This window comes from Tsukamurella sputi (assembly GCF_007858445.1).
Lineage (GTDB): Bacteria > Actinomycetota > Actinomycetes > Mycobacteriales > Mycobacteriaceae > Tsukamurella > Tsukamurella sputi.
The window spans coordinates 164898-208834 of record NZ_VIGV01000005.1 but is presented as its reverse complement, the minus strand read 5'-3'; the positions used below and the strand labels follow the sequence as shown (position 1 = coordinate 208834).

The 43937-nt window shown below is 70.4% G+C and carries 48 protein-coding genes (1 of these 48 only partly in view); 40 read left to right on the top strand and 8 right to left on the bottom strand.

The genetic code is table 11. The features are described from left to right. The 3 genes from FK268_RS17295 to gap form a co-directional block, all read left to right on the top strand. Positions 1-539 (top strand): pyruvate kinase (locus tag FK268_RS17295; protein WP_231707124.1); only part of this gene is annotated, 539 nt, incomplete at its 5' end. A gap of 118 nt (positions 540-657) precedes the next feature. Next, complete coding sequence (gene fbaA / locus FK268_RS17290; RefSeq protein WP_146436303.1) at positions 658-1686, top strand: class II fructose-bisphosphate aldolase; 1029 nt, start codon at positions 658-660, stop codon at positions 1684-1686. Between the two features lie 83 nt (positions 1687-1769). Further along, positions 1770-2786 carry a type I glyceraldehyde-3-phosphate dehydrogenase gene (gap, locus tag FK268_RS17285; protein ID WP_146436301.1) on the top strand — a complete coding sequence of 339 codons (1017 nt, stop codon included), beginning with the start codon at positions 1770-1772 and terminating at the stop codon, positions 2784-2786. Positions 2787-2838: 52 nt separating this feature from the next. Here the strand turns inward: gap and FK268_RS17280 are convergent, their stop codons facing one another. Further along, positions 2839-3636 carry an ABC transporter ATP-binding protein gene (locus FK268_RS17280; protein ID WP_146436300.1) on the bottom strand — a complete coding sequence of 266 codons (798 nt, stop codon included), beginning with the start codon at positions 3634-3636 and terminating at the stop codon, positions 2839-2841. Between the two features lie 35 nt (positions 3637-3671). On the opposite strand from FK268_RS17280, the gene FK268_RS17275 reads away from it, so the two are divergent. After that, a complete protein-coding gene (locus tag FK268_RS17275; protein ID WP_146436298.1) occupies positions 3672-4430 on the top strand; it encodes a methyltransferase domain-containing protein in 759 nt (252 codons plus the stop codon). 4 nt (positions 4431-4434) lie between these two features. Here FK268_RS17275 and FK268_RS17270 read toward each other — a convergent pair whose 3' ends face one another. Then, the gene (locus FK268_RS17270) at positions 4435-5340 is read right to left on the bottom strand and encodes a LysR family transcriptional regulator (protein WP_146436296.1); all 906 of its coding nucleotides are present in this window, start codon (positions 5338-5340) and stop codon (positions 4435-4437) included. A 29-nt stretch (positions 5341-5369) separates the two neighbouring features. Between FK268_RS17270 and FK268_RS17265 the strand changes: the two genes are divergently transcribed. The 4 genes from FK268_RS17265 (at position 5370) to ctaD (ending at position 9744) form a co-directional block, all read left to right on the top strand. Further along, entirely contained in the window at positions 5370-6638 is a 1269-nt protein-coding gene (locus tag FK268_RS17265) for an MFS transporter (RefSeq protein WP_146436294.1), read from the top strand. A gap of 14 nt (positions 6639-6652) precedes the next feature. Beyond that, positions 6653-7429, top strand: a complete 777-nt coding sequence (locus tag FK268_RS17260; protein ID WP_146436292.1) for an LLM class F420-dependent oxidoreductase — start codon at positions 6653-6655, stop codon at positions 7427-7429. A gap of 124 nt (positions 7430-7553) precedes the next feature. Continuing rightward, a complete protein-coding gene (locus FK268_RS17255) occupies positions 7554-7967 on the top strand; it encodes a pyridoxamine 5'-phosphate oxidase family protein (RefSeq protein ID WP_146436290.1) in 414 nt (137 codons plus the stop codon). A gap of 67 nt (positions 7968-8034) precedes the next feature. Then, positions 8035-9744, top strand: coding sequence for an aa3-type cytochrome oxidase subunit I (gene ctaD, locus FK268_RS17250; protein ID WP_146436288.1), 1710 nt, complete (start codon positions 8035-8037; stop codon positions 9742-9744). Here the strand turns inward: ctaD and FK268_RS17245 are convergent. Then, entirely contained in the window at positions 9741-10583 is an 843-nt protein-coding gene (locus FK268_RS17245; RefSeq protein ID WP_231707123.1) for a class I SAM-dependent methyltransferase, read from the bottom strand. The two genes, ctaD and FK268_RS17245, sit on opposite strands and share 4 nt — an antisense overlap. 51 nt (positions 10584-10634) lie before the next feature. Here FK268_RS17245 and FK268_RS17240 point away from each other — a divergent pair, with 51 nt between their 5' ends. The 5 genes from FK268_RS17240 to FK268_RS17220 all read left to right on the top strand — a co-directional run bounded on the left by FK268_RS17240 (position 10635) and on the right by FK268_RS17220 (position 14301). Continuing rightward, entirely contained in the window at positions 10635-11219 is a 585-nt protein-coding gene (locus FK268_RS17240) for a TetR/AcrR family transcriptional regulator (protein ID WP_231707122.1), read from the top strand. After that, positions 11216-11962, top strand: coding sequence for a phosphoglyceromutase (locus FK268_RS17235; protein WP_146436284.1), 747 nt, complete (start codon positions 11216-11218; stop codon positions 11960-11962). Before FK268_RS17240 ends, FK268_RS17235 begins: the two co-directional genes overlap by 4 nt. Before the next feature lie 96 nt (positions 11963-12058). Next, on the top strand, positions 12059-12355 hold the full coding sequence (locus FK268_RS17230) for a GNAT family N-acetyltransferase (protein ID WP_146436282.1): 297 nt from the start codon (positions 12059-12061) through the stop codon (positions 12353-12355). A gap of 63 nt (positions 12356-12418) precedes the next feature. Continuing rightward, positions 12419-13615, top strand: a complete 1197-nt coding sequence (locus tag FK268_RS17225; protein WP_146436280.1) for a sensor histidine kinase — start codon at positions 12419-12421, stop codon at positions 13613-13615. After that, positions 13612-14301 (top strand): response regulator, encoded by a 690-nt coding sequence (locus tag FK268_RS17220; protein ID WP_146436279.1) that lies wholly within the window; start codon positions 13612-13614, stop codon positions 14299-14301. Before FK268_RS17225 ends, FK268_RS17220 begins: the two co-directional genes overlap by 4 nt. A gap of 4 nt (positions 14302-14305) precedes the next feature. Here FK268_RS17220 and FK268_RS17215 read toward each other — a convergent pair whose 3' ends face one another. Next, positions 14306-15145 carry a DUF3109 family protein gene (locus FK268_RS17215; protein WP_438696001.1) on the bottom strand — a complete coding sequence of 280 codons (840 nt, stop codon included), beginning with the start codon at positions 15143-15145 and terminating at the stop codon, positions 14306-14308. 48 nt (positions 15146-15193) lie between these two features. Between FK268_RS17215 and FK268_RS17210 the strand changes: the two genes are divergently transcribed. The 10 genes from FK268_RS17210 to FK268_RS17165 all read left to right on the top strand — a co-directional run bounded on the left by FK268_RS17210 (position 15194) and on the right by FK268_RS17165 (position 24116). Next, positions 15194-16153: a Ppx/GppA family phosphatase gene (locus FK268_RS17210; RefSeq protein WP_146436277.1), complete on the top strand. Its 960-nt coding sequence runs from the start codon at positions 15194-15196 to the stop codon at positions 16151-16153. Positions 16154-16314: 161 nt separating this feature from the next. Then, entirely contained in the window at positions 16315-17514 is a 1200-nt protein-coding gene (locus FK268_RS17205) for an Rv0497 family membrane protein (protein WP_146436275.1), read from the top strand. Positions 17515-17528: 14 nt separating this feature from the next. Continuing rightward, positions 17529-18380, top strand: coding sequence for a sugar phosphate isomerase/epimerase family protein (locus FK268_RS17200; RefSeq protein WP_146436274.1), 852 nt, complete (start codon positions 17529-17531; stop codon positions 18378-18380). Positions 18381-18420: 40 nt separating this feature from the next. Next, a complete protein-coding gene (locus FK268_RS17195; RefSeq protein ID WP_146436272.1) occupies positions 18421-19239 on the top strand; it encodes a thioesterase family protein in 819 nt (272 codons plus the stop codon). A gap of 26 nt (positions 19240-19265) precedes the next feature. Beyond that, positions 19266-20075, top strand: a complete 810-nt coding sequence (proC, locus tag FK268_RS17190) for a pyrroline-5-carboxylate reductase (protein WP_146436270.1) — start codon at positions 19266-19268, stop codon at positions 20073-20075. A 128-nt stretch (positions 20076-20203) separates the two neighbouring features. Next, positions 20204-20449 (top strand): helix-turn-helix domain-containing protein, encoded by a 246-nt coding sequence (locus FK268_RS17185; protein WP_068523814.1) that lies wholly within the window; start codon positions 20204-20206, stop codon positions 20447-20449. A gap of 164 nt (positions 20450-20613) precedes the next feature. Continuing rightward, positions 20614-20715, top strand: coding sequence for a 30S ribosomal protein bS22 (locus FK268_RS17180; RefSeq protein ID WP_003402602.1), 102 nt, complete (start codon positions 20614-20616; stop codon positions 20713-20715). A 75-nt stretch (positions 20716-20790) separates the two neighbouring features. After that, the gene (locus FK268_RS17175) at positions 20791-21873 is read left to right on the top strand and encodes an NAD-dependent epimerase/dehydratase family protein (protein ID WP_146436268.1); all 1083 of its coding nucleotides are present in this window, start codon (positions 20791-20793) and stop codon (positions 21871-21873) included. A gap of 4 nt (positions 21874-21877) precedes the next feature. Further along, on the top strand, positions 21878-22945 hold the full coding sequence (locus FK268_RS17170; RefSeq protein ID WP_146436266.1) for a lysophospholipid acyltransferase family protein: 1068 nt from the start codon (positions 21878-21880) through the stop codon (positions 22943-22945). A gap of 247 nt (positions 22946-23192) precedes the next feature. Continuing rightward, complete coding sequence (locus FK268_RS17165; protein WP_146436264.1) at positions 23193-24116, top strand: type IV toxin-antitoxin system AbiEi family antitoxin; 924 nt, start codon at positions 23193-23195, stop codon at positions 24114-24116. 107 nt (positions 24117-24223) lie between these two features. Here FK268_RS17165 and FK268_RS17160 read toward each other — a convergent pair whose 3' ends face one another. Next, the gene (locus tag FK268_RS17160) at positions 24224-25111 is read right to left on the bottom strand and encodes an HAD family hydrolase (RefSeq protein ID WP_146436324.1); all 888 of its coding nucleotides are present in this window, start codon (positions 25109-25111) and stop codon (positions 24224-24226) included. 74 nt (positions 25112-25185) lie between these two features. Here FK268_RS17160 and FK268_RS17155 point away from each other — a divergent pair, with 74 nt between their 5' ends. From FK268_RS17155 to mce1N, 7 genes are all read left to right on the top strand, one after another. Next, the gene (locus FK268_RS17155) at positions 25186-25443 is read left to right on the top strand and encodes a glutaredoxin family protein (RefSeq protein ID WP_146436262.1); all 258 of its coding nucleotides are present in this window, start codon (positions 25186-25188) and stop codon (positions 25441-25443) included. 206 nt (positions 25444-25649) lie between these two features. Further along, positions 25650-26987 carry a glutamyl-tRNA reductase gene (locus FK268_RS17150; protein ID WP_146436261.1) on the top strand — a complete coding sequence of 446 codons (1338 nt, stop codon included), beginning with the start codon at positions 25650-25652 and terminating at the stop codon, positions 26985-26987. 1 nt (position 26988) lies between these two features. After that, the gene (hemC, locus tag FK268_RS17145) at positions 26989-27930 is read left to right on the top strand and encodes a hydroxymethylbilane synthase (protein ID WP_146436259.1); all 942 of its coding nucleotides are present in this window, start codon (positions 26989-26991) and stop codon (positions 27928-27930) included. A gap of 26 nt (positions 27931-27956) precedes the next feature. Beyond that, positions 27957-29669 (top strand): bifunctional uroporphyrinogen-III C-methyltransferase/uroporphyrinogen-III synthase, encoded by a 1713-nt coding sequence (locus FK268_RS17140; RefSeq protein ID WP_231707121.1) that lies wholly within the window; start codon positions 27957-27959, stop codon positions 29667-29669. A gap of 21 nt (positions 29670-29690) precedes the next feature. Beyond that, on the top strand, positions 29691-30683 hold the full coding sequence (gene hemB, locus FK268_RS17135) for a porphobilinogen synthase (RefSeq protein WP_146436257.1): 993 nt from the start codon (positions 29691-29693) through the stop codon (positions 30681-30683). Beyond that, complete coding sequence (locus FK268_RS17130) at positions 30659-31258, top strand: hypothetical protein (protein ID WP_146436255.1); 600 nt, start codon at positions 30659-30661, stop codon at positions 31256-31258. Before hemB ends, FK268_RS17130 begins: the two co-directional genes overlap by 25 nt. Continuing rightward, the gene (gene mce1N / locus FK268_RS17125) at positions 31255-31740 is read left to right on the top strand and encodes a transport-regulating membrane protein Mce1N (protein ID WP_146436253.1); all 486 of its coding nucleotides are present in this window, start codon (positions 31255-31257) and stop codon (positions 31738-31740) included. The genes FK268_RS17130 and mce1N overlap by 4 nt, the downstream gene beginning before the upstream one ends. 23 nt (positions 31741-31763) lie before the next feature. Here mce1N and FK268_RS17120 read toward each other — a convergent pair whose 3' ends face one another. After that, positions 31764-32342, bottom strand: a complete 579-nt coding sequence (locus FK268_RS17120) for a TetR/AcrR family transcriptional regulator (protein ID WP_146436251.1) — start codon at positions 32340-32342, stop codon at positions 31764-31766. A 138-nt stretch (positions 32343-32480) separates the two neighbouring features. On the opposite strand from FK268_RS17120, the gene FK268_RS17115 reads away from it, so the two are divergent. Further along, positions 32481-34175 (top strand): FAD-dependent oxidoreductase, encoded by a 1695-nt coding sequence (locus FK268_RS17115; protein ID WP_146436249.1) that lies wholly within the window; start codon positions 32481-32483, stop codon positions 34173-34175. Positions 34176-34244: 69 nt separating this feature from the next. Here the strand turns inward: FK268_RS17115 and FK268_RS17110 are convergent, their stop codons facing one another. Both FK268_RS17110 and FK268_RS17100 read right to left on the bottom strand, forming a co-directional pair. Then, the gene (locus FK268_RS17110) at positions 34245-34826 is read right to left on the bottom strand and encodes an endonuclease domain-containing protein (protein WP_146436247.1); all 582 of its coding nucleotides are present in this window, start codon (positions 34824-34826) and stop codon (positions 34245-34247) included. 446 nt (positions 34827-35272) lie between these two features. Then, positions 35273-35749 (bottom strand): NUDIX hydrolase, encoded by a 477-nt coding sequence (locus FK268_RS17100; protein ID WP_146436245.1) that lies wholly within the window; start codon positions 35747-35749, stop codon positions 35273-35275. Here FK268_RS17100 and FK268_RS17095 point away from each other — a divergent pair. The 9 genes from FK268_RS17095 to FK268_RS17055 all read left to right on the top strand — a co-directional run. Beyond that, positions 35748-36914: a serine hydrolase domain-containing protein gene (locus FK268_RS17095; protein WP_146436243.1), complete on the top strand. Its 1167-nt coding sequence runs from the start codon at positions 35748-35750 to the stop codon at positions 36912-36914. The genes FK268_RS17100 and FK268_RS17095 overlap by 2 nt on opposite strands. Before the next feature lie 79 nt (positions 36915-36993). Further along, positions 36994-37200: a heavy-metal-associated domain-containing protein gene (locus FK268_RS17090; RefSeq protein WP_146436241.1), complete on the top strand. Its 207-nt coding sequence runs from the start codon at positions 36994-36996 to the stop codon at positions 37198-37200. A 48-nt stretch (positions 37201-37248) separates the two neighbouring features. Further along, positions 37249-37872: a CYTH domain-containing protein gene (locus tag FK268_RS17085; protein ID WP_146436239.1), complete on the top strand. Its 624-nt coding sequence runs from the start codon at positions 37249-37251 to the stop codon at positions 37870-37872. A gap of 25 nt (positions 37873-37897) precedes the next feature. Then, on the top strand, positions 37898-38596 hold the full coding sequence (locus FK268_RS17080) for a carbon-nitrogen hydrolase family protein (RefSeq protein WP_158636136.1): 699 nt from the start codon (positions 37898-37900) through the stop codon (positions 38594-38596). A gap of 107 nt (positions 38597-38703) precedes the next feature. Then, positions 38704-40869 (top strand): MMPL family transporter, encoded by a 2166-nt coding sequence (locus FK268_RS17075; protein WP_146436235.1) that lies wholly within the window; start codon positions 38704-38706, stop codon positions 40867-40869. A 5-nt stretch (positions 40870-40874) separates the two neighbouring features. After that, positions 40875-41552, top strand: coding sequence for a TetR/AcrR family transcriptional regulator (locus FK268_RS17070; RefSeq protein ID WP_146436233.1), 678 nt, complete (start codon positions 40875-40877; stop codon positions 41550-41552). A 94-nt stretch (positions 41553-41646) separates the two neighbouring features. Then, a complete protein-coding gene (locus FK268_RS17065) occupies positions 41647-42642 on the top strand; it encodes a methionine ABC transporter ATP-binding protein (protein WP_146436231.1) in 996 nt (331 codons plus the stop codon). Next, positions 42639-43349, top strand: a complete 711-nt coding sequence (locus FK268_RS17060) for a methionine ABC transporter permease (RefSeq protein WP_146436229.1) — start codon at positions 42639-42641, stop codon at positions 43347-43349. Before FK268_RS17065 ends, FK268_RS17060 begins: the two co-directional genes overlap by 4 nt. Next, on the top strand, positions 43346-43937 hold the 5' portion of the coding sequence (locus FK268_RS17055) for a MetQ/NlpA family ABC transporter substrate-binding protein (RefSeq protein WP_146436228.1). It continues 329 nt past the right edge of the window; only the first 592 of its 921 coding nucleotides appear in the window; it begins with the start codon at positions 43346-43348; its stop codon lies beyond the right edge, outside the window. Before FK268_RS17060 ends, FK268_RS17055 begins: the two co-directional genes overlap by 4 nt.

Genomic DNA, 43937 nt, shown 5'->3' with positions numbered 1-43937 from the left:
CGGATGTTGCGAACGCGGTGCTCGACGGTGCGGATGCGGTGATGCTCTCGGGTGAGGTCTCGGTGGGTAAGTATCCGATCGAGACGGTGCGGACGATGGCGAAGATCGTGCACGCTGTGGAGGAGGGCGGGCCGTCGGTGCCGCCGCTCAATCATGTTCCGCGGACGAAGCGGGGGATCATCTCCTATGCGGCGCGGGATATCGGGGAGCGGCTCAACGCCAAGGCGCTGGTGGCGTTCACGCAGTCGGGCGATACGGTGCGTCGGCTGGCTCGCCTGCACACCAGGTTGCCGTTGTTGGCTTTCACCCCGTTGCCGGAGGTGCGCAGCCAGCTGGCGCTGTCGTGGGGTACGGAGACCTTCTTGGTCGACGGTGCCGATAGCACCGACGCGATGATCAAGCAGGTCGATCATTCGTTGGAGGGCATCGGGCGGTACTCGAAGGGTGATCAGGTGGTCATCGTGGCCGGTGCGCCTCCCGGGACCATCGGCTCGACCAACCTGATCCAGGTGCACCGCATCGGCGAAGAAGACCACTGACGGCGAGCTCTCGATCGAGAGCCGCCCACCGAGATCCGGCATCGCGCCGGCCGAGGGCCGAACCGGCCCAACGTATTCAGACCTACTCAGACGAGAACCTGCCCATGAGAGGACAGACATGCCGATCGCAACCCCCGAGGCCTACCGGGAGATGCTGGACCGCGCTCGTGAGGGCGGATACGCCTTTCCGGCGATCAACTGCACGTCGAGCGAGACGATCAATGCGGCGATCAAGGGTTTCGCCGATGCGGGCAGTGACGGGATCATTCAGTTCTCGACCGGTGGTGCCGAGTTCGGCTCGGGTCTGGCGGTCAAGGACATGGTGGTCGGTGCGGTGGCGCTGGCGGAGTTCGCGCATGTGGTGGCCGCGCAGTACGACGTGACGGTCGCCTTGCATACCGATCATTGCCCGAAGGACAAGCTCGACAGTTATGTGCGGCCGTTGTTGGCGGTCTCGCAGGAGCGGGTGGACAAGGGGCTGAATCCGTTGTTCCAGTCGCACATGTGGGACGGCTCGGCGGTGCCGCTGGATGAGAACTTGGAGATCGCCCGGGAGCTGTTGGCGAAGGCGAAGGCCGCGAAGATCATCCTGGAGATCGAGATCGGTGTGGTCGGTGGTGAGGAGGACGGCGTTGAGAACGAGATCAACGACAAGCTGTTCACCAGTGATGAGGATTTCGCGAAGACCGTCGACGCTTTAGGTGCGGAGGGCTACCTGCTGGCTGCGACGTTCGGCAACGTTCACGGCGTGTACAAGCCGGGGAATGTGAAGCTGCGCCCGGAGGTGCTGCGTGATGGTCAGGCGGTCGCGTCGGAGAAGTTGGGTCTGCCGGCGGGGAGTAAGCCTTTCGATTTCGTTTTTCACGGCGGTTCGGGGTCGTTGAAGAGTGAGATCGAGGAGTCGTTGAGCTACGGCGTGGTGAAGATGAACGTCGACACCGATACCCAGTACGCGTTCACCCGTCCGGTCGCGGGGCACATGTTCAGCAATTACGACGGTGTGCTCAAGATCGACGGTGAGGTCGGTAATAAGAAGACCTACGATCCGCGGTCCTATCTGAAGAAGGCCGAGACCGCGATGGCCGAGCGTGTGGTGGAGGCCTGCAACGACCTGCATTCCGCCGGCAAGTCCATCAGCACGAAGTAACCGGAATCGGTTGCACCACAGACTCATTTCTCGTCCGATTCGGCGACAACAGCGTCGAACGGACACATCGGAAAGGAACACCCATGACGATTCGCGTAGGCATCAACGGATTCGGCCGGATCGGCCGGAACTTCTTCCGCGCAGTGGCAGCCCAGAAGGCGTTGGGTACCACGGACATCGAGATCGTGGCGGTCAACGACCTCACGGACAATGCCACGCTGGCACACCTGCTGAAGTTCGACTCGATCCTCGGCCGCCTGGACGCCGATGTCACGGCCGACGGGGACGAGATCCGCGTGGGCGATCAGGTCATCAAGGCCCTGGAGGTCCGCGAGGGCCCGGCCGCGCTGCCCTGGGGCGACCTCGGGGTCGACGTCGTCGTCGAGTCGACCGGAATCTTCACGGCCCGCGACAAGGCGCAGGGCCACATCGACTCCGGCGCCAAGAAGGTGATCATCTCGGCACCGGCGTCCGGTGAGGACATCACCATCGTGATGGGCGTGAACGACGACAAGTACGACGGCACCCAGAACATCATCTCCAACGCCTCGTGCACCACGAACTGCCTCGGGCCACTGGCCAAGGTCGTCAACGACGAGTTCGGCATCGTCAGCGGCCTGATGACCACGGTGCACGCCTACACGCAGGACCAGAACCTGCAGGACGGCCCGCACAAGGACCTTCGCCGCGCCCGTGCCGCGGCGATCAACATCGTGCCCACCTCGACGGGCGCCGCGAAGGCGATCGGCCTGGTGCTGCCCGAGCTGAAGGGCAAGCTCGACGGCTACGCGCTGCGCGTGCCGATCCCCACGGGGTCGGTCACGGACCTGACCGTGGAGCTGCAGAAGAAGGCCACTGCCGAGGAGATCAACGCGGCACTCAAGGCCGCCTCCGAGGGCACGCTGAAGGGCATCCTCAAGTACTACGACGCGCCGATCGTCTCCTCGGACATCGTGACCGACCCGCACAGCTCGATCTTCGACGCGGGCCTGACCAAGGTCATCGACGACCAGGCCAAGGTCGTGTCCTGGTACGACAACGAGTGGGGCTACAGCAACCGCCTCGTCGACCTGACCGGGCTCGTCGGGAAGTCGCTGTAGCGACGTCCGTCGTCCCGCGCTCCGACCTCGCCGGTGGACCGGCACCGTCGACCTAGGAGCGCGCGGTCCAGCGCCCGTCCTGGCGGGTGATGGCGATCGGGTGGTCGAAGGCGTGGCTGATCGCCTCGGTGGTGAGAACGTCGTCGACGGCACCCGCCGCGGTGATGCGCCCGTCCCGGATGAGCACCGCGTGCGAGGTGGTCACCGGGATCTCCTCGAGGTGGTGGGTGACCAGGATCGAGGCGAGCTCGGGGTGAGCGCGCCGGGCACCGTCCACCGTGGTGAGCAGGCGCTCGCGCGCGGCGAGGTCCAGGCCCGTGGCCGGCTCGTCGAGCAGGAGCAGCGCGGGATCGCCCATCAGCGCGCGGGCGATCAGTGCACGCCCGCGCTCGCCCTGCGAGAGGGTGGGCCACCGCGACTCGATGTGCCGCGACATCCCCAGCGTCTCGACGAGTTCCTCGGCGCGGGTGCGTTGCGCGTCGGTCGGTGCCCACCGCGGCGGGAACACCGGCGTGTTCGTGACGCCGGTGATGACCACGTCGCGCACCGTCAGCGGCTCGTCCAGGCGGTGCCGCGGATTGACGTGCCCGATGTGGGTGCGCAGCTCGCGCATGTCGACCCGTCCCAGGCGTTTGCCCAGCACGTCGACGGTGCCGCGCGTCGGGTGGGTGACCGCGCCGCAGAGCCCGAGCAGCGTCGACTTGCCGGCGCCGTTCGCGCCCAGCAGGACCCAGTGCTCGCCTCGGCGTACGGTGAGGGAGACGTCGTCGAGGAGGGCGCGACCGCTGCGGATCAGGTCCACATGGTCGATGCTCAGGACGTGCGGGTCGTGCGTCGCGGTTTCGGTCACTGTCCACCTCTCCACTCAATTGATTGGATGATTGTATGACTTCGCACCGGTGGGATCCATCCCAGTACCTCCGCTACGGCGACGAGCGCACGCGACCCTTCCTCGACCTGCTCGCGCGGATCCCCGGCGACGCGCGCACCGTCGTCGATCTCGGGTGCGGCCGCGGCAACGACGTCGCGCCCCTGCGGGCCCGCTGGCCGGAGGCCGCGATCCACGGGGTCGACTCCAGCGAGGAGATGATCGTGCGCGCCCGCGCCGATGTCGCGGACCCGAAGGCCACGTTCGAGACGGGTGATGCGGCTACCTGGAGGCCCGCGGGCGAGCGCCCCGACGTGATCGTCTCCAATGCCATGTACCAGTGGATCGACCGGCACATCGACCTGCTGCCCGCCGTCGCCGACGGTGCCGCCCACGCCTTCGCCTTGCAGGTGCCGGGCAACCAGGACGCGCCCTCGCATGCGCTGCTCGCGAGTGTCGCCGCCGAGTTCGGCGTCACCGACTTCCGCCGGGTCGACGTCCGTGATCCGGCGGAATACCTTGCTGCCCTGCAGCGCCCGGGGTGGGACGTGGACGTCTGGGAGACCACGTACCTGCACGTGCTGCAGGGCGAGGACGCGGTCTTCGAGTGGATCGCGGGCACCGGCGCGCGGCCCGTGCTCTCCAGGCTGGAGGGCGTCGAGCGGGAGGCCTTCGTCGAGCGCTACAAGGCCGAACTGCGGATCGCCTACCCGCCGCAGGACTTCGGGACGGTGCTCCCGTTCCGGCGCATCTTCGCCGTGGCCGTTCGACGGTGATCCCTCACTCGGCCTGCGCGAGGGCGTAGTCGCGGAACGCCCGGACGGCGCGGGGCAGCGCCGTGTCGGGCCGCCAGAGCAGCCCCACCTCGCGGGTCGGTGCGGGCCCGGACATCGGCACGAGCACCATCCCCGGAGGCCAGAGCGGATCCTGGTCGACGGGTAGCAGTGCGACCCCGAGCCCCGCTGCGACCAGCCCCGCGACGGTGAAGGACTCGGAGGACTCGAAGGCGATCCGCGGCCGGAAACCAGCGGCGGCGCATCGCTCCTCGAGGATCCGGCGCAGGCCGAACTCGGGGTGCATCGTGATGAAGTCCGCGTCTGCTGCTTCCGAGAGGTGCACGGACGCGCGCTCGGCGAGCGGGTGGCCGGCGGGGACGGCGAGCGCCAAGCGCTGCACCGCGAGCAGGCCGAAGGCCACAGCGCTGGTGGCGGGGCGCGGGGAGACGATGGCGAGGTCCGCCTCGTCGGCGAGAACCCGCTCGGTGACGGTGCCGGCCGCGAACTGGGACAGCTCGAAGGTGACCCGCGGCTCGCGGGCGCGGAAGCCGGACACCAGCCGGGGGACCAGCGCGACGCCGAAGGAGTGCAGGAAGGACAGCCGGATCGTGCCCTGCGACGGGCTTCGCAGGTCCGCGATCTGCGCCCGGGCGGCCTCCAACTCGGCGTGCGCGCGGCGCGCGTGATCGAGGTAGATCTCGCCACTCGCATTGAGCACCAACCGTCCGTGGCGCCGGTCGAACAGGGGCGCGCCCAGCTCCGCCTCCAGGCGGGCGAGCGTGCGCGAGAGTGTGGGTTGCGTGATCCGCAGCGCGGCCGCGGCGTCGGTCATGTGCTCGGTCTCGGCCAGCGTGATGAAGCGCACGAGGTCATCCGAGGTGCTCGGGCCGAGCCTGCCAGCTGCAGTCATACGCCTGTTCTATCAACTTTCCCAGATCCATGCATTTCACACATCGGGTTTTCCGGAGCACGGTGGAGTGCGTGACCGCCACCGCCGACCCCGTCGAGACCGCCCCGCTGCGAGCCGGGACGCCCGCGTACCGTCGGACCACGCTCGCGCTGTTCGTCGCCGGCCTGACCACGTTCGGGTCGATGTACTCGACGCAGGCCGTGCTCCCCGAACTGACGCGGGTCTTCGGTGCCGCGCCGGCGGTCTCCGCGCTCGCGGTCTCGGTGACGACGGGGCTGCTCGCGCTCGCGATCATCCCCGTCAGCGCGCTCTCGGAGCGTTTCGGCCGGACCCGCGTGATGACGGTGTCCGCCGTCGCCGCGGTCGTCCTGGGCCTGGTGATCCCTCTGGCTCCCACGCTGGAGGTGCTGCTGGTTCTCCGTGCGCTGCAGGGCATCGCGCTCGCCGGGGTGCCCGCCGTGGCGATGGCCTACCTGGCGGAGGAGGTCGACGGGCGCGACCTCGGTGGGGCGATGGGGCGTTACATCGCGGGCACCACGATCGGCGGTCTGCTGGGCCGTGTCGTGACGGCGGTGGGGCTCGACCTGCTGCCCTGGCGCGGCGCCATGGAGCTCTTCGCGATCGCCGCGGCGGTGCTCACCGTGGTGATGATCCGCACGCTCCCGGCCTCGCGGTTCCACGTGCCCGCTGCGGTCTCGGTGCGCACGACGGTCGGCGGCATGCTCGGCCACCTCCGCCGGCCCGCGCTCGCAGCGCTGTTCGCGCTGGCCTTCCTCCTCATGGGCGGCTTCGTCAGCGTCTACAACTTCCTCGGCTTCCGCCTCCTCGCCGAGCCCTTCGCGCTCGCCCCCGGCGTGGTGGGACTGGTCTTCCTGATCTACCTGGCCGGTACCTGGTCCTCCGGTGCGGCGGGGAGGCTCGCGGACCGGATCGGCCGCCGCCGTGTACTCCTCGCCTCCATCGCGACGATGGGAGCCGGCCTCGCGATCACGCTTCCCGATTCGACGCCGGCGGTCCTCGTGGGGATGGTGGTCTTCACCGCCGGCTTCTTCGCGGCGCACAGTGTGGCCAGCGGCTGGGTGGGGCTGCTCGCCACCTCGCACCGCGCGGAGGCCTCCTCGGGCTACTTGTTCTGCTACTACGCCGGCTCGTCGGTCGTGGGCGCGGCGGCGGGGCTCGCCTACGCGGCGGCCGGCTGGCCGGGCATCGCGCTCGCAGTCGGCGTGGGAATCGCCGCGGCATTCGTGCTGGTCGTGGCGGTTCTGCCGCGTTCGAGGAGCGAGGCGCCGCGGGGCTGAGTAGCGTCGTGGGCATGCGCATCGGAGTCCAGCTTCAGCCCCAGCACTTCACCGAGTACCAGCAGCTCCGCGACGCCGTCGCCAAGCTCGAAGAGCTGGGCGTCGACGTGGTCTACAACTGGGACCACTTCTTCCCGCTCTCCGGAGATCCCGACGGCACGCACCTCGAGTGCTGGACGATGCTGGCGGCCTGGGCCGAGCAGACCTCCCGCATCGAGATCGGCGCGCTGGTCACCTGCAACAGCTACCGCAACCCCGACCTGCTCGCCGACATGGCGCGCACCGTCGACCACATCTCGAAGGGGCGCCTGATCCTGGGGATCGGCTCCGGCTGGTTCCAGCGCGACTACGACGAGTACGGCTACGAGTTCGGCACGGCCGGTAGCCGTCTCGACGACCTCGCGACCGCCCTGCCGCGGATCACGGAGCGCTGGAGCAAGCTCAATCCCGCACCCACGCGTGACATACCGATCCTCATCGGTGGCGGTGGCGAGAAGAAGACGCTGCCGCTGGTGGCGCAGTACGCCTCGGTCTGGCACTACTTCGTGGACCTCGAGACCTACCGGCACAAGTCGGCGGTGCTCGCGCAGGCGTGCGAGAAGATCGGCCGCGATCCGAAGTCGATCGCGCACAACGTCGCCATCCCGCGCGGCGTCGGCGTCGACGAGGCGCTCGCCTTCGCGGACCAGCTCGTCGCCGAGGGGGCCACGGAGTTCACCGCCGAACTCTCCGCGCCCGCCTTCGACTACACCGTCATCGAAGCGCTGCTGCGCTGGCGGGACTCGCAGTAGGCGGGGCCTCCGCTCCCGGCGGTCCTGGGACGTGCGACCCGACGAAGGTCCCTGGCGGGCACCGTCGGGCGGGGACGAGAGTGGGGCGGCGGGCACCCGCCCGCCCCGACCCCAGGAGCGCGTCATGGAACGATTCACCGCCGGCACCACCGTCCTCGATCGCGCGGAGGCGGCCGAGCTGTTGCGCCGCAAGGACGTCGGGCGCGTCGTGATCGCGCTCGGGGGCGACGCCGAGATCTTCCCCGTCAACTACGTGCTCGGCGAGGGCTGCAACATCCTGTTCCGGACCGGCCCGGGTAGCAAGCTCGCCTCGGCCGTCGTGGCGCACGAGGTCGTCTTCGAGGTGGACGAGGTCAGTGGGGATCAGGCGTGGAGCGTCATCGTGCGCGGGCCCGCGCGCGTGCGTACGGACTCGTCCGCTCTGTCGGTGACGGACGCACTGTCGCTGCGGCCCTTCATCGACGACGGCAAGTACGAGGTCGTGGAGGTCCTCGCCGAACGGGTCAGCGCCCGCGGCTTCGGCCGCACCCGGTCCTGAACCGTCGGGACATCGGTCGGGACGTCCGCCGCTGCCGCGGGGCGGGTTCGCGGCCGACGATCGATCCATGGACGGTGGAACAAGGACGACCGCCACGGACGTGGCACCCGAGCGGCGGCTGCGCGCCGCGCGCCCCGAACCCGCGCGCGGCAGGCCCGTCGGCGGCTGGATCCGGGACCTCGTGGTCACCACGGATCACAAGACGATCGGTGTCATGTACATCGTCACGTCGATGCTGTTCTTCTTCGTGGGCGGCCTCATGGCGCTGGTCATGCGCGGTGAGCTCGCGGAGCCCGGCCTGCAGTTCCTCTCCACCGAGCAGTTCAATCAGTTGTTCACCATGCACGGCACCGTGATGCTGCTGTTGTACGCGACCCCGATCGCGTTCGGCTTCGCCAACTACCTCGTGCCTCTGCAGATCGGCGCGCCCGACGTCGCGTTCCCCCGGCTCAACGCCGTCGGGTACTGGCTGTACCTGTTCGGCGGCCTCACCGCGTCCGCGGGCTTCATGGTCCCCGGCGGCGCGGCCGACTTCGGCTGGACCGCGTACACCCCGCTGTCCGACGCCGCGCACAGCCCGGGCGTCGGCGGCGACCTGTGGTTGATGGGGCTCACGGTCGGTGGGCTCGGGACGATCCTCGCGTCGGTGAACATGGTCACCACGGTGCTCTGCCTGCGTGCGCCCGGGATGACGATGTTCCGGATGCCGATCTTCACGTGGAACATGTTCGTGGTGAGCGTGCTCGCGCTCATGATCTTCCCGTTGTTGGCGTCCGCGCTCGTCGGACTCGAGGTGGACCGGCAGTTCGGTGCCCACCTGTTCGACCCGGCGAACGGCGGAGCGCTCCTGTGGCAGCACCTGTTCTGGTTCTTCGGCCACCCCGAGGTGTACGTGCTGGCGCTGCCCTTCTTCGGCATCGTCTCGGAGATCTTCCCGGTGTTCAGCCGCAAGCCGATCTTCGGCTACAGCGGCCTGGTCATGGCGACGCTCGCGATCGCCGCGATCTCGATGGCCGTGTGGGCGCACCACATGTACGCCACCGGCGCGGTGCTGCTGCCCTTCTTCAGCTTCATGACCTTCTTGATCGCGGTGCCCACGGGCGTGAAGTTCTTCAACTGGATCGGCACGATGTGGAAGGGGACCATGACTTTCGAGTCACCGATGCTGTTCTCGATCGGCTTCCTCGTGACCTTCCTCTTCGGCGGCCTCACCGGCGTGCTGCTCGCGTCCCCGCCGCTCGACTTCCACGTCTCCGACACGTATTTCGTGGTCGCCCACTTCCACTACACGCTCTTCGGCACCATCGTCTTCGCGGCGTTCGCGGGCATCTACTTCTGGTTCCCGAAGGCCACGGGGCGCATGCTGAACGAGCGGCTCGCGCGCTGGCACTTCTGGCTCACCTTCATCGGCTTCCACGCCACGTTCCTGGTGCAGCACTGGCTGGGCGCCGAGGGCATGCCGCGCCGGTACGCGGACTACCTCGACACGGACGGCTTCACCACGCTGAACCAGATCTCGACCGTGGGCGCGTTCATCCTGGGCGCATCGACGCTGCCCTTCGTGTGGAACGTCTTCACGAGCTACCGCTACGGCGAGGTCGTCACGGTCGACGATCCGTGGGGCTTCGGCAACAGCCTCGAGTGGGCCACCAGCTGCCCGCCGCCGCGGCACAACTTCACCGAGCTGCCGCGCATCCGCTCCGAGCGCCCCGCGTTCGAGCTGCACTACCCGCACATGGTCGAGCGCATGCGGGCGGAGAAGCACAACGCGCGTTAGCGGGCCGGGACGTACGTCACGACGCCGCTCCACGGCGTCTCGCCCGGGTTCCGGGGATCGGGCTGAGGTCCCGCAGCCAGACGGTGCGCCTCGGGCGAGTCCAAGCGGCCGAGGGCCACCGCCGCGGGGAAGAGCGGCTCGATGTCGCGCGCGGTCCAACCGCGCTGCTCGAAGTGGGCGGCCCCGTCGGCAGGGAGGAACCGCCACGGGGCGCGGCGCAGGATGCCCCGATTCCGTTCCGCCATCACCGATCCCACCCCGGCGGCGCTGAGGTCGAGGCACCAGCGATCGACCCCCGCCGCGAGCAGGGTGTCGGCGAGGGTGTCGGCCTCGTCGGGGGAGAGGTACATGACCAGGCCCTCGGACAGCGCCAGGACCCGACGGTCCGCGAGCCCGCCCAACAGGTCCGCGAAGCCCACGCCGGCCAGATCCAGCGGCACCCGCCGCAGTCGGCATCGGGGCGTCTCCGTCGCGAGGACGGCGGCCTTGTGCTCGATGTTCGTAGGGAGGTCGATCTCGATCCACTCCAGGTCGGCGGGAAGATCGAGCCGGTAGGGGCGGGCATCGAGGCCCGCGCCGAGATTGACCACGGTGTCGCAGCCGTCGGCGATCGCGGCGGCCACCGCCCGGTCGAGGAGCACCGTGCGGGCGGTGAGGTACCAGGCGTCGCCCCCACCGGCGGCGGGCGCCGCGCCGTCCGCGATGGCGCGCCCCGTCGACCCCGCGAGGCGCGCGGCGAACGGGTCGCGGAACAGGGCGTCCGGACGCGCGGATTCCACGGCGCGGTGGTGCGCGGTCCAGCGGGCGGTGTCGTCGACGGCGCCGATGAGCGAGTCCATGTCCATCTCCTCTATAGAAGTAGAGTGCTCTATGGTTATAGAGGAACGGACGTGGGAGGGCAAGTGGACGAGCGACGGACGGCGATCTGCGAGGCGGTGCTCGACCTCGCCGCCGAGGGTGGCAATCGCGCGGTGACGCACGGGGCCGTCGACCGGCGGCTGGAGCTGCCGAAGGGCTCGACCTCGTACTACTACCGCACCCGGTCCGACCTGCTGCGCGCCGCGATCGGCCGGCTCGCGCAACGCTCCCGCGCGGCCTTCGACGCCGGGTTGGGCGGGCGCACCGTCGACCCGGAGGCGGCGGCGGACCTGATGGCCGGACAGCTCGACCTGCTGCTGCAGGCGCGTCGTCGGGACGCGCTGGCCCGGTACGCGCTCGCGCCGGACGCCGCCGCCGAGGGGCTGGCGGAGGGCCTCGCCACCTGCCTGTTCTCCGTCCCACTCGCGACGGATCTGTTCCGCGGCCTCGGTGCTCCGGAGCCGGGAGCTGCCGCGGCTGATCTGGTCAGCCTGCTCGAGGGGCTGCTCTTCGACCGGCTCTACGGCGCGCGGTCGCTCGGGCCCGCCACGACCGAGCAGGAGAGCCTCGCGGACCTGCGTGGGCCGATCCGGCGGGCGTTAAACTACGGCCCATGACCTACGGCACCCTGATTCTGCTCCGTCACGGCGAGAGCGAATGGAACGCGTCCAACCAGTTCACCGGCTGGGTCGATGTGGCGCTGACGGAGAAGGGGCGCGGCGAGGCCGCCCGTGGCGGCGAGCTCCTCAAGGAGGCGGGCCTGCTGCCCGACATCCTCTACACCTCGCTGCTGCGCCGCGCGATCACCACCGCGAACATCGCGCTGGACGCCGCCGACCGGCACTGGATCCCCGTCGTGCGCGACTGGCGCCTCAACGAGCGCCACTACGGCGCGCTGCAGGGTCTGAACAAGGCCGAGACCAAGGACAAGTACGGCGACGAGCAGTTCATGCTGTGGCGCCGCAGCTACGACACCCCGCCGCCCGCCATCGACCCGGCGAACGAGTACAGCCAGACCGAGGACCCGCGCTACGCCCACCTGCCGAAGGTGCCGCTCACGGAGTGCCTGCTCGACGTGGTCAAGCGCTTCGTCCCCTACTACCAGGCCGTCATCGAGCCGCAGGTGGCGCAGGGGAAGACGGTGCTCGTGGCCGCGCACGGGAACTCCCTGCGCGCGCTGGTCAAGCACCTCGACGGCATCTCCGATGCCGACATCGCCGCGCTGAACATCCCCACCGGCATCCCGCTGACCTATACCTTCACCGAGGACGGCGCCGTCGCCAACCCGGGCGGCACCTACCTCGACCCCGAGGCCGCGGCCGCGGGCGCCGCTGCGGTCGCCAACCAGGGCGGCAAGTAGCACCACGGACGAGGAAGGGGCGGTGCCGAGAAATCGGTACCGCCCCTTCAGTCTTTCCTCAGGCTCCGATGTGACGGAGACGATAGGTTGGACGACATGGCTGACGTGACCGTGACCCACTCCCCGGAACAGGAGCGCTACGTGCTCACCGTCGACGGCGAACAGGCGGGCTATCTCGACTACGTCGACGAGACGGACGTGCGGCTGCTCACCCACACCGTCGTCGACGCCGAGTACGGCGGTAACGGCTACGCGGCGGTCCTCACCCGGGCCGCGCTCGACGACGTCCGCGACTCCGGCAAGAAGGCCCGTGCGGTCTGCTCGTACGTCGCGAGTTACGTCGCCAAGCACCCCGAGTACGCCTCCGTTGTCGAGGACGCCGCCGAGCGGTAACCCGTTGTTCACCAGTCGTTCCCGATGTGAAGAATCGCCGGCGAACCTGGGTACACTGACCGCGTGACTGTGGTCCTCTGTGCGGTGTCCGCCCTGGTGGGCGCCCTCATCGGATGGCTCGCTCGTCGCGTCCGGCAGCGGGTGACCACTGCCGTCCCGACCGGCCCGACCCGCATGACGGTGGCGGAACTGCACCGCGCGGTGATCCGCGACTCGCCCACCGGGCTCGTCGTCGTGGACGGCTTCCGCGACGTGATCCTCTGCAACGCCCGCGCCGAGGAGTTCTCCCTCGTCCGCGAGCAACTCCTCGACGACCGCGTCTGGGAGGCCGCCTCCCGCGTCCTCGAATCCGGGGTGCCGCGCACCGTCGAACTGGCGGTGACGAGGCGCTCCGACCGCGCGACCATCGCGGTGCGCTGCCGGGTCGACCTGATCGAGGGCCAGGAACCGGACGAGCAGTACGCCGTCGTCTACGCCGACGACGACACCGAGAACCAGCGCATGGAGGCCACCCGCCGCGACTTCGTGGCGAACGTTTCGCACGAACTGAAGACGCCCGTGGGTGCGATCGGTCTGCTGGCCGAGGCTCTGCTCGAATCCGACGACGATCCGGAGGCGGTGCGGCACTTCGGTTCCCGCGTGCTCGTCGAATCCACGCGCATGGGCAACATGGTCAACGAGCTGATCGCGCTCTCGCGGCTGCAGGGCGCGGAGAAGCTCCCCGATCTCGGCAGCGTCGAGGTCGACGACGTGGTCGGCGAGGCCGTCGCGCGGGCACAGGTCTCGGCCGAGGCGAACAACATCTCGCTCATCGTCGACGAGCCCTCCGGCCTCGAGATCCGCGGCGACGACACCCTGCTGCTCACGGCGCTGTCGAACCTCATCTCGAACGCGATCGCCTACTCGCCGCAGAACACCCAGGTCTCGATCAGCCGGCGTCTGCGTCCCGCCGCGGACCCCGACGGTGCCGCGTCGGTCGAGATCGCGGTCACCGACCGGGGCATCGGCATCGCCCCCGAAGACCAGGAGCGCGTCTTCGAGCGCTTCTTCCGCGTCGACAAGGCGCGGTCCCGGATGACGGGCGGGACCGGCCTCGGTCTCGCCATCGTCAAACACGTCGCCGCGAACCACGGCGGCACCATTAAGCTCTGGAGCAAACCGGGCATGGGATCGACCTTCACGCTGGTACTGCCGGCGTCGGTCGAGCCGGGCGCGGATCCTGCGGAGCGCGATGACCACAGTGAGGATGTACTGCGGTGACACACGTACTGATCGTCGAGGACGAGGAGTCGCTGGCCGACCCCCTCGCGTTCCTGCTCCGCAAGGAGGGGTTCGAGACCACCGTCGTGGGCGACGGGGCCGAGGCGCTGCGGCACTTCGACGCCGCCGGCGCCGACATCGTCCTGCTCGACCTCATGCTGCCCGGGATGAGCGGCACCGACGTGTGCAAGCAGCTGCGCGCACGCTCGTCGGTCCCGGTCATCATGGTGACCGCGCGCGACAGCGAGATCGACAAGGTCGTGGGCCTCGAGCTGGGCGCCGACGACTACGTCACCAAGCCCTACTCGGCGCGCGAGCTCATCGCCCGCATCCGCGCGGTCCTGCGCCGCGGTGCCGACACGGCCGCCGCGGACGGCCTCGACGACGGCGTCCTCGAGGGCGGCCCGGTGCGGATGGACGTCGAGCGGCACGTGGTCACCGTCGGGGGAGAGGTCGTGACCCTCCCGCTCAAGGAGTTCGACCTGCTCGAGTACCTGCTGCGCAACAGCGGCCGCGTGCTCACGCGCGGTCAGTTGATCGACCGCGTCTGGGGCGCCGACTACGTGGGCGACACCAAGACCCTCGACGTGCACGTCAAACGCCTGCGCAGCAAGATCGAGGCGGATCCGGCCAACCCGAAGCACCTGGTCACCGTCCGCGGCCTGGGTTACAAACTCGAGCCCTGAGCGGCTACAGCTCCACGTACTTCATGTCGTAGCTCTGCCGCTCGGTCGCGGCGGCGGTGGCCGGATGCACGGCGACGAGCCGGTCCTGGCGGGCCTCGCACTCGCGAGCGAGCGCGGCGTAGGCCTCCTCGCCCAGCAACTCGGTCAGCTCCGGGGCGTAGCTCTGCCACACCTGCTGCGCGCCGACGTGCGCCTCCGGCGAGCCCGTGCAGTACCACTGCAGGTCCAGCCCGCCCGCGCCCCACCCGCGGCGGTCGTACTCGCCGATCGTGGTGCGCAGGATCTGCTCGCCGTCGGGGCGCTCGATCCACTCCTGGGTGCGCCGGACGGGCAGCTGCCAGCACACGTCGGGCTTGACGGTGAGCGGCTCCACGCCGGTCCGCAGCGCCATGGCGTGCAGGGCGCAGCCCTCACCGCCGGGGAAGCCGGGCCGGTTGAGGAAGATGCAGGCACCGTCGTACCTGCGGGTCCGCAGCGCGGGCTCGTCGTCGAGGTCGTCCTCCTCGAGGTACCCCTTCTTCCCCAGGCCTTTGCCGCGGAACTGCCAGTCGTCGTCCGTGAGCTTCGCCACCGCCTTCTTGAGGCGTTTCCTGTCGTCCTTGTCTGAGAGGAAGGCGCCGTGGCTGCAGCAGCCGTCCGTCTCCCGGCCCGGCTCGATGCCGTGGCAGGAGGCGGTGCCGAACATGCACGTCCAGTGCGAGAGCAGCCACGTCAGGTCCGCGGCGATGAGGTGGTTGGGGTCGGCCGGGTCCGGGAACTCCAGCCACTCGCGCGGGAAGTCCAGCGGGACCTCGGGCGCGGGGCGCCCCATCGGCTGAGCGGCGGACCGCCGCACGCCGGGCATCGGAAGGTCGGTCACAGGGGCCACCGTAGTCGGGTCTAGATTGGCGGGGTGAGATTGGGAGTCCTCGACATCGGGTCCAATACGGTGCATCTGCTCGTGGTCGACGCCCACTGGGGCGCGCACCCGACTCCGATGAGCTCCACCAAGGCCACTCTCCGCCTGGCCGAGAAGATCGAACCCAGCGGCCGGCTCAGCCAGGCCGGCGAGGACGCGCTCGTCGCCTCGGTCGAGGAGTTCACGAAGATCGCGCGCAGCTCGGGCTGCTCCGAGGTGATGGCCTTCGCCACCTCCGCGGTCCGCGACGCGAGCAACACCGACACGGTGCTCGCCCACGTCAAGCAGGCCACGGGCGTCGACGTCGAGGTGCTCTCCGGCGCCGACGAGTCGCGCCTCACCGCGCTCGCCGTGCGGCGCTGGTACGGCTGGAGCGTCGGTCGCGTGCTCAACATCGACATCGGCGGCGGCTCGCTGGAGATGAGCAACGGCGTCGACGAGGAGCCCGACGTGGCGCTCTCGCTGCCGCTGGGCGCCGGCCGGATCACCCGCGAGTGGCTGCCCGACGATCCGCCCGGGCGGCGCCGGGTGGGCATGCTCCGGGACTGGCTCGACGCGGAGATCGCGCCGGCCGCCGAACGCCTGCAGGCCGTCGGCACACCCGACCTGGTGGCGGGGACGTCGAAGACGATGCGCACACTGGCCCGCCTGACCGGCGCCGCGCCCTCCTCCGCCGGGCCGCGCGTCAAGCGCACGCTGACGGCGCGGGGGCTCAGTCAGCTCATCGCCTTCATCAGCCGCATGACCGAGGCCGACCGGCGCGAGCTGGACGGGCTCAGCTCCGACCGGGCCGGCCAGATCGTGGCCGGCGCGCTGGTCGCGGAGGCCGCGATGCGGGCGATGAAGGTGGAGGCCCTCGACATCTGCCCGTGGGCGCTGCGCGAGGGCGTGATCCTCCGTTACCTGGACACGCAGGCCGGGTTCACGCCGGAGAACGGGGCGAAGTCCCATTAAGGGTACGAAGTAACATCGTGCACCGCCGCGTGTGCCGCCGAGGTTGCGGCGCGGTGTACACGTAGAATCTGCTTGAGACCACATAGGCGTGAGTGGCGGGTGTGACAATTCCGGCACGCGCAGGGCCCACGAGGCCGACGAGCCACAGGACGGTGACGTGCATGAGCGAGGAGCGAAGGATTTCGCTGGCGGAGCTGCTCGCCAGGGAAGGCGGCGCCCCGGCCGCACCTGCGGGCGGACGCCGCCGACGCCACCGCGGCGGGGAGAACTCCATCACCGTCGCCGAGCTGACGGGGGAGATCCCCGTCGTCCGTGACGACCAGCCCGCGCCGGGCGCGCAGGCACCCGCCGCGCCGGCGGCCGCGGCGTCGCCCGCCGCCCCCGAGGCCGTGGCCCCCGAGGCAGTGACGCCGGAGACCGTCGAGCCCGAGGCAGAGGCCCCGCGGGGCGCTGCGCCCGTCGCCGAGGCCGAGTCCGACGACGAGCCGATCACCTCCTCCTTCCTCGCCGCCGCCGTGGCCGACGCAGGTCCGGCCCCGGCGAAGGAATCGCCCGCCGAGCCCGAGCCGGAGGTCGAGGTCGTCGAGGCTGAGGCCGAGGTCGAGTCCCCCGTCGAGCCCGAGGCCCCCTCCGGGCGCCCGTCCCGGCGCGGCGGACTGCTCCGCTGGAACCGCGGGTCCGGCGCGGAGACCCCGCAGGAACCCGGCGAATCCGCTCCGGTCGAGGAGGTGGCCGACGTCGCCGCCGAGCCCGCGGCCGCCGCGGCGCAGGCCGAGGACGGCACCGACTACGCGTGGTCGCGCTGGGACCAGGCCGAGGCGCCGATCATGGCGACCGCCGACTTCAACACCGCCCAGGTCCGCGAACGGCAGTCGCGGTTCGCCGAGATCGAGGCCGACGACACCGTCGACGTGCGGCCCGTCGCCGTGCCGGACGCGGACGTGGCCTCCGATGCGCCCGTCGCCCCCGACACCGCGTCGATGAGCGCCCAGCAGATCGACGAGGCGCGCGCCGCCGAGACCCCCGACTTCCTCGCGACGCCGGGCGACGCCGAGGACGCCGACGAGAAGGCACCGTCGAGCGGCAAGGGCCGGGGCTGGCTCGCCCTGGCCGCCGAGGTCGTGCTCGGCCTCGCCGCCGGCGCCGGCCTGTTCTACGGCTTCTTCAAGCTGTGGAACTGGGGCGGCGGCAAGGCGACGATCGCGCTGGCCACCGTGCTCGCGTTCATCGTGATCATCGCCATCGTGACCTTCACGCACTACCTGCGCAAGACCACCGACTACCTGACGTTGGGGCTGGCGCTGTTCGTGGGACTGGTGATCACCTTCGGCCCGCTGTTGATGGTGCTCGGCTCCAACTGAGTACTGTCGGCGAGGTGAGCGGGATCGCGGTCGGGCTGTCGACGGCCTCGGTCTACCCCGAGAAGCTCGAGGACGCCTTCCGCTACGCCGCCGAGACCGGGTACGACGGTGTCGAGCTCATGGTCTGGCACGAGTCGGCCAGCCAGGACATCGCCCACGTCGCGGGCCTGTCCATGCGCTACGACGTGCCGGTGCTGTCCGTCCACGCGCCCTGCCTGCTGATCAGCCAGCGCGTCTGGGGGCCGGACCCCATGGCGAAGCTCGGGCGGGCCGTCACGGCCGCGGAGGACCTCGGCGCGGACACCGTCGTCGTGCACCCGCCGTTCCGCTGGCAGCGGCGGTACGCCGAGAACTTCGTCGACCTGGTGAGCGAACTCGAGGACGGCACCGACGTCGCCGTGGCCGTGGAGAACATGTTCCCGATGCGGCTCGACGCCTTCTTCGGGCGTCGCGGTGAGGCGGTCGAGCGACTCAAGCGTCGGGGCCACCCGGGCACCGCGGTCTCGGCCTTCGCACCGTCGATCGACCCGACGGACGTGGGCTATGCGCACTACACGTTGGACCTCTCGCACACGGCGACCGCGGGCGTCGACGCCCTCGAACTGATGGACCGGATGGGTGACGGTCTGCGCCACCTGCACCTCACCGACGGCCTCGGCGCGGCCGTCGACGAGCACCTCGTGCCCGGTCACGGCACCCAGCCGGCCGCCGAGGTGTGCCGCCGGCTCGCGGCGTCGGGCTTCGACGGCCACGTGATCCTCGAGATCGCGACCGGCTCGGCGAAAACGCCCGAGGAGCGACGTGCGATGCTCACGGAGGCGCTGGGATTCGCGCGGGAGCACCTGCGCACCGACCCTGCCGCCTGACGTCGGGCACCGCGGGTGCCCCGGTAAGGAGAGCGCACAGATGGCTTTGTTCGCGGACCTCGTCTCCGTTGCGAAGGCCCCCGGCGGATACACCGCCGACATCGACCCCACCTGGACGGTGGGCACCAAGGTGCACGGCGGAGCACTGCTCGCCGTGATCGCCGCGGCCGGACGTGCCGCCTACCTCGACGACGGGGGCGATCCCGAGGTGACGCCCGTCGTGATCTCCGCCGAGTACCTCGGCGCACCCGACGCGGGGCACCTCGAGCTGCGGACCGACGTGCGCAAGCGCGGCCGCACCACGTCCTTCGTCAACGTCGAGGCGGTGCAGGGCGACCGCGTCTACGTGCAGGCCGCGGTGACCCTCGCGCGCCGCGACGAGGGCGAGGAGCGGTACGCCGAGGCGCTGCCGCTCGACGCGATGCCGCCGACGCCGCCGCCCACCGCGCTGGCCTGGGACCCCGAGCATCCGGCGGCCAAGATCTTCAAGGTCGGCCGCGTGGCCGAGGTGCACTACGACCCGTCGACCCTGCCCGTCATCGAGGGACGCACGGGTCCCGCCGAGACCCGCGGCTGGGTCCGCCTGCGCGAGGAGCCGCTGTCGGGCCTGTTCGCGCTGCTCGCGACCGACATCTCGCTGCCCGTGGTCGCGAACCTCGGCGGCGTGGGCTGGGCGCCCACGATCACGCTGACCGCCTCGGTGCGGCGCGAGCCGGTGAACGGCTGGCTGCGGTTCCGCGCGTCGGCGCCCGTCGTCGGGCAGCGCTGGTTCGAGGAGGACCACGTCCTCGTCGACGAATCCGGGCACGTCGTGGCGACGTCCCGGCAGCTGGCGATGATGCCGGCCCCGAAGTCCTGACCCCAACCTGATCGAGGAGCACTGACATGGATGGTCGTATCGCGCTGATCGGCGGCGGACGGATCGGCGAGGCGCTGCTCGGCGGCCTCGTCGCGGCCGGGCACGAGCCCGGCGCCCTCACCGTCGCCGAGCCGCACTCGGGCCGCGGCGGGGAACTCGCCGAGCGCTACGGGGTGTCGACGGTGACCACGGTCGGGGAGGCCGTCGACGGGGCCGACCTCGTCGTGATCGCGGTCAAGCCCGACGTGGTCTCGGCGATCCTGCCCGACGTGGCCGCGGCGCTGCGTCCGGGCGCCGTGGTCGCATCGGTGGCCGCGGGCGTGCCCACGACGGTCTACGAGGCGGCCCTGCCCGCCGGGACGCCCGTCGTGCGGGTCATGCCCAACACGGCGATGCTCGTCGGCAAGTCGATGAGCGGGATCTCCGGCGGGCGCGACGCCGGCGAGGCGCACGTGGGCCTCGTCCGCGAGGTGATGGAGGCCGTCGGGCAGACCCTCGTCGTGCCCGAGTCGAAGCTCGACGCCCTCACCGCGCTGTCCGGCTCCGGGCCCGCCTACGCCTTCCTGGTGGCCGAGGCGATGATCGACGCGGGCGTCGATCTGGGCCTCACGCGGGACCAGGCGACGACCCTCGCCACGCACACGATCGCGGGCGCGGGTGCACTAATGGTTGAGACTTCTTCGTCGCCCGTCGAGCTCCGGGCGGCGGTGACTTCGCCGGGCGGCACGACGGCCGCCGCGATCCGCGAACTGGAGAAGAATGGCCTCCGACCTGCGTTTTACGCGGCGACGAGGGCCTGCGCCGAGCGATCGGCCGAGCTCGGGAAGCTCGGGTAGAAGCTTCGGTTAGCTCACTCCCGTCGCATTATTCCCATTGGTACCGCTAAGCTGCTCGAAGCACGTGCGTGTCAGGTCCGCCGGAGGGGAAGCCGGCGGCGCGACATGTGCCGGAGGTTAGGGATTACATGGCGTCTGCAAACAAGAACACCAAGCCCGCCGAGATCGGTGCCGGAGCTCAGGCTCCCCAGGCAGCCGGCTCGTCGTTCCTGACGGTGGCCGAAGTGGCCACCCTCATGAGGGTGTCGAAGATGACGGTCTACCGCCTGGTGCACAACGGGGAGCTCCCCGCGGTGCGGGTGGGGCGGTCCTTCCGCGTCCACGAGAAGGCGGTCCACGACTACCTCCAGACCTCGTTCTTCGACGCGGGATAAACCCTCGTCGGAGGACGTCAGCGGCAGCGGCGGCACGGGCGGATTTCGCCTGGGTCGCCGCGCCGGGTAGAGTAGAAGCCTGCTGCGTGGACGCGGGGGCTCTTGTACGTACCCGGCCGCCGCGCACCGAACATGGCAATTCGATAGAGAGACGTGAGGAACCCATGGGTTCAGTGATCAAGAAGCGCCGCAAGCGCATGTCGAAGAAGAAGCACCGCAAGCTGCTCCGCCGCACCCGGGTGCAGCGTAGGAAACTCGGCAAGTAGGCCTTCTGGTCACACTTTCATGAGAGCCCGCCCAGGACATGGGCGGGCTTTCGTGTTTCCGGTTACCCTTCAGTAATGAGTGAGTCGGTCGTCAGCGCGCCGCGCGTCGTCATGGTGACGGGCGCCTCCACTTTCGTGGGCGGCTACCTCGTGCGCCGGCTCGCGCAGCGGCCGGACATCGAGCGGGTGATCGGGGTCGACGCGGTCCCGCCCACCAAGACGATGCACCGCCGCATGGAGCCCGCGGAGTTCATCCGCGTCGACTACCGCAGCCACATCTTCGGCAAGATCATGGCGACCAACGAGGTCGACACGGTGGTCCACTGCTCCACGTCGGTCACCGACAACCACTTCCCGTCGGCGTCCACCAAGGACGCGATCGTCTTCGGTTCCATGCGGGTCTTCGCCGCGTGCCAGAAGTCGGAGACGGTCAAGCGTGTGATCATGCGCTCGTCGACGCAGGTCTACGGCTCGCGGTCGCGCAACCCCGCGCTCATCACCGAGGATCTGGTGGGCGGTGCCGCGGCCAGCGGTCACCCGCGCGATCTGCTCGACGCCGAGGCCTACGCGCGCAGCATGGCCCGCCGGCGCTCCGACCTGGACCTGACGGTGCTGCGGCTGGCCCCGATCCTGGGGCCCAACATCGAGACCCTGTTCGGCTCGCTCTTCGAGCGGCCGGTCGTGCCCTCGATCATCGGCCGCGACGCCCGCCTGCAGCTGCTGCACCAGGACGACGCCCTCGCCGCGCTCGAGCACGCCGTCGTGGCCGGGAGACCGGGCACGTACAACATCGCCGGTGACGGTGCGATCTCCATGTCGCAGGCCATCCGGCTGGCCGGCCGCGTGCCGCTCCCGGTGGTGAAACCCGCGTTCGGGCCGGCCGTCGCCGCGATCCGGGGCCGCGGGCGCACCCCCACGGACACGGTGCAGCTGGCCTACCTCAGCTTCGGCAACGCCTTCGACACGACGCGGATGCGGCGGGAGCTCGGCTTCGAGCCGCGCTTCACCACGCGGCAGGCGATGGAAGACGTCGCCCGCCACGGGCCCGCAGAACCTACAATCGGTGTGGATTCGTTCCTGAGCGCCGAGCAGCGGGTGGTCTCGCTCGCCCGGAGGTTCGCGGGAACCGGTTCTCAGTACGGCACGGCTGGACGGTAGACACATGACCAACGCTTCAGGCTCACAGCACGCGAAGGTGCTGCAGCTGCCCGTGTCCATCGACACCGCTCGCACCGAGGGGCGCGAGCGCGCGCAGCAGCGGCACCCGTCGGCGCTGACCGGCACCCCGGCGTCCGCGGCCTCGCGCCGCGAGGCCACGGTGCACGCCCTCAACCCCGACTACATCGCCGCCGCGCAGCCCGACGAGCCCGGTCCGGGCTGGCGCGAGCGCGCCGCGGAGTCGGTGATCGACGGTGCCGCCTTCGTCCGCGAGCGACTCACCGGCGACTACGACATCGACCCCTTCGGCTTCGATCCGCACCTCACGGACGCGGTCTTCCTGCCGGCGCTGCGGCCCGTCTACGACAAGTGGTTCCGCGTGGACACCACCGGCGCCGACAACCTGCCCCGCGAGGGCGGAGCGCTGCTCGTCGCCAACCACTCGGGCGTCATCCCGCTCGACGGCCTGATGTCGGCCGTCGCGGTGCACGACAACCATCCGGACCAGCGCCATCTGCGGCTGCTCGCCGCCGACCTGGCTTTCGAGTACCCGTTCATCGGCGAGGTCGCGCGCAAGTTGGGCGCCACTGTCGCGTGCAACGCCGACGCGGAGGCGCTGCTCACCCGCGGTGAGCTGGTGGCGGTGTGGCCCGAGGGCTTCAAGGGCATCGGCAAGCTCTACCGCGACCGGTACAAGCTGCAGCGCTTCGGCCGCGGCGGCTTCGTGACCGCGGCGATCCGCGCCCAGGTGCCGATCATCCCGGTGTCGATCGTCGGGGCGGAGGAGACCTACCCGATGCTGGCCGACGTGAAGCCCGTCGCGCGCCTGCTGGGCCTGCCCTACGCGCCGATCACGCCGCTGTTCCCGTGGTTCGGCCCGCTGGGCATGGTGCCGCTGCCGTCAAAGTGGCACATCGAGTTCGGCGAGCCCATCGCGACCGACCGCTTCACCGAGGCCGACGCCGACGACCCCATGGTCGTCTTCGAGCTCACCGACAACGTGCGCGAGACCATCCAGCAGTCGCTGTACCGCATCCTCGCGCGCCGGAAGAACATCTTCCAGGACTTCTAGTTCGACGATGCCGTCCGGCCGACGGTGCCGTCCGGCCGACGGTGCCGTCCGGCCGACGGTGCCGTCCCGGCCGGTGGGCTGGCGGCGGACCGCGGTCCACAGATCCGTTCTGCTTCTTCATAACGTTGCAACGCTATGAAGAGCTGGAACCGATAGCGGCAGATCCTGGAGTCGGCGAACCGCATCGAGATTCCCGAGCGTGAGCCAGAATGCAGTGGACGGCGTGGGGGCGCCGACGGGGGTGCGCATGACTGAGAACGAGCCGGTCGAGTTCCGGCACCGCAACGAGTTGGTGGCGTTGGGCGCGACGGATCGGCAGATCCGCGGCTGGCGCCGGAAGAACGCGATGACCCGGGTGTGGCGCGGCTCCTATCACCTGGGGGCGAAGCTGCCGCCGTGGGAGGAACTGCGGATCAGCGCGCTGGCCGCGGCGCAGCGATCAGGGGAGTCGGTGGTGCTCAGCTACGCGGCCGCGGCGGCGGTCCTGGGGATGATGGTGCTCAATTCCGATTGGCAGACGGTCGATTTCACCACTGACGGCGTGCGTGGTGGAACGAAGCGGGGGCGCCGCAGGCTGCACGTCCGCCGACTCGATGCGGAGGACGTCGTGGTGGTCGACGGGGTGACGATCACGTCGATCGCGCGGACCGCTCTCGACCTCGCGCTGGCCGGCGACTTCGTGGCGGCGGTGTGCGCCTTGGATGCGGCGTTGCGGATGGGCGTCACGCGGGAGGAACTGGAGGCGGCGATCGGCAGGCTCGGCCGGCGGCGGGGGAGCGCGAATCTGCTCGCGGCGCTGGCAGAGGCGTCGCCGTTGTCGGAGTCGGTCGGCGAGTCCCGCAGTCGGGCGCTGATGCTCAAGTGGCCCGAGATCCCGCGTCCCCAATTGCAGCGGGAGTTCTTCAATCCAGCGGGCGCTCTGGAGGCGCGTGTCGACTTCCTGTGGGCCGAGCGTGTGGTGGGCGAGTTCGACGGCAAGGGCAAGCAGGGGAACGGATTCACCTCGGAACAGAGGATCCAGCGCGACAGCCTGCTGATGGGGCGGAACCTGTATGCGACGCACTGGGACTGGGAAGACTGCGAGGAACCCGATCGCCTCCGGAACAAGCTGCACGACGCCCTCGAGCCCTTCGGCCTACTGCTCGACGGAGCTTCCCGCTATCGGTCCTGATTCTTCATAACGCTGCAACGTTATGAAGAATCGGAAGCGATCTGTGGACTGCGGTCCGCCCGGTGAGACGGCCACGGGCCAGCGAGGGCACCGTCGAACTCGAGGGCTCAGTCGTCGCTGAAGTGCTTGATCAGCGCGGCCGCGCCGCCGATGGCGACGCCGACGCCGATGGCGGTGGGGACGCCGATCTTGGCGGCCTTGCGACCGGTGCGGTAGTCGCGGATCTCCCAGCCCCGCACCCGCGCGACATCGCGCAGATCCGAATCCGGGTTGATGGCGACGGCCGTGCCCACCAGGGAGAGCATCGGCACGTCGTTGTGCGAATCGCTGTAGGCGGTGCAGCGCTTGAGGTTGAGGCCCTCGCGGATCGCCAGCGATCGCACGGCGTGCGCCTTGCCGAGGCCGTGCAGGATGTCGCCCACGAGCTTGCCGGTGAACACCCCGTCCTGCGACTCCGCGACGGTGCCCAGCGCGCCGGTGAGGCCCAGCCGGTCCGCGATGGTCTGCGCCAGCTCGACGGGGGTGGCCGTCACCAGCCACACCTGCTGCCCGGCGTCGAGATGCATCTGCGCCAGCGCGCGGGTGCCCGGCCAGATCTTGTCGGCGATGATCTCGTCGTAGATCTCCTCGCCGACGGCCTTGAGCTCCTCCGTGGACCGCCCGGCGATGAAGGACAGCGCCTTCTCGCGGCCGGCGGCCACGTCCTCGCTGTTCTCCTTGCCGGTGAGCCGGAACTTGGCCTGGGCCCAGATGGCGGACGCCAGATCCGAGTAGGAGAAGTAGTTGCGTGCCGCGAGGCCGCGGGCGAAGTGCACGATCGACGCGCCCTGCACCATCGTGTTGTCGACGTCGAAGAAGGCGGCGGCGGTCAGGTCGGGCGGCACCTGCCCGTCCTCGCGCCCCTCCTTCTCGAGCAGCAGCGAGTGGGCGGCGTCGGCGCTCGCCTCGCCCGCCGCACTCTGCCGACGTTCCTCGGCGCTGGCCTGGTCGGACAAGGGCACCTCCCGCTTCGCGTGATTCCCCTCAACCTTAGCGGCGCGGGGCTGCGCCGGGGTGGGACACTCGGCACATGGCCGTGATCACTCTGCTCACCAGGGAGGGCTGCGGGATGTGTGCCCGCGCCCACGACCAGCTCACCGCGCTGGTCGACGAACTCCGCGCCGCGGAGCGCCCCGTCGACTACCGGCAGCTGGACGTCGACGCGCCCGGCAACACCGAGTACCGCGGGGAGTACGGCGACATGCTGCCGGTGGTGTTGCTCGACGGTGCCATGCACAGCTATTGGGACGTGGATGTCGTAGGGCTGCGCGCGGAACTCGGCCCCTGATTGGCCCGCGGCTGTGGGAAGCGGACATTCCGCAGCTGCGAGCCGATATCCTGGGGTGATCGACCACTGCGGGTGACCGGGCGTCACCCGTACGGGTGAGCTGAGGCTGTGCGCGTTTTCCCATTTCAGGGGATGCGGAGTACCGTGCCTTAACGGGAAACTACGGACTGTAGTTGCCCGCAAAGATCTTCGAAGGAGCAGCGAGGGTGTCGGTTCTGCTGTTCGGCGCGTCGCACCGCAGCGCGCCGGTGTCGGTGCTTGAGAAACTGGCGATCACCGAGACCGATCGTCCCAAGGTGCTGGCGCAGCTCATGGAGTCGCCTCACATCGACGAGGTCATGGTGGTCACCACCTGCAACCGCGTCGAGATCTACGCCGTCGTCGAGGCCTTCCACCCCGCGCTGGAAGCGGTCTCCGACGTGCTCTCCGCCCGCTCCGGCCTCACCATTAACGAGCTCAGCAAGCACGCCTTCGTGCGCTACTCCGAGGCCGCCGTCCAGCACCTGTTCTCCGTCGCGAGCGGCCTCGACTCGATGGTCGTCGGCGAGCAGCAGATCCTGGGCCAGATCCGCGGCGCCTACGCCGCCTCCGACGAGCATCAGGTCGCGGGCCGCGTCGTCCACGACCTCGCGCAGCGCGCCCTGCACGTGGGCAAGCGCGTGCACACCGACACCGGCATAGACAAGGCCGGCGCCTCCGTCGTCTCCGTGGCCCTCGACCGAGCGCAGGCCATCCTCGGCGCGCAGGGCGGCTCGTTGCAGCGCGCCGTGGTCGTCGGTGCCGGCGCGATGGGCGGCCTCGGCGTCGCGCACCTGGCCCGCGCCGGAGCCTCCGACGTCACCGTCGCCAACCGCACGCAGGACAAGGCGCAGCGCCTCGCGCAGGCCGCCCTCGACGCCGGGGTAGACGGTGCGCGGTCCGTCGCCATGGACGGCGTGGTCGCCGCCCTCGCCGACGCCGACGTGCTCATCGCCTGCACCGGCGCCGTCGGCAGCGTCGTGAGCCTCGCCGACGTGCATTCCGCGCTGGCGCAGCGCACCGTCGGCACCGATCTCGTGGTGTGCGATCTCGGCCTGCCCCGCGACGTCGACCCGGCCGTCTCCGGACTGCCGGGCGTCACGGTCATCGACATCGACGCCCTCTCCCGCGAGCCGGGCACGCAGGCCGCCGAGGAGGACGCTGAGAAGGCGCGCCGCATCGTCTCCGACGAGCTCGCCGAGTACCTGTCCGCGCAGCGCTCCGCCGAGGTCACCCCGACGGTGACGGCGTTGCGCCGTCGGGCGGCGGAGGTGGTGGAAGCCGAACTGCTGCGGCTGGATTCGCGCCTCCCGGGGCTGGAGGGAACGGACCGGGACGAGGTGGCGCAGACGGTGCGCCGCGTCGTCGACAAGCTCCTGCACGCCCCCACCGTGCGCGTCAAGCAACTGGCGGCCACGCCCGGCGGCGACTCCTACGCGGAGGCGCTGCGCGAGCTCTTCGAACTGAAGCCGGGCGCCACGGGCGCCGTGTCCGCGACCGAAGGATCCGACGACCGAAGTGTCTGAAGTGACCACGCCCTCCGTTCCGAACCCCATCCGCATCGGCACCCGCGGGTCGCTGCTGGCGACCACGCAGGCCGGTACCGTGCGCGACGCGCTGATCGCGGCGGGCCACCCCGCCGAGTTGGTCATCGTGACCACGCCGGGCGACCTGAGCGCCGCGCCGGTCGAGCAGATCGGCGTGGGCGTCTTCACCTCCGCGCTGCGCGATGCCCTCGCGAACGGCGAGGTCGACGTGGCCGTGCACTCGTACAAGGACCTGCCGACCGCGCCCGACGACCGGCTCTCGATGCCCGCCGTGCCGCCCCGTGAGGACTCGCGGGACGCGCTGGTGGCGCGCGACGGCATGGTGCTGGGGGAGCTGCCGGCGGGTTCCGTGGTGGGTACGTCCAGCCCGCGGCGGGGCAGCCAGCTTACTGCACTGGGTCTGGGTTTGGAAATCCGCCCCCTACGAGGCAACCTTGACTCTCGGTTACGCAAAGTAGCGGACGGTGAACTCGACGCGATCGTGGTCGCCCTCGCCGGACTCAAGCGGATCGGTCGCCAGAACGAGGTGACCGAGGCGCTCGATCCGGTGCAGATGCTGCCGGCGCCCGCACAGGGCGCACTCGCGGTGGAGTGCCGACGCGACGATGCGGAACTGCATTCCGTGCTCTCCGGTCTGGACGATCCGGTCACGCGTGCGGCGGTCACCGCCGAGCGTGCCCTCCTCGCCGAACTGGAGGCAGGGTGTACCGCGCCCGTCGGTGCGATCGCGGAAGTCGTCGAGTCCCTCGACGACGACGGTCGGATCTTCGAGGAGCTGTCGTTGCGCGGCATCGCGCTGGCGGCGGACGGCTCCGACTCGGTCCGGGCCTCCGTGGTCGGTCCGGTGGGCGAGGCCGGCGCGTTGGGTATCGCGCTGGCACGGGAGCTGCTCGACCTGGGCGCACGCGACCTGCTCGCGTAGCACCCGCAACTACTGGGAGCCGATACATGAGCCGCACTGCACAGTCCGCGAAGGCCGACACGGCAGCCGACACCGACACGGTGTCCACCCGCGTCGCCGCGAAGACGACCAAGCCCGCCCGAGGCCGGGCGGTGGCGCCGGGTCGCATCACCTTCGTGGGATCCGGCCCGGGAGACCCCGGGCTTCTCACCCTGCGTGCAGAGCAGACTATCGCGGGCGCACGGACGGTCTACAACGACCCCGACGTTCCGCAGACGGTCCTCGACATGGTGGGTACCGCGCTGCCGGTCGAGCCCATCGAGAGCGACGAGGACGCCGCCGACGCGACCACCGCGAAGGGCCGCAAGGGCGAGCCCGCGGTGCGCAACCCCGCCACCATCGCGCCCGCGCTCGGCGAGCCCGCGGAGGTCGCCAAGACCCTCCTCGCGCAGGCCCGTCACGGCCACGACGTGGTGCGCCTCGTCGCCGGCGATCCGCTGTCCAACGACGCGGTGCTGGCCGAGGTCAACGCCGTCGCCCGCACGCAGATCGCCTTCGAGATCGTCCCGGGCCTCGCGCCCGCGACCGCCGTCCCCACCTACGCCGGCATGGCGCTGGGCTCGGCGCACACCGAGGCCGACGTGCGCGGCGAGGTCGACTGGGCGGCGCTGGCCGCGGCACCGTCGCCCCTGGTTCTGAGCGCGACCGCCGAGCACCTGGCCGACACCGCCTCCGCGCTGGTCGAGAACGGCCTCGCGCCGCAGACCCCGGTCGCCGTCACCGCGCAGGGCTCGACCTGCAAGCAGAAGACCGTCGAGGCCACGCTCGCCACGCTGAACGAGGCCGGCGCGGGCCTGCCCGGCCCGCTCGTGGTCACCGTCGGCAAGGTCGTGGGCCAGCGGAACAAGCTCTCCTGGTGGGAGTCGCGCGCGCTGTACGGCTGGACCGTGCTCGTGCCCCGCACCAAGGACCAGGCCGCCGAGATGTCGAACCGGCTGCGCGCCCACGGCTCCATCCCGATGGAGGTCCCGACCATCGCGGTCGAGCCGCCGCGGAGCCCCGCGCAGATGGAGCGCGCGGTCAAGGGACTGGTCGACGGCCGCTACCAGTGGGTGGTCTTCACCTCCACGAACGCCGTGCGCGCCGTGTGGGAGAAGTTCATCGAGTTCGGCCTGGACGCCCGCGCCTTCTCGGGCGTGAAGATCGCCTGCGTCGGCGAGCAGACCGCCGCCAAGGTCCGCGCCTTCGGCATCGAGCCGGAGCTGCTGCCCACGGGCGAGCAGTCCAGCCTGGGCATGCTCGAGGTCTTCCCGCCCTTCGACGACGTCTTCGACCCGGTCAACCGCGTCCTGCTGCCGCGCGCCGACATCGCCACCGAGACCCTCGCCGAGGGCCTGCGCGATCGTGGCTGGGAGATCGACGACGTGACCGCGTACCGCACGGTGCGCGCCGCGCCGCCGCCCGCCTCGACCCGCGAGATGATCAAGTCGGGCGACTTCGACGCGGTCTGCTTCACCTCCAGCTCGACGGTGCGCAACCTGGTCGGTATCGCCGGCAAGCCGCACGCCCGCACCATCGTCGCGTGCATCGGCCCGAAGACGGCCGAGACCGCGATCGAGTTCGGCCTGCGGGTGGACGTCCAGCCGGAGACCGCCTCGGTCGAGGACCTGGTCGAGGCGCTGGCCGCGCACGCGTCCCGGCTCCGTGCGGAGGGCGCCCTGCCCCCGCCGCGGAAGAAGCCGCGCCGCTCGCGCTCGTAGGCGTTACGTAGTCTGGGAGACATGACCTTTCCCCACGTGCGGCCCCGCAGGCTGCGCACCACGCCCGCCGTCCGGCGGCTCGTCGCCGAGGTCTCGGTGGAGCCGCGGCAGCTGGTGCTGCCGATGTTCGTGCGCGACGGCATCGACGCTCCGCTGGAGATCTCGTCGATGCCCGGCGTCGTCCAGCACACCGTCGACTCGCTGCGCGCCGCGGCCGAGGAGGCCGTGCGGGAGGGCGTGGGCGGGCTGATGCTCTTCGGGGTGCCCGACGATGCCGACAAGGACGCCGAGGGCAGCGTCGCGTGGAATCCCGACGGGGTGCTCAACCGCGGCCTGCGGGCCCTGCGGGAGGACCTGGGCGATGCCACAGTGATCATGGCCGACACCTGCCTGGACGAGTTCACCTCGCACGGGCACTGCGGCGTCCTCGACGCACACGGCCGCGTGGACAACGACGCCACGCTGGAGCGGTACGCCCTCATGGGCGTCGCGCAGGCGGACGCCGGGGCGCACATGCTCGGACCGTCGGGGATGATGGACGGCCAGATCGGCGTGCTCCGCTCCGCACTGGATTCCGCGGGCCACCAGGACGTCTCGCTGCTCGCGTACACCGCGAAGTACGCCTCGCCCTTCTACGGCCCGTTCCGCGAGGCCGTCGGCTCGTCGCTGCAGGGCGATCGTCGCACCTACCAGCAGGACGCAGCGAACCGCCGGGAGTCGCTGCGCGAGCTGGAGCTCGACCTCGCCGAGGGCGCCGACATCGTGATGGTCAAGCCCGCGATGAGCTACCTGGACGTGCTGGCCGACGTGGCCGCCGCCTCGCCGGTGCCCGTCGCCGCGTACCAGATCTCGGGCGAGTACTCGATGATCACCGCCGCGTCGCAGAACGGCTGGATCGACCGCGACGCCGCGATCCGCGAGTCGCTGCTGTCGATCCGTCGCGCGGGCGCCGACATCGTTCTCACCTACTGGGCCACCGAGGCCGCACGGTGGCTGAACCGGGGGACCTGGTGAACATGCAGCACCAGGGCCCCGTCTGGCCCGGTCCCGGACCGCAGCCGCCGACGTGGCCCGCGCCGCCGCCCGTGCCGAAACCCGAGCGCGGCCCCCGGCCCGATGACGTCAAGCTCTCCGTGCAGCTGTGGATCTTCGTCATCATCACCTCCGCGCTCTCCCGCGTGGCGCAGGCCTTCTCGACCCGCGGCTCCGCCGAGCTGCGCGAGCAGTTCGAGCGGATGCGTGAGGGCGACGGCATCATCGCCCGCACCTCACGCGAGCAGTACAAGAGCTTCGAGCAGTACGACACCGCGACCTTCGTGCTCGCCCTGGTCATGGTGGTGGTCGGCGTCGCCCTGGTGGGCGTCTTCGTCTACTTCCTCTGGCGCGGGCAGCCCTGGGCGCGGCTGCTGCTGCAGTTCGTCGCAGCGTTCGTCCTGGTGCAGGGCGTACTCGCCTTCTTCTCGGGCAACGCCTCGATCGCGGTGCCCGCGATCCTCGCGGCCATCGCGGTGGTGGGGGCGATGATCACGTCCAACAGTCGCGAGGCGATGGACTACTTCAAGCCCGGGTCGACGGCGGCTCCCCGGTGACGCCGCTGTACGCCGAGCGGGGCCTGTCCCGCGTCTGGTTGCTGATCGTGCCCGTGGCGACGGTGGGGATGATCCTCACCCAGTGGCTGCTCGCGGGCCGCACCTCGGAGTGGTGGATCTGGCTGCTGCTGGGGCTCGCGACGCAGGGCTTCGTCTGGCTGCAGGTGACGGCGGGACGCACGCACGTCTCGATGGCCGTCACGCCCGACGAGCTGCGCTGCGGCGAGGAGACGATCCCCGTGGCCGAGATCGAGCGGATCCTGCCCGGCAAGGCCCCCGACCACCCGCGCAAGGCGAAGCCCGAGGACTTCCCCGCGTGGTCGTCCGCTCGGGCCATGGGCCGGTTGGGCGTCGTGCCGCGGCGTCGGTACGGCGTTGGCTTGCAGCTCGCCGACGGTTCGACGGTGCAGGCCTGGGCCCGCAACGACTACGCGGTGCGCGCGGCCCTCGAGCCGCTGCTCGCCACGCGCTCGTCGAACTGACCGGACGGGCCGCGGACCGATTCTCAGCCGATGAGGGCACCGACGGTGCGCTCGATCTGTGCCGCCGCTTCGTCGACGGTGCCCCGCGGCGCCAGTAGGTGGCTCACGGTGAGCCGCACGAAGACCTCGACCGTCGCATCGTCGACGGCCGTCCCGCCGGGCCGCTCGTCGATCGCGGCCCGGACCGCGTCGATGGCCCGCCCGAGCACGGCGTCGGGGTCGGTGGTGAGCAGCGGGAGCAGATCGTCTCCCGCGCCCGGAACGCCGGCCAGGATCGACTTGAGCAGGGTGTTGTCGGCGCCGTGGATCAGGGCCGCCCGCGCGCCCGCGCCGAGGCCGGCGACAGTCGTCTCCGCCGCGGCGATCGCGGCGGTCACCGCGTCGAGGTAGCGGTCCGCGTCGCGCTGGATCAGCGCGGTGGCCAGGTCCGCCTTGGCGCCGAGCTCCTTGTACAACGCGGTGCGACTCACTCCCACCCGCTTGGCGATGAGCGACATGTTCACCGCGTCCCAGCCCTGGTCCACGACCAGCTCGCGGGCGGCGTCGAGCGCGCGGTCGCGCAGGAGCCTGCGCACCTCGGCCTGGAAGTTCGGCTGCGTCACACCGACCACGCTACAGGGTCGACGATTCCGTCCCGATGGTTGACAACATAGCCATAGTTGTAATCAACTGGAGCAAGAAGGTGAGTTGTGTCACCCGCCTCAGCCCGGTGCGGAGCGCTCACCCGAAGGGAGAAGGCCATGTCTGCGACCGACTACGACGTCCTGGTGATCGGGTCCGGGTTCGGAGGATCCGTGACCGCGCTCCGCCTGACCGAGAAGGGCTACCGCGTGGGCGTCCTCGAGGCGGGGCGCCGGTTCGCGGACGAGGACTTCGCGAAGACCAGCTGGGACCTGCGTAGATTCGTCTGGATGCCCGCGCTCGGCCTCTACGGCATCCAGCGCATCCACATGCTGCGCGACTGCCTCATCCTGGCCGGGGCGGGTGTCGGCGGCGGCTCGCTCAACTACGCGAACACGCTGTACAAGCCGCCCGCCTCCTTCTTCGCCGACGAGCAGTGGTCCGGTATCACCGACTGGTTCGACGAGCTCTCGCCCTACTACGACCAGGGCCGTCGCATGCTCGGCGTGGTGCAGAACCCGCACATGACCCCCGCGGACGAGATCGTCAAGCAGGTCGCGGACGACATGGGCGCCGGCGAGACCTTCATCCAGACCCCCGTCGGCGTGTACTTCGGCGAGCCGGGGAAGACGGTGCCCGACCCGTTCTTCGGCGGTGCCGGACCGGACCGCACCGGCTGTATCGAGTGCGGCGAGTGCATGACGGGCTGCCGCCACGGTGCGAAGAACACCCTGGTCAAGAACTATCTCGGCCTCGCGGAGCGGGCCGGCGCGCACGTGCACCCGCTCACGACGGTGACCGGTCTCTCGCAGCGCGGCGACGGCGTCTGGGAGGTGGCGACGGTCCGCTCGGGCGCGAGGCTCCGCAAACGCCGCCTCACCTACACGGCGCAGCACGTGGTCTTCGCCGCGGGAACCTGGGGTACCCAGCAACTGCTGCACCGGCTCCGCGACAACGGATCCCTGCCGGATCTCTCCGACCGCGTGGGCGTGCTGACCCGCACCAACTCCGAGTCCATCCTCTCCGCGGTGCGGATGACCGTCGACAAGGAGCTCGACCTCACCCGCGGCGTGGCGATCACGTCGTCCTTCCATCCGAGCAATGACACCCACGTCGAGCCGGTGCGCTACGGCAAGGGCTCCAACGCGATGGGCATGCTGCAGACGCTCATGACCGACGGCGGCGGCCGGACTCCGCGCTGGCTGACGTTCCTGGGCACCGTCGTGCGGCATCCGCTGGCCTTCCTGCGCGTGCTGTTCGTGCACGGCTGGAGCGAGCGGACGATCATCGCGCTGGTCATGCAGAACCTCGACAACTCGATCACCACCTTCACCAAGCGCGGGCTGTTCGGTCGGAGGATGTCCTCGCGGCAGGGGCACGGCGAGCCGAACCCGACGTGGATCCCGTTGGGGAACGAGGCCACGCGACGCATCGCCGACAAGATCGGCGGCGCCGCTGCGGGCACCTGGGGCGAGGTCTTCAACATCCCCATGACGGCGCACTTCCTCGGCGGCTGCGCGATCGGCGCGGACGCCTCGCGGGGCGTCATCGATCCGTACCACCGGGTGTACGGCTATCCGACGCTCAGCGTCGTCGACGGTTCCGCGGTCTCCGCGAACCTGGGCGTGAACCCGTCATTGACGATCACCGCGCAGGCCGAGCGGGCCGCGGCGCTGTGGCCGAACAAGGGCGAGGCCGATCAGCGGGCGCCGCAGGGCGAGCCCTACCGCCGGATCTCCCCGGTCGCACCGGTGCATCCGGTGGTCCCCGCATCGGCCCCAGGAGCCCTGCGTCTGCCCCTGTACGTGGTCTGACTTCCGAAAGTCGGGTTTCACGGCCCACCGCGGTAAGATCTGGCTGCAGAGCTCCGCGGAACCCGACTTTCAGAATCGAGTCAGACCTTTGTGTCGGCCGCTGCGCACGATCGCGAGGATGTCCTGGAGTACCGCGTCCCAGTCGAACAGCACGTCGGTGTAGTCGATGCGGAGGACCCGGAAGTCGCCGACGGTCGCGATGCGGTCCCTCCGGTTGTCCGATCGTCGCTGGGTACCGCCGTGATATCCCTCGCTGTCGCATTCGACGATGAGCTTGTCGCCGACGAGCAGGTCCACGCGCCCGACACCGCGGATCGTGACCTGCGAACGGACCCGGATGCCGGCACACGCCAGCCGGTACCGGACCAGCGACTCGGTGCCAGAGCCCGCCATCGGATCGAGCATGCCGAGGAGTCGGGCGATGCGGCGCGATGCTCCGTCGAAGACATCGGCCAAGTGATCGACGGTGTAGGGCTGAGGCATTCGCAGCGTCGAGTCCAGTACCGCGACGAACTGGTCGGCCGGGAGGCAGTTCGCCACGCACTGCAGCGCGACGGAAGCGGATCGACGGCGTGGAGCGGCGTGGCGAGCGGGCGGTGCGCGCGGCACGACGGCTGCGACCGCAGCGCGGGCGGCCGATGTTCCGGCCATCGGAGATGGATACGGTCGCCCGTGGGCGGAGTCCACACTGCGGAGCTGTACTCGAGCGCCGACACGCAGGTCACCGCGGCGCCCGAGCGGACTGCCGAGACGACGGCGTGCTTCGCCGTGGCGGTGGCGTACCAGCCTCGACGGATGACGGTGATCGCGCCCCGTCGACGGAGAGCGGCGATCTCGTGCGGATCGACGCCCAGTCGCACCAGGTGACGCCTGGACATCACACCGCCGTTCGCCGCTGCGACCATCGGGATTCGTGGATCCATGGCGTCATCCTGCGGCGCAGTCCATGCCGGACGGGCGTCGGAGAGGAGTGCCTGTGGAGGAAACACGTTACGTACGCGAAGTTGTGGAGTAGCCCGGTCTCGAAAGTCGGGTTTCAGAGCCCTACGCAGGCGAATCCTGCCGCGGAGCGCGGTTGGACCCGAAATTGGGCAGAGCTATCGCCAGGCGGGACGGGTGTCGCCGCGGAGGGCGGCGAGGCCGCGGTGCACGCGCTCGCGCTGGCGCACGGACATGGTCGGCAGCGCACTCGGGGCGAACCAGCCGACCTCGAGGGACTCGTCGTCGGCGACGTGCGCCTCGCCGGAGACGTACCGGCACAGGAACAGGATCGTGAGGTACTGCGCCGCATCGCCGTTCGGGTAGCGGATGGGCTCGTCGGTGCGCAGTGCGAGCAGGTCGATCACCTCGGCCTCAACGCCCGCCTCCTCCCGGATCTCGCGGACGATCGCCTCGGCGGGCTGCTCGCCGGGCTCGAGGATCCCCGCGATCGACGCCCACTCGCCGGTATCCGCGCGGCGGCCGAGCAGGACCTCACCGGTGTCGTTCACCACCACGGCCGCGACGCCGGGCAGCCACAGCAGGTCGGTACCGATCTTCTCGCGGATGCTGCGGACGTACTCGGGGATGGGCATGCTTGCCAGGGTACGTAAGGATCCGACCCGGGAGGCGCCCGTGCTGCAGGAGCTGATCACGCAGGAGATCGCACAGGGGCCGCTCCCGGGCGCCGTCGCGGCGTTCGACGATCCCTCCGGAGTCGAGGTCGCCGTGGCCGGCGAGCGGGCCGCGGGCGTGCCGATGACGCGCGACACCGTCTTCCGGATCGCGTCCATCGGCAAGCCGATCCTCGCCGCGACGGCCCTCGTGCACGTCGAGCGTGGCACCGTCGGGCTCGACGATCCGGTGGCGCGCTGGTTACCCGAGCTCGCTGAGCCGCGCGTCCTCCGCGACCCGAGTGGCCCGCTCGACGACACCGTGCCCGCCGTGCGGCCCGTCACCGTGCGGCACCTGCTCTCGTTCACCGGCGGACTCGGCATGATCTCCGACTTCTCCGCGCCGTTGATGGCGGCGCTGTTCGGGGAGCTGAAGCAGGGCCCAGCGGACCCGCTCGGCACCCCGCCGCCCGACGAGTGGATCGCGACCGCCGCCCGCCTGCCGCTCGCGCACCAGCCGGGGGAGGGGTGGACCTACAACACGGGGGCGGACATCCTCGGTGTGCTGCTCTCGCGCGCGACGGGCGGCTCGCTCGGCGATGTCCTCGCCGACGCTGTCCTCTCGCCACTGCGCATGTCCGACACGGCTTTCCGGGCCACAGGGGCGATGCGGTCCCGGTTGGGCGACGCCGTGACGGCGACGCCGGAGGGCCTGGCGATCGTGGACCCGGCCGACGGTGCCTTCGTCCCACCGCCGGCCTTCGAGTCCGGCAGCGGTGGACTGCTCTCGACCCTCGACGATCTGCTCCGCTTCGGCCGGATGCTGCGCGGCGCAGGCGAATCCGACGGTGTGCGTGTGCTGAGTCCGGAATCCGTCGCCGCGATGACGGCGGTGCAGGTTCCGCCGCAGCCCGGGAACGTCTTCCTCGACGGCGGTGGGTGGGGCTACGGCGGCGGGGTGGACGTGGACCGCGTGCATCCCTGGAACGTGCCCGGGCGGTACGGCTGGGTGGGCGGCTCGGGCACGGCGTTCTACTTCTTCCCCGAGACCGATCGCATCGCTGTGTGGCTCAGTCAACTGCAGCTCGCGGGTCCGGCGGAGGGCGGGCCGATCGAGCGGTTCTGCACGGCCGCGGTGGCGGGTTGATACCCCTAGGGGGTATCGTGGTGTCGACGGTGCGCGGGACCATGGAGGCCCTGGGGCCGTCCGAGACAAGGAGCGAGAAATGGCAGTGGAGAGCACCTACACCGTGACCGGCATGACCTGCGGACACTGCGCGTCCTCGGTGCGCGAGGAGATCTCGGAGATCGGCGGAGTGACCGGCGTGGACGTGAACGTCGAGACCGGTGCCGTGACCGTCGCCAGCGAGGCGGAGCTGTCGCGCGACGCTGTCGAGGCCGCCGTCAAGGAGGCCGGCTACACGCTGGTCTGAGCGGTCCGCTTCCCGCGGATCACCGCCCCGACCGGCTACGGTGGGGGCATGTCTGAGCAGGGTTTCGGGGACTTCGAGTTCGAGCGCAAGTTCTTCGTGCGCGAGGTCCCCGAGGCCGCTGCTCTCGACCCCGCGCCCACGCTGATCGTGCAGGCCTACCTGTTCGCCGCCGACGGCTACGCCGTCCGGGTGCGCGTGCAGGGTCCGGCACCGTCGGAGCTGACCGACGATCCGGGCGCGCTGGTCGACGCCCTGGACGGCGTGACCACCGGAACCATGACGGCCAAGGGGCCCGCCGTGAGCGGCACCCGGTACGAGGCCGAACGCGAGCTCGACGCCCTGGTCGCGGGTCAGATCGTGCGTCGCGCCGAGCATGTGGTCGCCAAGGTGCGCTACTCGATGTGGCTCGGCGAGGACGGCTGGATCATCGACGACTTCCTCGGCACCAATGCCCCGCTCGTGATGGCGGAGGTCGAGCGCGGCGGTCCCGTCGTGGACCTCGCGATCCCCGACTTCTGTGCCACCGAGGTCTCCGAGGACGACCGCTTCCGCAATGAGTACCTCGCGCACGTGCCCTTCGGTGGCTGGTCCGAGGCCTACACCCGTGAGCTCGCCCTCCTCGGCCCGCGGTTCGTGCACAGCCTGGGCGAGAACCGCCTCGGCGGAGTGTGATCACATCACGTCGCAGACTGGCGGCGTGACCGTCGCCGCTGTCCAGTTCGTCGCCGTCGTAGGTGACGTTGCCGACAACATCGCTCGGAGCGAGCGGATCGCGCGTAAGGCGATCGCCCGCGGTGCACACCTCATCGTCTTTCCCGAGCTCTCGCTCACCGGCTACCACCTCGACCTCGCCGACGGGGAGTGGTTCGTTCCGGGCGACGACCGGCTGCACGGACTGCGCCGCGCGGCCGCTGATGCAGACGCTCTGGTCGTGGTGGGCGCGCCGGTGATCGATTGTGGTGCAAGGTGTCTAGCATCTCTCGTAGTCGGCGGGGCCTCGGACCTGGTCGCGGCGAAGACGCACCTGCACGGCGGCGAGGTGGACGTCTTCGTTCCGGCTGAGGACGTCGTGGTCGCGCCGTTGCGCGGCAGGAAGCTCGGATTCGCGGTGTGCTTGGACACCGCTTTCGGTTCCCATGCCGACGCGGTCCGGGTGGCGGGCGCGGACGCCTACATCGCCTCGGTGCTGTACGCGCAGGGCGAGGAGGAGAAGCACGACACGCGGATGTCGCGCCGAGCCCGGGACACAGGTATGGCCGTCGTCTCGGCGAACCTCGGCGGCTTTCCAAACGGCGTGAGGTCGGCGGGCTGCTCGGGGGTGTGGGCCTCGACGGGGCTGCCGGTCGCCTCCGCCCTGGGGCGGGACGACGAGGTGGTCCTCACGGCGCTGCCGTGAGCGATCCTTCCCGGGCGTGATCGGGATCTCCTTCCCCGGGCGGTTGACGCGCCATGTATTAACGGTGTTAACTTAACGTCGTTAACACAATTGGAAGGGGACGCACGATGATCGACGCACTCACCCGCTTCGTCGCGCGCCGCGCGAAGGCCGTGCTGCTGCTGGCCGTGATCCTGCTGGCCGGGCTCGGGCTCGCGGGCGCCGGTGTCGCCGACAAGCTGCAGGCCGGCGGCTACGTCGACCCGCAGGCCGAGGCGATGCAGACCTACAACCGCATGGCCGACGACTTCCACCGCGGCGGCCTGCCGCTGGTCCTCGCCATCTCGGTTCCCGAGGGGCAGGAGGCCGCCGCCGGTGCGTACGGCCGGGGCCTCGTCGACCGGCTCAGGGCCGACGGGCGCGTCGAGAGCGTCGTCGACGGCTTCAGCACGCCCACCCCCATGCTGGTCAGCGAGGACAAGCGCACCGCGCTCATCGTCGCCGCGATCGCGGGTGGCGAATCGCGGGCGCCGCTCAACGCGAAGGCCATCGTCGGCGATTTGCCGGCGCCGCCGTCGCCGGTCACGGTGACCGCCGGCGGCCAGGCGTACAGCTACGCGCAGATCAACGACCAGTCCTCGCGCGACCTGCTGATCGCGGAGGCCGTCGCCATCCCCATCACCTTCCTCGTGCTGGTGTGGGTCTTCGGCGGCCTGGTGGCCGCGGCGATCCCGGTGCTCATCGGCATCGCGGCGATCATCGCCACCACCGGCATCCTGCGCGCGTTCACCGCGTTCACCGACGTCTCGATCTTCGCGCTCAACCTCACCACCGCCATGGGTCTCGCCCTCGCGATCGACTACACGCTGTTGGTGATCTCCCGCTACCGCGAGGAGGTCGCAGTGGGCGGCGATCGGTCGGAGGCCCTGCGCCGCACCATGAACACCGCCGGCCGCACCGTGCTGTTCTCCGCCGTCATCGTCGGCCTGTCGCTGGCCGCCATGGCGATCTTCCCGATGTACTTCCTGCGCTCCTTCGCCTACGCGGGCGTGGCCGTGGTCGCCTTCGCGGCGCTCGCCACGCTGATCCTCACGCCCGCGATCCTCACGGTGCTGGGCGATCGCGTGGACGCGGTGAAGATCGGCCGCCGGCGCGAGGAGGCGGCGCCGCAGGACAGCCTGTTCTACCGCTTCACCCGCGGCGTGCTGCGGCGCGCCGTCCCCATCGGGCTGGCCCTGATCGCGCTCCTCCTCGTGCTCGGAAGCCCCTTCCTGAGCATTCATTTCGGATTCCCCGACGACCGGGTCCTGCCGTCCTCGTCGAGCTCGCACCAGGTGGGCGACACCATCCGCTCGGACTTCGCCGAGGACGCCTCAGGGCAGGTCAGTGTGGTCCTCACCGCTCCCGTGGACGACGGTGCCGTTGCCGACTACGCCGTCCGCCTCTCGCAGGTGCCGGACACAGGGGCCGTGGTGGCGCCGTCGGGCACGTACCTCGGCGGGCAGCGCATCGCCGACGGTGACCCGACCGCCCGCGCGGCGAACGGGACCGCGTTGCTGCTGGTCTCGTCGAAGCTGGATCCGCTGACCGATGCCGCATCGGACCAGCTCGACCGCCTGCACGCGGTGGCAGCGCCCGCGCCGCCGTCGTTCGGCGGCTCCGCGCAGCTCAATCGCGACTCCGTGGAGTCGATCCTCGACACCCTGCCGACGGTCCTCATCGTGATCGCGGTGACCACTTTCGTCCTGCTGTTCCTACTCACCGGCAGCCTGGTGCTGCCGCTCAAAGCCCTGGTGATGAACGTGATCTCACTGTCGGCGGTGTTCGGCGCGCTGGTCGCGATCTTCCAGTGGGGCTGGCTCGGCGGGCTCGACACGACGGTCACCGGCGCGATCATCGCCAACATGCCGGTGCTGATGTTCTGCATCGCCTTCGGTCTCTCGATGGACTACGAGGTCTTCCTGCTCTCCCGGATCAAGGAGTTCTGGGACCACTCGGAGACCAAGGACCACGCCGCCAACGACGAGGCCGTCGCCATGGGCATCACCCGTACGGGCCGCGTCGTGACCGCCGCGGCGCTGCTGATGGCGATCGTCTTCGCCGCCATCGGTTTCGCCGGTGTCTCCTTCATGAAGATGTTCGGCGTGGGCATGATGATCGCGGTGCTGCTCGACGCCACGCTGATCCGCATGCTGCTGGTGCCCGCCTTCATGCGCGTGGCCGGAGTGTGGAACTGGTGGGCGCCCGCGCCGATGAAGCGGCTCTACGACCGCGTCGGTCTGCGAGAATCGTAGGCACTATGGAGCAGGGAAGACGGCGGCGCAACAAGCGGGGTGACGGGGAGCGACTGGCGGCCGACATCCTCGACGCCGCGACGGGCCTGCTGATCGAGACCGGCAGCGCCGAGGCGGTCTCGATCCGCGCCGTGGCGCAGCGCGCCGGGGTGACCCCGCCGTCGATCTACCTGCACTACCCGGACAAGGACGCGCTGCTCACGGCCGTCGTCGCGCGCTACTTCGGCCAGCTCGACGACGCCCTCACCGAGGCAGAGGCGGGTGCGCCCACGCCGCTGGACGCGGCACGGGCGCAGGGGCTCGCCTTCATCCGGTTCGCGCTCGCCACCCCCGAGCTGTACCGGCTCGCGGCGATGACCCCGTCGCCCGACGCCTCGGACGTGGACCAGGTGCTGAACACCGCCGCGTTCGCGCACCTCGAACGGAACGTCCGCGACCTGCAGGCCGAGGGCTACTACCCGCCCGGCGATCCGCAGCCGATCGCGCTGCGCATGCTGACGATCGTGCACGGCGTCGCCTCGCTGCTCGTCGCCAAGCCCTTCCTGCCGTGGGGCGACCCGATGGAGTACGCGGACCGCGTGATCAGTGGTGCCTGCCTCGGTATCGCCCTCACCGCGGGCATGGACTCCTTGCCCGACGGAGCCGAGGCCCTGCGGATGGTCCGGGAGTTCCGGGGCGAGTGATCCTCCCGCCGCGGCCCGAATCACGCTGACCGCAAACGTTCAGCAGAGCGGGCGGCTCGCGCAGTGTGTTCCTCACATCGTCAGGAGGACGCACATGATCGAGGTCGAGGGCCTCACCAAGACGTACGGCACCGGCGAGCGCGCCGCACACGTGCTCCGCGACGTCTCCTTCACCGTGGCCGCCGGTGAGATCTTCGCCGTCGTCGGACCCAGCGGCGCCGGCAAATCGACGCTGGCGCAATGCCTGAACCTGCTGGAACGCCCGAGCAGCGGCACCGTCGTGATCAACGGTCAGGACCTCACGGCGCTGCCGGAGTCGCAGTTGCGGGCCGCACGGCGCCGTATCGGCACCGTCTTCCAGGCCTCGAGTCTGCTGCGTCGCCGCACCGCGGCGGAGAACGTCGCGCTGCCGCTCGAATACCTCGGCGTCACCAAGGCGGAGACCCGCGCCCGCGTCGGGGAGCTACTGGATCGAGTCGGGCTGTCGGACAAGGCCGCCCACTACCCGCACCAGCTCTCGGGCGGGCAGCGGCAGCGGGTCGGCATCGCCCGCGCGCTGGCCCTGCGACCCAAGGTCCTGCTGTCCGACGAGGCCACATCGGGCCTGGATCCGGAGGCCACCGCGCAGTACCTGGACCTGCTGCGCGACGTGCGCGACGAGCTGAACCTCGCCGTCGTGCTGATCACCCACGAGATGGACACCATCGTGCGGGTCGCCGACAGCGCCGCCCGCCTCGATCACGGGGTGCTCGCCGAGCAGGGACCGCTCGTCGGACTGCTCACCGACCCGGAATCCGTGCTCGGAGAGGCACTTCGTGCCACGGGGCCCGCGGCGGCGGCACCGTCCGGTCAGGCGACGGTCCGCCTGACCTACGACACCGGCGTACCGCCCGACTGGCTCGGTCGGCTCACCGTCGAGACCGGCACCACCGTCGCGCTTCTCGCCGCGTCCGTCCAGGCCGTCGACGGGGTTCCGGTGGGGACCGTCACCGTCGGGATCGACGAGGCCGACCTGCCGCGCGTGCTCGAGACGGCACTCGCGCTCGGCCTGCGACGGCAGGGCGGCATCCGTGAGGCGGTGCCGGCATGAGCCTGCTCGCCTCCGGGATCACCGTGCCCGCGAGCGAGATCCCCGACCTGCTCCTACCGGCTCTGCGCGACACCGTGATCATGGTGGGCGTCGTGATGGCCGTGGTGCTCGTGATCGGGGTCCCGCTGGGCGCGCTCGTCTACAACCTGGCACCGGGCGGGCTTCTCGCGAAACCGGCTCTGCACCAGCCGCTCACGTGGTTCATCAGCATCGGTCGGTCGTTGCCCTTCCTGGTCCTGATGACGGCGATCATCCCGTTCACCCGACTGCTCACCGGCACCAACATCGGCATCGCCGCCGCGGTGGTACCGATGTCGATCGCGGGCATCGCGTTCTTCGCGCGGATCGTGGAGAACAGCCTGCGCTCGCTCCCGCCCGAGGTGGTCACCGTGGCCAAGGCCTCGGGCGGGTCGAACGCTCAGATCATCTGGGGAGCCCAAGTCCCCGAGGCGTTGCCGAACATCGTGGGCGGCCTCACGATCAACACGATCGCGATGATCGAGTACTCGACCATCGCCGGCACGATCGGCGCGGGCGGCCTCGGCTACGTCGCCGTGACCTACGGCTACCAGCGGTTCGACCACGGCGTCATGATCGCGACCATCGTGGTGCTGGTGGTCGTGGTGACCGCCATTCAGCTCCTCGGTGACGCCCTCGTGCGGCACCTCACTCCCGGCCAGTCCGTTCTCCGAAAGGCACACGCATGAGCACCGACACCGACACCCCGACCGATGCCTCCCGGACGGAGGACGACCACGGCTTCACGACGAGGGCCTCGCGCCGACCGCTGATCATCGGCGCGGTGGTGCTCGTCGTGCTGGTGATCGCCGGTCTGATCGGCTGGCGTGCGTGGGGCGGCGCCGACGCCGCGACGGCGAACGAGACCGCGGGCGCGACCCTGCTGGTCGCGACGACGGAGGGCAACGCGGCCGAGCAGGCGCTGATCGAGTTCGTCGCCAAGGAGGTGGCGCCCAAGCACGGGATCACTGTGGCCTTCAAGGGACTGGCCGACTCCACCACCATCAACCGGGCGGTGAGCGAAGGGGAGGTGGCGGCCACGGTGTACCAGCACAAGCTGTGGCTGGGGCAGGTGCTGCAGGCCAATCCGGACTTCCGTGAGGAGGCCGCGACGCCGGTCTTCCGGTGGGGCTTCGGGCTGTTCTCGGACAAGTACGCCGACCCGCAGCAGTTGCCGCAGAACGCCAAGGTCTCGCTCTACTCCGACCCCGCCAACGAGGCGCAGGGGCTGTGGTTCCTCGAGCGGGCGGGGTTGATCACCCTGAAGCCGGGCGTGA

Coding starts and splice junctions, on each gene's coding strand:
- FK268_RS17180 (WP_003402602.1), top strand. CDS start 20,614: ATGGGTTCAGTGATCAAGAAGCGCCGCAAGCGCATGTCGAAGAAGAAG.
- FK268_RS17065 (WP_146436231.1), top strand. CDS start 41,647: ATGATCGAGGTCGAGGGCCTCACCAAGACGTACGGCACCGGCGAGCGC.
- FK268_RS17070 (WP_146436233.1), top strand. CDS start 40,875: ATGGAGCAGGGAAGACGGCGGCGCAACAAGCGGGGTGACGGGGAGCGA.
- FK268_RS17205 (WP_146436275.1), top strand. CDS start 16,315: ATGAGCGAGGAGCGAAGGATTTCGCTGGCGGAGCTGCTCGCCAGGGAA.
- FK268_RS17270 (WP_146436296.1), bottom strand. CDS start 5,340: ATGACTGCAGCTGGCAGGCTCGGCCCGAGCACCTCGGATGACCTCGTG.
- gap (WP_146436301.1), top strand. CDS start 1,770: ATGACGATTCGCGTAGGCATCAACGGATTCGGCCGGATCGGCCGGAAC.
- FK268_RS17260 (WP_146436292.1), top strand. CDS start 6,653: ATGCGCATCGGAGTCCAGCTTCAGCCCCAGCACTTCACCGAGTACCAG.
- FK268_RS17085 (WP_146436239.1), top strand. CDS start 37,249: ATGTCTGAGCAGGGTTTCGGGGACTTCGAGTTCGAGCGCAAGTTCTTC.
- FK268_RS17115 (WP_146436249.1), top strand. CDS start 32,481: ATGTCTGCGACCGACTACGACGTCCTGGTGATCGGGTCCGGGTTCGGA.
- hemB (WP_146436257.1), top strand. CDS start 29,691: ATGACCTTTCCCCACGTGCGGCCCCGCAGGCTGCGCACCACGCCCGCC.
- FK268_RS17075 (WP_146436235.1), top strand. CDS start 38,704: ATGATCGACGCACTCACCCGCTTCGTCGCGCGCCGCGCGAAGGCCGTG.
- FK268_RS17170 (WP_146436266.1), top strand. CDS start 21,878: ATGACCAACGCTTCAGGCTCACAGCACGCGAAGGTGCTGCAGCTGCCC.
- FK268_RS17110 (WP_146436247.1), bottom strand. CDS start 34,826: ATGGCCGGAACATCGGCCGCCCGCGCTGCGGTCGCAGCCGTCGTGCCG.
- FK268_RS17155 (WP_146436262.1), top strand. CDS start 25,186: ATGGCCGTGATCACTCTGCTCACCAGGGAGGGCTGCGGGATGTGTGCC.
- FK268_RS17195 (WP_146436272.1), top strand. CDS start 18,421: ATGGCTTTGTTCGCGGACCTCGTCTCCGTTGCGAAGGCCCCCGGCGGA.
- FK268_RS17140 (WP_231707121.1), top strand. CDS start 27,957: ATGAGCCGCACTGCACAGTCCGCGAAGGCCGACACGGCAGCCGACACC.
- FK268_RS17235 (WP_146436284.1), top strand. CDS start 11,216: ATGACCTACGGCACCCTGATTCTGCTCCGTCACGGCGAGAGCGAATGG.
- FK268_RS17095 (WP_146436243.1), top strand. CDS start 35,748: ATGCTTGCCAGGGTACGTAAGGATCCGACCCGGGAGGCGCCCGTGCTG.
- fbaA (WP_146436303.1), top strand. CDS start 658: ATGCCGATCGCAACCCCCGAGGCCTACCGGGAGATGCTGGACCGCGCT.
- proC (WP_146436270.1), top strand. CDS start 19,266: ATGGATGGTCGTATCGCGCTGATCGGCGGCGGACGGATCGGCGAGGCG.
- FK268_RS17215 (WP_438696001.1), bottom strand. CDS start 15,145: ATGCCCGGCGTGCGGCGGTCCGCCGCTCAGCCGATGGGGCGCCCCGCG.
- FK268_RS17165 (WP_146436264.1), top strand. CDS start 23,193: ATGACTGAGAACGAGCCGGTCGAGTTCCGGCACCGCAACGAGTTGGTG.
- FK268_RS17090 (WP_146436241.1), top strand. CDS start 36,994: ATGGCAGTGGAGAGCACCTACACCGTGACCGGCATGACCTGCGGACAC.
- FK268_RS17245 (WP_231707123.1), bottom strand. CDS start 10,583: ATGGACTCGCTCATCGGCGCCGTCGACGACACCGCCCGCTGGACCGCG.
- FK268_RS17175 (WP_146436268.1), top strand. CDS start 20,791: ATGAGTGAGTCGGTCGTCAGCGCGCCGCGCGTCGTCATGGTGACGGGC.
- FK268_RS17255 (WP_146436290.1), top strand. CDS start 7,554: ATGGAACGATTCACCGCCGGCACCACCGTCCTCGATCGCGCGGAGGCG.
- FK268_RS17185 (WP_068523814.1), top strand. CDS start 20,204: ATGGCGTCTGCAAACAAGAACACCAAGCCCGCCGAGATCGGTGCCGGA.
- ctaD (WP_146436288.1), top strand. CDS start 8,035: ATGGACGGTGGAACAAGGACGACCGCCACGGACGTGGCACCCGAGCGG.
- FK268_RS17060 (WP_146436229.1), top strand. CDS start 42,639: ATGAGCCTGCTCGCCTCCGGGATCACCGTGCCCGCGAGCGAGATCCCC.
- FK268_RS17230 (WP_146436282.1), top strand. CDS start 12,059: ATGGCTGACGTGACCGTGACCCACTCCCCGGAACAGGAGCGCTACGTG.
- FK268_RS17100 (WP_146436245.1), bottom strand. CDS start 35,749: ATGCCCATCCCCGAGTACGTCCGCAGCATCCGCGAGAAGATCGGTACC.
- FK268_RS17265 (WP_146436294.1), top strand. CDS start 5,370: ATGCATTTCACACATCGGGTTTTCCGGAGCACGGTGGAGTGCGTGACC.
- FK268_RS17275 (WP_146436298.1), top strand. CDS start 3,672: ATGACTTCGCACCGGTGGGATCCATCCCAGTACCTCCGCTACGGCGAC.